Origin of the sequence: Paenibacillus sp. UNC496MF, from assembly GCF_900113915.1 — a bacterium.
Taxonomy (GTDB): Bacteria; Bacillota; Bacilli; order Paenibacillales; family Paenibacillaceae; genus Paenibacillus_Z; species Paenibacillus_Z artemisiicola.
On record NZ_FORE01000011.1, the window covers coordinates 114,607 to 172,277 of the forward strand.

A 57,671-nucleotide genomic window follows, 5' to 3' on the forward strand; every position below is an offset into this window, starting at 1 on the left:
TGTTCGCCGTCGATGGTATGCGGCGTGTGCCGACTGTAGCTGTACCCGCTTAACATCCGCGCGAGCATATTCGGCGGCTGATACGCCGCGAGCACTTTGCCGACCGCGCTGCTGTGCAGCGGCACGCGCCGTCCGATCCGGGAATAACGAATGACCGCTTTGGCCCCTTCGACCTTATCGATGTACACGCCTTCCGTCCTGTCGAGCACGACCAGATGAGCGGTTTGCCCCGTCCGATCGGACAGTTTGAGCAGATGCGGCCTTGCCGCTTGGCGGATGTCCAAACCTTGCAGCAGCAGCTGTCCTTTCTCCACGAGCCGCATTCCCAGCCGGTACTTGCCCGTCTCCTCGTCCTGGTCGATGTAGCCGTGCAGCTGCAGCGTCTTTAACAGCGAATGAACGGTGCTTTTGTGCAAATTCATCTGCCGGCTGATATCGGTTATTTTCAGTTCCCGGTTCTGCTCGTCGAACAGGTCGATGATTTTTAACGAGCGGTCCAACGCCTGGATGATGGGCATGATGATCAGCCTTTTCTAATGTTCTATAATATCAAACGGCATTCTATAATATAATTTCATCTTAGCAGAGGAGCGTTTTTCCGTCCAGCAATTACCGGCGATTCACACTCGCATCCGGACGCGAACCAAACCGGTACTCGACGCCTCCGCGTGCGAGGGAATGCGCGTGGTCCCTTTGCAAAAAAATAGCCGCTCAAGGCGACTATTTGGAACACGCGAGGTTATTTGCTATTCTGATCCTTGTAGTTCTTGATATACTCGTCTTCGACTGCCTTGCCGCCTTGATCCATGTACTGCTGAACCAATGTTTTGTACAGGCTGTCTACTTCAGCCGGTTTCGCAACGATCAGTTTGGCAAGCATTTGTGCCGACAGATTCTTAAGCGCCGCGTTGTTTTTGGCATCGGCCGCATTCGGTATGGAATAGAAGTAGTTCGTATAATAGTCGACCATGCCTACCTTCAACGCATTCTCGACATCCTTCTCATAACCGGGATAACCCGCGGAAATGGCGGCTTCATTCTTTTTCGGATCGCCCAGTTCGATGCCGTTTGAAAGAATATCATAGTCGAGGTTGTTGGCTACCGTCATCAACTTATCGCCTGAACTCGTCGTTCCGGTCTGTTTTGGAACCCCATTCACCATGTCGTAGTCCACGCCTTCCTGACCGTTCTGGAGGAAGAGGGTTACCTTAGGGTCGGCCATCCAGTTGAGGTACTGTACGGCAAGGTCAACGTTCTTGCTGGATTTGGGGATAATGACGTACATGCCATTTGGGCTGTACCCGTTCTTCGGATGCTTGCCCGCATCGTTCTGCCAGGGATCGATCGGAATAAGCTCGGCGCCGGGAACGTTCTTTACAAGGTTGGCGTAGGTACCGGGGGCTGTCCTGTACGGACCGTCCCAGTTCGTTTGGAACGCTCCGACTTTTCCATTGGAAATATCCGCGTCCGATAGTTTTCCGTCCTTGTCCGTGGCGAAATTCGGGCTGATCAAGCCGGCATGATACATCTTGTTCATGTATTGAACGGCTTTATCAAACCCGGGCATGCTCCAGTTCGCCTCCCAGATCGCTTTCGGCTGCAGCGTGGCAACCTGTTCCTCGGTAAGGTTGGATGGTTTGAAGGCTTCCGGTATATAGCTCAGCCCGGGATTTGCGGGTTGCAGGGAATAAGCATAAGGAATGACCCCGGTAACCTTCCCAGGGTTCTTCTCTTTGAACGCAACCATGGTGTCATAGAACTCTTCCGGCGTCGTAGGAACGGGAAGACCTAATTTATCGAGCCAGTCTTTGCGGATGAACGTATTCGAACCCGCGAGAACCGTCCGCTTGCCCGGTACGGCATACTGCTTGCCGTTGAATTTGCCGTACTTTAAGACATCATCGCCAAGATACTTCGTAAGCGTGGATCCATGCTCCTGAAGGACTGAATCCAGCTCTGCCAAGCCGCCCTGCTGCACATAATTATAAACAACGCCCTGGTTGTAGGTGTAGGAGATGTCAGGCGCCTGGCCTGCCGCCATCAAGACATTCAGCTTGTCGACTTCCTGAGCCCTGGGAACCGAGACGAATTTGACCGTGGCATTAAACTGCTTGCCGAAGTTATCGTTGATGTACGTGGTCCAGAAGTTATTATTCAAGTCCGGCTGCCCGGGTTTGCCTCTGTCGAACACTTCGACCGTTAATGTTCGATGTTCTTTTGTCGCGTCTGCCGCGCCATTTTGCGTGCCGCTTGACGTATTGCTCTGGCAGGCGGTCAACGCAGACGCGATTGATAGCGCTACCAAAGAAACGCAGATCGATCTTTGTGCCTTTACCTTCAACGAAATCGCTCCTTTTTAAAATGGATAGTGAACCAATTTTTTTATATAAATTCGCGAAATCGATGAAAACATCCATTTCGCGCGCCTATATCAACCTTTAACGGCACCGATCATAATCCCGGATACAAAGTATTTCTGGAGCCACGGGTACACGAGAAGAATCGGAATCGTACCGAACATGATGCTTGCCGCTTTCAAGGCCTCCGAAGGCAGATTCACGTTGACGTTCTCGCCGGACATTTGCTGCGAAATATTGATCACGTTATACAGCTTAAGCTGGATCGTGTAGAGTTGCTGGTCCGTGATGTAGAACAGCGCATCCTGAAAATAATTCCACCGGAATACGGCATATAGCAAACTGACCGTGGCAAGCGCCGGCTTGGAAAGAGGCAGCACGATCTTAAGCAGAATCTGCAGCTCGTTGCATCCGTCCAAGTGCGCGGCTTCCTCCAGGCTATCGGGCAAGTTCTGAAAGAACGATTTCAAGATGATCATGTAGTAGACGCTCAACATACCCGGAAGGATCAGCGCCCATGGCGTGTCCAATAGGCTCAGGCTCTTGACGTTCAGATAATCCGGAATCAACCCGCCGCTAAAATACATGGTAAACAGCATGATTAACAATAACGCATTCCTGCCCTTGAGTCTTTTTTTGGTCAGCGGGTACGCCGCGAGAATCGTAACGGTCAATGCAAGGAGCACGAACGCGACCGTCAGCAACACCGTATAGAACAAGGAGTACAACATCCCGTCATCCCCGAATACGACTTTATAGGCTTCGATATTAAAGTCGATCGGATAGATGGTTACGGCCTGGGAGATTATCGCCCTGTTGGAGCTAAGCGATTGCGATAGAATATAGAGAAATGGAACCAGGCATACAATAACCGTCAATAAAATAACGAAGGCTGCCGTATAATCAACAACCCTGTTTTTTGAAATTTGCGACATGGTCGGTACCTCCTCACCAGATTCCGTTTTCGCCTAATTTACGGGTAAGAAAATTAGAGGTAACCAGAAAGATTAAGCAAATCACGGACTGGAACAGGCCGACGACCGCACCGACGGAGAAGTTCGCGGATTGAATGCCTACCCGATAAACATAGGTGCTGATAACGTCGCCGTAATCCATCACGAGGTTGTTTTGAATGTTGAACGGACGATCGAAGTTAACCGCCATAATATTGCCGAGCTGCAGGATCAGCAGAATCACGATGGTCGGTCTGATCCCCGGCAGCGTAATATGCCATATCCGCCTGATTCTTCCGGCGCCATCCGCGTCGGCGGCTTCATACAGCTGCTTGTCGATTCCCGTCATGGCGGCAAGATACAAAATCGTCCCCCATCCTGCGTTCTGCCATACGCCAACCAAAGCATACGTTGCCACCCACGCGTATTTGTTCGTGAGGAACGGGAACGGTTGGCCCCACATATGGCCAATCAAGGCGTTTATCATACCCGTGGGAGAAAGCAGCTGCGCGACAATTCCGCCGATAATCACCCAGGAAAGGAAATGCGGCAGATACAGGATGGTCTGGCTTACCTTTTTGAACGTCTTCCATACCAGTTCATTGAGCAAAAGAGCCAACATAATCGGCGCCGGAAATCCCATAATCAAATCCAAACCGTTCAGCATCAACGTATTTCGAACCACCTGAAAGAATTGCAGCGATGAAAAAATTTGCTTGAAGGTTTCAAAATGATTCCACGGACTCCTGCTGACGCCCTGAAAAAGATTGTAATCCTTGAATGCAATCTGGATGCCATACATGGGCGCATATTTAAAGGTCACGATATAGGCAATAGGGACCAGCAACATAAGGTACAGCACAAAATCTTTTTTAAGATAATAAAACAATCCTTTCTTTTGTTGCGGCGGCGCTCCAACGCTAACCTTCCTATCCAGAGCAACGCTGCTATTCGTGGCTTTCATCAACGACCACCTCCGTTTTGCTGGTTTCTCGACTTGCTGAGAGCGTAGGCATGGAAGAAGTATCCCCACCCCGTTGCCCCAATCCGAGACCGCTTCCCCGTTATACGCCCGAGTAAGCCATAAACCCCCCGTCTACCGGCACCGTGATACCGGTTACAAAACCGGACAGCTTATCGTCCGCCAGCCACAATAACGTGCCCAGAAGATCTTCCGGCTTTCCGAATCTTCTCATTGGCGTATGGGCGATGATTTTATGGGACCGGACGGTTAAAGAGCCGTCTTCGTTCTGAAGCAGCCTTCTGTTTTGCTCCGTCAAGAAGAAGCCCGGGGCGATCGCATTGACCCTGATGCCCGCATCCGCCATATGAACGGCCAGCCACTGCGTGAAATTATCAATCGCCGCCTTCGCCGCGCTGTACGCCGGAACCTTCGTCATCGGGCTTGGCGCGCTCATCGAAGAAATATTGATCATGACGGCACCTTGGCGGTTGATCATCGTTTTGGCGAAAACCTGCGCAGGAATGAGCGTTCCGAGGAGATTCAAGTTGAGCACATGGCTGAAGCCTTCCTCGGTCAGATCGAAGAATGTCGTGATCGCTTTATTTCCCAGATCCTCCGGCTTCAGCGTTTCATTCGTCGTGCTTCCCATGGGATGGTTGCCTCCCGCCCCGTTGATGAGCATGTCGCAGGCGCCCAGCCGGCGCGTCACCGTTTGTTCCGCCGCCCTTACGCTATCCGCATCCAGCACGTTGCAGGCAACGGCGATCGCTTCCCCGCCGGCTTCTCTGATGTCCGCCGCAACCTCCTCTCCTTTTTCCGCCGTGCGGTTTAATACGGCCACCTTCACGCCATGCCGGCCAAGCTCCCGCGCCATGGCGGAGCATAGAACGCCGCTTCCTCCCGTAATAACCGCTACCTTGCCATTCAAATTGACGTTGATTGCATGCATGCCGCCGCCCCCCGTTTCGTTCTTTCGAGCGAGTCCCAAATGCCCCACAAATACATAATGCCGAGAGCCCGGTCGTACAGCCCGTATCCGGGACGGCACTGCTCGTTCCAAATTTGTCTGCCGTGGTCCGGCCTGGCAAAGCCCGTAAAGCCCCTCTCATGATACGCCTTGACAATATCGCAGATGTCGAGCGTACCGTCCTGGGATCGGTGAGAGGTCTCGATGAAATTGCCGTTGTCGTACAGCCTCACATTCCGGATATGGGCGAACGGAATGCGGTCCGCAAATTCCCTCACCATGTCCGCCACATGGTTGTCCGGGTTGATGCCAAGCGACCCGCTGCACAGCGTGACGCCGTTATTAGGACTATCCACCAAGCTTAGCATTCTGCGGATATTTTCCCGGTCCGTTATGATTCTCGGCAGCCCGAATAGCGACCACGGCGGATCGTCCGGATGAATGGCCATTTTGATGTCGTTGACCTCGCACACCGGAATGATCTGTTCCAAAAAGTAGCGGAGGTTGTTCCACAGGTCCTCTTCCGTCACGTTCTTGTACGCCTCGAACAGCGCGGGCAGACGCTTCATTCTCTCCGGCTCCCAGCCCGGCATCGTGAAGTCCGGATTCTCGTTGATGACGCGCACGAGCTCCTCGGGATTATTCATGCTGTCGATCTTAGCCTTTTCATAAAAAAGCGCAGTGGAATTGTCCGCTAGCGGCTCGAATAAATGCGTGCGGATCCAGTCGAAAACCGGCATGAAGTTATAGCAAATCACTTTCACGCCGACCTTTGCCAGCCTCTCGACCGTTGTTTTATAGTTGTCGATATAGTTGTCCCTGGTCGGCAGGCCCAGCTTGATATCCTCGTGAACGTTAACGCTCTCTACAACCTCCGTATGAAAGCCGTATTCGCTGGCCTGCTTTTTGATCTCCAGCATTCTATCGAGCGGCCACGCTTCCCCTGCAGGGATGTCGTGAAGCGCCCAGACAATGCCTTCCACGCCGGGAATTTGCCTGATTTGGCCAAGCGTTACCGTATCATTGCCTTCGCCAAACCATCTGAATACCATTCTCATCGTCCATTCCTCCCAAAGGCGTCATGGGTTATTTCTTATACTCGCTGCCAAGCGTAATGTCGTTCGTCGAGAAAGAAACGACCGACGAGGTCTTCTCGTAAAAACGCGGAGCGTTCGCAAGCAAGCCGTCCCTCGAATAGAACGGGCTGTCCTTCGTTAAAGGCAGGCTTACGCTCTTGCCTGTAGCCGCCGCTTCGTAGATGGCCGTGATCAATTCGAGCGTGTTGCGTCCTTCGCTGCCGTCGATGAGCACGCTCAGCGATCCGCTTTCGATCGCCTTCATCACATCGTCGATTTGTCCGGCATGACCGGTATACGGGAGGTCTTCCATGCCGTTGTACGTGTTCTCGAGCTCCTCCTCGAGCGCGGTGTTCCGAACCGGAAATCCGTTTTCCTTGGAGGTGGACGCATAAACCTTCCAGGGGGCGGAGATTCTCGCCTTTTCCCCTTGGAAGATAAGCTGCTGTTCCTCTCCGTGATGCACGACGGAGCTTGTAATTTGCGCCAGGCTTCCGTTGCCGTAAGCCAGAATGGCTATGGAGATGTCCTCGACTTCCGCGTTATCATGCGACGTATTGGTCATCACCGCATGGACTTTGTCCGGCATCCCCATCATCCACTGCAGCATGTCGATATGATGAACGGCGTGGTTCAGCGTACAGCCGCCGCCTTCCTTGTCCCAAGTGCCTCTCCACCACAGATCGTAATAGCAATGCCCTCGCCACCAGTGGGAATCCACCTGCGCGTGCACGATTTTGCCTGCCTTCCCGGTGTCGAGCGTACGCTTCAGCTTCATGATCGGATCCCTGAACCGGTTTTGCCCGATGACGGACAAGATGCGCTTCGACGCCGAAGCCGCTTCCAGCATGCGGTCGCATTCCTCCATGGAAGAAGACATCGGCTTCTCTACCAATACATGCTTTCCGGCTCGCAAAAAATCGATCGCGAGTTGAGCGTGCGTATACGGCGGGGTGCAGATCGACACCAGATCGATATCGCTGTCCAGCAGCTTGCGATAGTCTTGTTCGACCCTGCAGTCGAGCTGAAACCTCTCTTTATCCCGGAGTGCCTTCTCCTCGTAAATGTCGCATAACGCAACGACCCGGCATCTTCCCCCGAACGCGGAGACATACGCCTCCAAATGCGCATTTGCGATGCCGCCGGTACCGATAACAGCTACTTTAATCATCGTCCTTCACTCCTTCGACCTATTTAAAAAATGTGGCGTGCTTCTGTTTTAAATTTTCTTTCTCGATCACGACCAGCTCCAAATGATCCCTTAGCATGATTTCAGCTTGGTCGGGATCCCTCTCCTTGATCGCGCGAACGATGCCGCGATGCTGGGCAAGTATGATTTTCCAGTCGGAATCGGAAGCAAGCCGTAAAATCCGAATGCGGTTGTCGTGCGTGGCCATTTGTTGAATCAATCCCCACGTACGGGCTCGGCCGCAGCCGATCATAATGGATTTATGAAACTCTTCATCGAGCTCGAACAAACGCCCGTAATGCTGTTCGGATTGGCACAGTTCTTGCAGCGAGACGAGATGCTGCAGATGAAACACCCGTTCCTTGTCGAGCAGCTCGCAGGCTTCCCGAACAACGGCGGATTCCAACGTTTTTCGGACAAACCGGGATTCTTCCGCGTGCTGCAAATCGATAAGCGATATCATGGAGCCCTTCTGAGGAGTGGTTTCGATTAATTCCTCCTGCGCGAGTTTGACTAACGCTTCGCGAATCGGGGTCCTGCTCACTTGCAGCATTTCGACCAGTTCTTTTTCCGAGATGAATTGCCCCGGTTCGAGTCGCAGCTCCATGATGTTTTTCTTCAAGGCGGCGTATACGAAATCCCGGATGAGTCCTCTCTTGTCTCTAGAAACGTCAATCTGAATACTCATAAGTTTCCTCCAACCCGATGAATTGCGATTTCCTTCCAGCAGGTACGAAACGCACGTGCGATAAGCGCTTACAAAAAGCGTAAGCAAAACAGTCAGGATGACTAGTTACCCTAGTATACCGGCATGAGCGGCGTGTTCCGGATCGCTGCATGAGGCTTTAATCGGCCGTCCGCTTTGCATGGAGGCGTACCAGCCATCCCATGCGGTTGACGTCTTTCGGATCGATTGTTTGCTCGCTTTGGCCTGTGATATGACTAACATACCACCCCCTCGGCGGTGTTGACGATGCGCTAATCGTGAACACCATTTACCCATTTCAAGCATTTCTCGCAAATGAAAGCGCTGTATAATCGGTATGGAAGAGTTTGGAGAACAAGGGGGACGTATCACTATGTCTGTAATGACCGCCGAAATCGAAATAGGCAGGCTTCCCGACGTTCGAATGGCCTTTCATCTGATGGGGCTGCATATTCGCGAAGTGGGTTCCCGTTGGACCTATCCATCCCATGAACATCCGATGTACGAGCTTCATTGGATGATCGAAGGGGACATGAAGATGATCGTCGAGGGCCGGAATTACGTTCAAAAAAAGGGCGATCTGCTCGTTATACGTCCGGGAATCATCCATTCGTGCAAGTCGGCAGGCTCTCATGGCTTCACTTATTTTTGCGTGCATTTCAGCGTATCCGATCCCGCTTTCACCAGGGAGCTGGAGCGCCTTCAAACCGCCTGCTACGAAGTATCTTCTCCCCTTGTCCAAGAATTGGCCCCCTTCCTAACGGACTTATGCGAGCTTGCGACCGAAAACAGGAGGCGACCGCTTTCCGCCGCAAAAACCATGAAGGCATACGCTGCCGTGTTTGAGCTTTTGGGAACGCTGGTGGAGCAGCTGTCCCAAACCGATCACGTCGTACTTACGAAAAAGGAATTAGTGGCCAGCCGCATCGCCGAAAACATCGAGGCTTCGATCCGCGGCAGCCTGCATCATGGCCAAATGGAAGACAGCGGAAGAACATACGTCCAAGATATAGCCGAAGCCTTGAAATTGAGTTCATCACAGGTAAATCGGATATTTCAACAGGTTTACGGGAAGGCTCCCCGCAAATATATGTCGGAAATGTTGTTAAGCGAGGCTCAGCGCCTGTTGCTTCAGACGGACATGTCGATCGACCATATCGCAATGATGCTGGGGTATAAAACAAGCGCCCACTTCAGCCGCCAATTCAAGCGTTGGACCGGCATGACCCCAAGCGAGTGCAGAAGCGGCGCGAGCGTGATCGCCCCAACGAATCGAGCAGGAGGAGGCGGTTAATCCCCTCTCCCACCGCTTGACCTCCTTCAGAGAGCGTTCATCTTTAGCCCGCATGATGAAGCTCGATAAGCGTACTTGAAGCGCCCGCGCTGGCCGTATGCCAAAAAAAGCACCTTACCGAAATTTTCGGTAAGGTGCTTAGTGCTTAGTCCATGATCCGTCGCTACATAATCGCGAGCTCCGCTTGAAGTGTTTGCTGCAAACCGCCGCCGACCATTACGGTCACCTTGCACGCCTTCACGCCGAAGTTCATGGCGTTGTCCCAATAGCCTAATTCCTCGGCACCAAGGCTGAACGCGATCTCTCTCGTCTCGCCCGGCTGCAACGCTACCTTAGCAAAGCCCTTGAGCTCCGCGATCCGTCTTGTAATGCCCGATTCACGGGCTTTCAAGTACAGCTGCACCGTTTCTAAGCCTGCAACGTCGCCCGCATTTCGGACTTTGACGCGAACCTTCACTTGCTCGCCGTTCGAGAGATCCGCAGCGGCGATCGAAGCGGCGGACAACCGGAGCTCTTCATAGTCGAACCGGGTGTAGCTGAGCCCGTGACCGAACGAATATAACGCCGCGGACGGCATATCGACGTAATCGCGGACCCGACCCGGGTCCTTCTGGTTATAATAGACCGGAAGCTGAGCGGACGAACGCGGCATGGAGACGGGAAGCTTGCCGCTCGGGTTCACGATGCCGAACAAGATTTCGCCGATCGCCTGGCCGCCTTCCTGGCCCGGATACCAAGCGCATAGGATTGCGTCCGCCAGCTTGTCCACCTCTTCGATGGCATGAGGGCGGCCTTGGATCAGCACGACGACGATCGGCACACCGGTTGCCGCTACCGCTTCCGCCAGCCGCCGCTGCGCTTCTCCCAGCCGCAAATCCGCAAGATCGACGCCTTCCCCGCAATCCATCTCGTATGCTGTCTCCTGTCCGATGACCGCTTCGCCGTTGCCGTCGAACAGATCGCCGAACTGTCTTGCGCTGCTGCCGCCCAGCACTAACACGGCAACATCCGAAGCCTTGGCTGCCGCAACGGCTTCTTCCAATTCTTCTGCGGACGATGAGCGGATGCCGCAGCCGCGCGCATAGTCGATGGTCGCATCGGCAGGAGCGGCCATGCGGATGCCTTGAAGGACGGTAGAGCCCGTCTTAGGACGCTGCACGCTCGTATAGTCTCCAAGCTGATGATACATCTGATCTGCATTGGGGCCGATGACCGCGATGCGCTTGCCGCTCCCGTTCAGCGGCAGCCGGTCGCGTTCGTTCTTGAGAAGCACGGCCGATTCGCGCGCGATGTTCAGATTAAGGGCTTTCAGCTCGGGGCTGCCAATGCCGGAAGCCGCTTTCGATTCGTCCGTGTAAGGCTGGTCAAACAAGCCAAGTTCGAACTTTAGGCGAAGCACGCGCCGTAATGCCCGATCGACTTCGGATTCGTCGACGAGTCCGGACGACACCGCCGCTTCGAGCGTCGTAAACGACTTGTCCCATAAGCTTAAGTCAACGCCCGAGGACAAAGCGAGCGCGGCTGCGCCTTCATGGCTTCCCGTTAACGCCAGCAGCCGGTCAACCGCTTGGCCGTCGGCCATAACGATGCCATCGAAGCCCCATTCCTCCCGCAAAATATCCGTCAACAACTTGCGATTCGCATGACAAGGCATGCCGTCGATCTCGTTATAAGCCGCCATGAACCCTGCCGCTCCCGCCTTAGCTCCCGCGAACGCGGCGAATAAATGGATCTCTCGCAGCTCGCGCTCCCCGATGTTGGCGGGACCGGCGTTCTTGCCGCCGATGCCTGCGCCTTGGGCGCAAAGATGCTTCAGCACGGCGGCGACGCTTCCGTCGCTCCCAAGGCCGCCATCGCCCTGCATGCCTCTTACCGCCGCTCTCGTGAACGCAGCAGCCAAATACGGATCCTCGCCAAAACATTCCTCCGTGCGTCCCCATCTTGGATCTTGCGCGATATCAAGCACGGAGACCAAGCCGAGATGGGCGCCTCTGCCGCGAATTTCGGCTGCGGTCAGGCCGTAAGCCCGCTCCATCAGCTCCGGATTCCAGGTCGAACCCGCGTTCAGATTGACCGGCAGCATGGTTCCGTCCAGCGCCTGATGCCCGTGCGGACTTTCTTCGCTCAGCAGCACGGGAATGCCCAAACGGGTATGCTCCTTGACGTATCGCTGGATCTCGTTGGCGACGGCCGCACTGTGTTCCGCGGCAATGCCGTTCGCATAATCGACGCCCGACCACGGGTCGCTTCGGAACAATCCGTAAAGAGCGCCCATGCCGTCGAAGTGCTCGACCTCTTGCTTGAATGCGTCCGTTAACGCATACGCGCCGTCTTCCTTCTTCTCGTAAGCGTCCCAGCCGTACATGCGTTGATTCAGTTGACCAACCTTTTCCTTAAGCGTCATTCTCGCCATCAAATCGTCGATGCGCTCGCTAACCGGTCTATCCTGCCGTTTGTACGTTTCCATTGCCGCCTCACCTCGATTGTTCGTGTTGCCTGCAAAACTAGCAAATCTTGATAAACGTACCATGCTTCGCGCAGGAAATAAAGTTGTCTCCCTGTTTGCCATTGCACTCGTTGTATTTTTCAAGGTTCCGATTAAATGACGGGCACTGGCCAACGGCAAAGAAGGCCGCAGGACGATCCCGCGGCCGGTCTTTGACTCCGTAAGACAGAGCCCATTCTTAGTGAATGTCATTTCTGCTCCAGCTGGCCATGATACAGTTCGCTATACAGCCCCTGCTTGTCCAACAGCTCTTCATGAGCCCCCTGCTCGACTAGACGTCCATCCTTAAGCACCAGAATGCGGTCGGCCTCGCGGATCGTGTTCAGCCTGTGGGCAATGACGAAGCTCGTTCGTCCCTCCATTAACCGCTTCAAGCCCTCTTGGATCTTGATTTCGGACACGGTATCGATGCTGCTCGTCGCTTCGTCCAGCACGAGGATGGCCGGATCGGCCAGAATGGCGCGCGCGATGGCAAGCAGCTGCCGCTGCCCTTGACTGATGCCGCTGCCATCGGCAGCCAGCACCCGGTCGTATCCGCCGGACAGCCGCATAATGAATGAATGGGCATTGGCGAGCTTGGCGGCCTCTTCCACCTGGCTGTCGGTGGCATCAAGCTTGCCATACCGAATATTGTCGCGGATCGTTCCTTCAAACAGAAAGGAATCCTGCAGCACGAATGCCATATGGGAGCGGAGGCTTTCCCGCCGGATCGTCCGGAGATCCCGTCCGTCCAGCGTGATCGTCCCCGCATGCGCATCATAGAAACGGGAGAGCAGCTGAATCAGCGACGTCTTCCCGGCTCCGGTCGGACCGATGATCGCGATCGTTTCACCGGGCTTCGCCTCAAAGCTGATCTCCTTAAGCGTGCTTCTTCCCGCCTCGTAAGCGAAGGACACCTTATGGAAGACGATCCCGCCCGCCACGGCATCAAGCGCAACGGCCGTACTCTCGTCCGCCTCTTCTTCCTGTTCATCCACGATTTCGAATACCCGTTCTGCTCCTGCGATGGCGGACAAGAGGGTATTCCACTGGTTGGCCAGATCGTTAAGCGGTCTGGTAAACTGCCGGGCGTACTCGACGAACACGACGTTGACGCCTACGGTTATCGCCCCCCGGATGGCCAATAGTCCGCCGACGCAGGCAATAATCGCAAAGCTCAGATTGTTGAGACCGTTCATTAATTTGGGAATGAAGCCCGATATGGTCTGCGCCCAGAATCCCGAATGCTTGATGCGCGCATTGTGCTCATGGAACACTTGAATGACCCGCTCTTCCTGGGAGAACGCTTTGATAATCCGCTGACCGGAAAGCGTTTCTTCCACGAACCCGTTCAATTCTCCCAAATTCCGCTGACGCTCCTTGAATAGCGCGCCCGTCCGCCGCGTAATCCACCGCATGCCGAGCACCATCAGCGGAACCACCAAAAAAGTCAACAGCGTAAGCAGCGGACTGAGCAGCAGCATGACGACGACCGTGCCCGCCAGCATCAGCACGCTGGATAACAGCTGGATCGCCGAGCTGTTGAGCGTAGAACTCACGCTGTCGATATCGTTGGTCATGCGGCTCATGAGATCGCCCTGCCGGTTTTTCCCGAAGAACGGGATCGGCAGGCGATGCAGCTGCGCGAAGAGATCGGTGCGCATCCTCAGAACGGTTTCCTGGGCGATCTGAATCATCCAGATATTTTGCAGCCAGCCCACAATGGACTGAAGCACATAGACACAAGTCAATCCGAGCAGAAACAGCACCCATGGCCTGCCGCCCGGTCCTTCCAGATAATCGTCGATCGCCATGCCGATCAGATACGGACCGAGCAGCGTGAGCCCGCAGCTTCCGATAACCAGCAGCATGACGAGCAACAGCCTGCCTTTCCGGCGGGACAGATATTGCCAGATCCGTTTGAGCGTTCCCTGCCAGTCCTTCGCCTGGGCTTTGGCCCGCGGGCCCGATGGAGAAGCGACCGGAGCGGCATCTTTCACGGTCGGCCCGGGATACCGGAAGGGCTCACTTATAGCTTTCCACATACTCCGCCCTCTCCTTCCCGATTTGGGATTCGTAAATTCGCCGGTACAAGCCGTCGCTGGCCATCAGCTGCCCGTGGGTTCCTTGTGCAAGGAGACTGCCCTCGTCCAGCAGCAGAATCAAATCCGCCCCGATCGCGGAGCTGATCTTCTGCGTAATCAGGAGGATCGTGCAGGACATGCCCTTGAGCGCCTGCAGCAATGCCGCTTCCGTTCGGGTATCAAGCGCGCTGGTGCTGTCATCCAGCAGCAGAATAGCCGGCTTGCGGATCAAGGCGCGGGCGATGGACAGCCTTTGCTTTTGCCCTCCGGAGAGATTGATGCCCCGCTGTCCAAGAAGGGTATCGTAACGATCCGGCAGCTTCTCGATCGTCTCGTGAATTTGCGCCAGCCTAGCCGCTTCCATCACCTGCTCCATGCTGGCATCCTCCAAGCCCCAAGCGATATTATCGCGTATCGTGCCCGAGAACAGCAGCACCTCCTGGGAGACATAGCCGATAGAGCGGTGCAAATATTCCATGTCCAGCTCGCGGGCATCCCGTCCGTCGATGCGAACCACCCCGGAGGTTTGCTCGTACAGGCGCAGCACGAGCTGCATCAGCGAGGATTTGCCCGAGCCTGTAGCCCCCAGGATCGCCACGGTTTCGCCCGGACGGACCTTGAAGCTTATATCCATCAGCACGCGCGCCTCCGAGTGCGGGTATTGGAAGGAAACATGTTCGAATTCGATTCCCCCTTCACACGCTCCTTCGGGATTCCGGCCTGACCTGACCGGCGCCCCGCTGTCCGCGTTAAGCGCTTCATCGACCCGCTGCGCAGACGCGCGGGCTCTGGAGAAGGCCGACACAATCATGGAGAAGGCCGACAGGGCGCCCGCCGTTCGGAGCGAATAATTCACGACCGCCACCACTTCGCCCGCCGTCGCGGTCCCCATGCTTATTTGCCGCTGCCCAAACCAAAGCACGGCAATAATGCCCGCGTTCATGATCAGCAGGATAAAAGGCATCGTCATCTCCGTCAGACGCAAGGCGGAGACCGTACTCTTCATCAATTCCCGGCTCAGCCGCCCAAAACGGCTCGCTTCTTCCACGCGCCGGACAAACACGCGGATCAGTCGCATGCCGGACAGATTCTCCTGCATCACGCGGTTCAGCGTATCCAGCCTCATTTGGACGGTTTTGAATAATACGGAAGCTTGCTTCATAATCCAAATGACGAATACGAGCAGTGCGGGAACGGTCAGGGTAAGCAGGAATCCCAGCTGCACATGCACGACAAGCGCCATAATGATGCTCCCGATGACAACAAGCGGCATGCGCAGCATAAACCGCAGTCCCATGAATACCGTATCCTGAAGCTGCGTTACATCATTCGTTAGCCGGGTGATGAGGGATGAGGTGGCAAAGCGATTAAAAACCGGATAGGCGAATCCCTGCACCTTGGCGTAAAGGGCTTCCCGGACATCGAACGCAAACCCCTGACTGGCATGCGAGGCAAAAAACGAGCTCAGAATACCGGCGAGGAATGCGGCAGCCGAGCCGCCTGCCAAGACTCCGCCCCACAGCAGCACCACCGACGTATCTTTTTGCGAAATACCTTCATCAATAATGACCGAGATGAGATAAGGCTGAATCAGCTCCACTGCCAGTTCAACCAGCACCATCACGACGGCCATGCCGGCCGCAACTCTGTACTTCCCCAAAAAACGCAACATGTTGGTCATGCCTGGTTCCTCCGCCAAGTTAGGATCGCATTACCTATGCAGCCAGTCGTTTTTTCAGCTCGCCATTCTACCATTGCCCCGTTGTTCGCTTCTTCGAACAGCCAGTCCCTGCTTCATTTCTTTCGTTCATTATATACAAGTTATAGGCCTTATGGCGATCGGCAAATCGATAAACTTGCGCCGCTTTAACGCAAAAAAGCCGTCATCACCATGGATAACGGCTTTGCTATCACGCATTTTATTACGTTGTTTCATGACTGCGGTTTAATTCCTCCCTTCGTTGCCTGAATAACAGCTGATTGAATATAATCGGCCATATTCGCCCCAGGTACCCAATCTTTTATAAATGCCCGGGAATCGTCTTTGGGTTCGACAACGATGTCGATAAAGCCGCTCGCGTGCAGCATGGCTTTAACCTCTTCCGCGGTTGAAGCCCCGGAAATACAGCTCGCTAAGGCGTCCAAATTCTCCTTTACCTCTGCCGGCAGCTCCGCGGTCGTCACGATGTCCGATATGGCGAGTCTCCCGCCTTCCTTTAATACGCGGTAGGCCTCATTGAACACCTGCTGCTTATCGGGGGACAAATTAATCACGCAATTCGACATGATGACATCAATGGACGAATCGGAAATCGGCAAATGTTCAATTTCGCCAAGGCGAAACTCGACATTCGTATACCCGTTCTTCACGGCGTTCCCGCGTGCGCGGCTCACCATCTCGGGCGTCATATCGACCCCGTACACTCGGCCGGTTTCCCCCGTTTGTTTCGAGGCAAGAAAGCAATCGAACCCAGCTCCGCTCCCCAGATCGAGGACCGTTTCCCCGGGCGCAATGGAAGCAATGGCTTGCGGGTTCCCGCATCCCAGCCCGAGATTTGCGCCTTGAGGCGCCGCCGCGAGCTCTTCGCTCGAATAGCCGAGTTTAGCCGAGACGTCATCGACGCTGCCGCAACAGCTCGTGCCCGCCGAAGAAGGCGAGCAGCAGCTTGAACCATTGCTGTCTTGGATGGCGATTTCCTTATAACGATTGCGAACATGCTGACGTACCTGGTCATTTTGAACCTGGCTCATATTCAATCTCTCCCTTAAATCAAGTTATTTTGATGTAGAGGACAATTAAAACCCACGGCGCGGGCTTATGAACAGCAGTCGTTTGGACGCTCCTCCGCTTTACGGAATAGGCAGCACAGTTCGGGCGACAGCAGGCGGTTAACCTCGGCATGGTTCAGCTCGTAGTAACTCCAAGTGCCTTTCGTCTCGCGCGCGATGAGTCCGGCGTCGAGCAGAATCTTCAAATGATACGACAGTTTGGATTGAGACATATCCACGATCTCCACGAGATCGCACACGCACACGCTGCCCTTCTGGGTCAGTTCGTACATGATTTGCAGCCTCTTTTGATCGGATAACGCCTTGAATTTAGCTTCGTAGGATGTAAAATCAACGGCTTCACCGCAAGCAACGTTGACCGGAAGTTCTTTTATCATCGAAATCGCCCCCGTCAGCAGCACGCCGGACAGCAGGCTAGCGTCTTCTGCTTGAAGATGGGTTCCCTGCGTACCGCTTCCGCTTTCGTGCTCAATTTCTCCCGCTTCCATGCTTGACTTGCACGTTGCTCCAATTCGTTCTGTTGCAGCTTCATTAGCTTTTCGATGGCGTAATGATTCAACATCCGGTCACCGCTCCATTCATCAAATTTTCTTGATGAAGCGAGTGTAGCGTGAAGAAAAAGGGAAATCAAGGTTAAATCAAAAAAAATTGATTTATCTGCCAATATCACTGTCCACTAATATAATCATTTACTTATACGAGCGGGCATGTATAATACAAATGAATCGTTTAATCGCTAACAAAATTGAAAGGCGGTGCACGGTTATTGCAAACCATTGAGGAAATGTCCGATTCCCTTAAGCTTCTCTCCGATAAAACCAGACTAACCATCATGGCTTTGCTCCGCCATAGGGAAATGTGCGTCTGCGACATCGTTGACTTATTAAAGACGACGCAGCCAAATGCCAGCCAGCATTTGAAAAAGCTAAAGACCGGTGGCCTTATCCATGAAGAACGACGGAGCCAGTGGGTTTATTACTCCTTGAATCTGGACGATAAGCCTTATTTGAAGCAGGTGATCGATCAACTTCCATCTATGCAAGAAGAGGTTAATGCGTTTAAATCACAAGGTTGTACTTGATTCGGGAGGCATTATGCTAGCACTTGCATCGATTATCTTTCTGGTCACGTTAATATTCGTTATCTGGCAGCCGAAAGGCCTTACTATCGGTTGGTCCGCATGCGGCGGCGCGGTCGTTGCCCTGCTTTGTGGTGTCGTTGATTTTCATGACGCATGGGATGTAACTCAAATCGTATGGAACGCCACCTTTACATTCGTAGCCATTATTATAATCTCTCTCATTCTTGATGAGATTGGTTTTTTTGAATGGGCCGCGCTCCGCATGGCCCGTTTCGCCAAAGGAAACGGCAAACTCATGTTCGTGTACGTTATCTTGCTCGGAGCAGCGGTCGCCGCGTTCTTCGCCAATGACGGGGCGGCCCTTATTTTGACGCCGATCGTATTGGCGATGGTAAGGGCACTTAAGTTTGATGATCGTATGATTCTCCCCTTCGTTATGGCAAGCGGATTTATTTCCGATACGGCATCCCTCCCACTCGTCGTCAGCAACCTTGTGAATATTGTTTCTTCGGATTTCTTCGGTGCAGGGTTCGCTGAATATGCCAGCAGGATGATCGTACCCACGTTCTTTTCCGTTGCGGCGAGCTTGCTCGTGCTCCTCCTTTTCTTTAAGCGAAGCATTCCTAAGCAATACGAGCTTGGCCAGTTGAAAAGGCCGGCTGATGCCATAAAGGACATGAGGTTGTTCAAGATCTCTTGGGTCATCCTCGCGATTCTGCTTATCGCCTATCTAACGAGTGAATTTATCGAGGTTCCGGAATCCGTCATTGCAGGCGCGGCGGCTATCGTCTTCTTGATTCTGGCTCGTCAAAGCCGAGAAATTCGCGCCTGGAAGCTCGTCAAAGGTGCGCCTTGGGCCGTTGTCTTCTTCTCCGTCGGCATGTATGTGGTCGTTTACGGCCTCCGCAACGTAGGCTTGACGGATGAGCTCGGCGATGTGTTCAAATGGACGGGGGAACAAGGCTTATTCGTTGCAGCCGTAGGTTCCGGTTTTATTGCGGCCATCCTTTCCTCGATCATGAACAATATGCCAACCGTGATGATTGATGCGCTGGCCATCCACGGTACAAATCCGACAGGTATAATTCGTGAAGCGTTCATCTACGCCAATGTGATCGGTTCGGATTTAGGCCCGAAAATCACGCCGATCGGATCGCTCGCCACCCTGCTCTGGCTGCATGTGCTGTCGGGCAAAGGCGTGAAGATCACTTGGGGACATTATTTTAGAACAGGCATCATCCTTACCATTCCGACTCTCTTTATTACCTTAACGGGTTTGTATTTGTGGCTTCGCCTAATCCATTCAACAAGCATGAATGTTTGGCTTCTGATCGGCATGATCGTTATAATCGCGGCTCTCGTCGCAGGGCTGATGAACGTACTCTTCCGTTCAAGGAAGAACAAAGAAGACCTAAATGAAGTGGTAAAAATCAATCAATTTCAGGATAAGGGAGACCATTAATCATGAACAAACCGCTCGTCTATTTCCTTTGCACCGGCAACTCTTGCCGCAGCCAAATCGCCGATGGATTTCTTAACGCCCTCGGAGGCGACAAATACGAAGTGAAAAGCGCGGGGCTTGAAGCGCATGGGCTGAACCCTCGTGCCGTTCAAGTCATGAAGGAAGCCGGCGTCGATATCGGCGGCAATAGCTCCAACGTCATCGATTCGGAGACGCTCAACCGCGCGACCTACGTGATTACGCTTTGCGGACATGCCGATGAGCATTGCCCCGTAATTACGAACAAAACCGTGACCAAATGGCATTGGGGCTTTGAGGACCCTGCGAAAGCGCAGGGGACCGAAGAAGAGATTATGGCACAATTCCGGAACGTTCGCGATGCCGTCAAAGCACGAATCGAACAATTCTTGAGCGACGGTGAATGAGCAAGAAGCGTCGATCAACCGCATGAAGACCAAAACCAATCGCAACTCGGCGCTGCTATGCAAAAAAAGCGATGGAACAGATCCATCGCTTTTGCGCCCGTACCTTCTTACTTCAGGGATTACTTCTCTTTCTTATGCTCCTCGACTAGCTCATCTTGGTCGCTGCCCCAAATGAAGTCGATTCCCGATTCATTCATCGCCTGAGCGTTATTATGCTTCTCTTGGCTAACCTCTTGTTTGGGATCCGTTATTTCATTATTGTTCATCTGAACATCCCTTTCTCCAAATGATGAAACCACCCACCTTATCCTATCCAATATCGGCAAACTTATGTAAGAGCTCAGACCGGGCATGACATCAAGATCTTGTCGCTAATTTCTTTCTCCTGTTGGAGATTCACATTAACTATGCGAGCGATGTATCTCAGGTCTTGTGCTAACTCCTCGGCAATAGGAAGCTGTTCTCGACAGGAATCGCAATCAGACTCATAAAAGTAAACGAGCGTAATTCCATCATCGTTGTCCACGAAAATTTTCCTTTGTCAATTCCTCCCCTTCTGGATGCATAATGCCGCTATCTCCGATCAGGCAACTTCATTCTATGAAAATTATGATGATTGATCAATTTCAACATTTCAATGCAAATGATTGAATATTTAAATCAATAAACGATTCTCGAGGATGCTTCCTCTTCAGATTTCGCGTTTGCCTGATCGATTATACGCAACGCTTCATGGCGATCTATACGCGTATAAGTAACTCCGCGTAGGACATAATGATATAAAGTTTTAGGAAGGAGCTGGATTTGACGTGTTTAAAATCCCCGAAATGTGGGATGAATTTAGGGAATCCTCTGATTTCGTTTATCTGCGCCAATCCAATCACGCTGATCGTTATTTGATCTGCTTTCTTAAATCCATTACGGATATAAACATACTCAATGAACAGATTCTTGAGTTTATTAGCATAAACACCGGTCTTCTCTTCGATGAATTATTCGAAGAGCTGCCTATCGCCGAAAAAGAGCGCTCCTCGGACCGGGATGAGATACGAAATAAATTACTTCTCGGCTATGTAGCTATTCAACAAGCTTCGAGTGCTCAAACAATCCTGCTTAATGCGTGCTTATCGAAAGGGCGTACGGTATCAAAGCCAGAAATCGAATTCAATGTCGAGGGTTCGAAAGAGGCGCTTGTCGAATCATTGGATACCAATCTGAATTTGATTCGCAAGCGGTTGCCGGTGGCTTCCTTGCGCATCAAAGAACTTCATGTCGGGGAGGTTTCCAAGTCGAGAGTAGTCGTTTGTTATCTTGAAGACATCACGAATGAACAATACATCCAAACCTGTCTGCAGCGAATCGGGGACATTCAGTTCGATACGGTTACGGATATCACCATCATTCAACAAATTATCGAAGACAATTCAAACTCGATCTTTCCACAGATGCTTGGAACGGAACGAACGGATCGGATCGTATGGGGGTTGACATTGGGGCAGGTTTGCATATTAGTCGACGGGTCGCCGAATGCGATTTTAGGACCCGTTACGCTTGAGCATTTCTTCACCTCGTACGAAGATTATTTTTTGCCTTGGATAATCGGTTCCATTATTCGCATGATCCGCATTACTTCCGTCCTGTTCTCCATCTTAGCCTCGGCCGTGTACGTCGCCGTATTGACTTATCATGGTCATGGAATATCAAATGCCTTTTTACCGACGATTATTGCTTCCCGAATTAATGTTCCCTTTCCGCCCGTTGTCGAGGTTCTCATCATGGAATTGGCCATTGAGCTGCTGAGAGAAGCCGGAGCGAGATTGCCATCCAAGATCGGGCAAACCATAGGAATCGTTGGAGGCATCGTACTCGGAACCGCCGCCGTTCAGGCCGCGCTGACAAGTAACTTTTTGTTGATCATTGTTGCGCTGGCGGCCATGGCTTCGTTCACAACGCCTGTATTTCGCATGAGCAACACGATACGGATTCTGCGGTTTCCATTTATACTTTTTGCCCAAATGTGGGGATTATTGGGTATTTTCTTATGTTCCGTCATTGTTGTGACCCATCTTCTGCGTCTTACTTCTCTGGGGATGCCGTATCTGGTTCCGTTTTATCCGTTACGATCCAAGGGTTTAACGGATACGATGATCCGTCCGCCCTATTCCAAACTTCACCAGCGACCGCAGTTCTATAGGACCAAGAATGCGGTCCGGTTTGATCAACGAAAGGCAAACTTAAAAAAAGACATTGACGAGTAACGACGGTAATGGGACAGGGAGGGCATTCATTTTGGCTTTACACATCCAAGAACGGAATACCGTCTCCCCTTATCTGACTTTCGTTATCATTCACGCCATGCTATTCGGGATCGACTTTCTGTTCCTTACCGCTAAGCCGGTCCAACTGGCAGGCCAAGATGCCTGGATCGCGGTCTTGCTTTGCTCCGCCGGCATCCATATTGTCATTGCCATGATGTACAGCGTCCTTCACCGCCATCAGACGGATCTGATGCACATTCACCTCCTCCTCTTCGGTCCATGGATTGGCCGGCTGCTCAATATCCTATTTACCGTCTATTTTCTTTTCGTAACCGTCTATCAAGTACGGTTATTTATTGAAGTGGTTCAAGTTTGGATGTTTCCGGAAATGCAAACCTGGTCATTGGCGCTTGTGCTGCTTCTGATTGCATACTACATCATTTTATGCGGTTTTCGCGTTATCGTTGGCATTTGCATGTTCAGTCTTATGAACACCGTTCTCTTTATCACGATTTTTTTTATGGTTCCTTACTTTCATTTCAACAACTTATTACCTGCAATGAGTCATTCCCCGCAGGCTATTTTCGGAGCAACGAAGGAAATGACCGCTTCCTACATGGGCATAGAAATGATTCCTTTTTGTTATCCGTTTATTAAAACGCCGAAAAAATCGCAAAAGTGGGCGCATTGGGGCGTTGTATCCATAACGCTCATTTATGCCGTGGAAGTCATCTTCGCAGTCATAACCTTCAAACCGGAGCAGTTGTCGAATGAAATATGGCCCGGATTGATAAAATATAAGTTCATCCAGTTTCCTTTCGTAGAACGATTTGAATTTATCGGATCTTCAGCTAGCGTACTGCGGCTGTTTCCCGTTATTTGTTTATGCATATGGGTTTCCGGCCGCATCCTGAAGTATACGTGTTCCATTAGACAGAGAAGAGCTCTTCCGTTTTTGTTAGGTATCGTTTTTGTCGCAACCTGTCTGATTCCGAATCGCATCGGAGTCGATGCCGTTCAATCCTGGATTAAGCTGTCGGGGATGAGCGTGATTTTTGGATACCTCCCCTTTCTCTACTTATACGACATCCTCAGAACAAAGGTGAAGAAACCGAAGTGAAACGGATACTTTGCACGGCATCGATGATCTGTCTGTTATTGACGGCTTGCGTTAAGCAACAAATTCTGGACAGAATCAACCTGTTTATTGTCGCTTCGTTCGACGAAATATCGAAGGACCAACTTGAAATCACATTGGCGGTTCCTCAGTTTCAAGCGGGAAAGCCCGAGGTGGTATCCGATGAATTGTATACAAAATCGGGTCATACGAGTACCAAAATTCGCGAGTCCTTGGGCACGCAGATGGACAAGCCTTTGCAACCCGGGAAACTCTCCGTTGTATTATTCGGCAGCGACAAGGCTAAGAGCGGGGTGCAAAAGGAGTTGGATCTCCTGTTGCGGAACACTTATTTTTCGCGCAGAATGTACTTGGCCGTCGTCGAAGGAAAGGCCAAAGACCTGCTCAAAGAAGATTTTAGCAAGAAAGAAGAAAAAGGCATGTTCCTCTACCGTGTTCTTGATGCGAATACAAGGAAAGGGGCTCTTCCCAGTCTGAATTTGCATGAATTTGAATATGCGCTCGCAGGAAAAGGGCTGGATCCCTTCTTGCCTATTCTTCAATACCGTCATGACCGTATCGTCGTTTCCGGCACGGCGCTATTCAAAAAGGACAAGTACGTGGCCTCTCTGGATTTCGACCAATCCAGGCTTATGAAGCTGTTGTTGAAAGACATGAATGACGGTGTCTATGAAGTTAAACTTGACAACGGAACCTTCCTGGCAGTTGAGAACGTCGGTTCCACCGTAAAGTACCAGGCGAAGAATGAAGCGATCAGGATTAATTTGCACATGAACTGCAAAATAAGAGAAGCAGAGGGGAACCCTACTTCAGACGAGCATCTCCGCTACCTGAATAATCGATTCAAACAGCAGCTCCTTCAAGCAGAAACGGAACTCATAAAAACCTTTCAAAAAAATGCCGTCGATCCTTTAGGTTTAGGCGACTTCGCAAGAAGCCGAGATCCTCGCTGGAACGAAGACGTTTGGATGCGCCAATACCCGCTGATGAAGGTGGATATCGATGTTCAAGTCAATATCATGGAAAGCGGGATCATACAATAAATGACGCACCGGCCTTACGATGCGGCTTTCTTCGCGATTTCCGATTGATTCGTCAATAGGCGACTCGTTACAAAATAAAATAATGCGCCTGCAAAACATAGGGCTGCAAACAGGGCGACCGCGATGAAACCGTTGAACGCCGCATAGATCAAGCCGGCAATCCAAGAACCGATCGTTGTCGCGGCATACATGATCGAATTGCCCAAGCTTGATATCGTGCCGCGTATGGCCGGATTTAACGAGGTCAAGAGTCCCATGATTAACGGAAATGCAATTCCCATGTTCAAGAATACGAAGAAATAGACGCCATCGAAGGCTGCTACCGAAGGCAAGAAAGGCAAGACGATATAACAACCGATGGCGAGAAGAAAGCCTCCGACCAGCGTGTTGAACCGATTGAGCTTCTGAACAAGATAAGCACCGCCAAAACTGCCCGCCAAATTACCGATGCCTAAGAAAAACATGACGAACCCCACCTGCTCGACCGAGAGGTCGAATCGATCCGTCATCCATTTGCCAATGAAAGAAAAGGCAGCCATGAAGCCGCAATTAAACAAGAAATGTCCCAGGAAAGCTCTTCTAGCGATTCTGCTGGCGAGCAGCGGGAGATATCTTTTCCTAATCGGCAGTCTGGAATTTTGGCCTTGGTCCGGTTTCATCGAAGGTAAGGCTTGATGGATGAAGACGGACACCACCAAGGAACACGCGCCGATTACATAGAAAGGATAAGACCAATGCGTCGAAGCGAGCAGACCTCCGATAGGTATGCCGAATGCTTGGGCAGCGGCCAAGCCCGCCATGACGATACCGAATACTTTGGCGTTCTTGGATGCAGGGAACAAAACCGGAATGGAGGCCCAAACTTGCGGCGATGTAAATGCCGCGCTGATTCCAGCCAATAGCCGGAATAAAAACATCGACCAAAAGCCCGTGGCGAATCCGCATAAAATTGTCGCGATCGAAAAAGAAATCATTCCGTAAAACATGACTTTTTTGCGATCCCACCCATCGGAGAGCGGTCCGGCAATCAAGGCAAAGATGGCATAACCCAGCGCATATGCCCCCACCATCCAACCGGAATATCGCGTCGGAATATCAAACAATTCCTGTAAGGTAGGTATTAACGGCGAAATCAAAAAGGTATCCGTGCCGATAAAAAACATGATGACGAATAATAAAGAAGTTAACTTACCCATTCTGATTCACCCTTTTCTTTAGTTAAGTAGTTCAACATCTATTGAACTAATGAACAAAAAAAATTATGATTTGCTCGATCGCTTCCTTATTCCTGCCGGACAGCTCTATTGTGGCTTCCTTCAGGTTGCGCGTCGCTTCTAGCGTTCTACAACGTATCCAGAAATCCGGGCAAGTACGTTTGGAAGGTAGCCAGGTTGATACGCATATACTTCGTTTGAGCTTCTTTTCGTACGTTTATCAAGTTCGCCTCCCTTAACGTACGTAAATGATACGAAGTATTCGACTTTGAAGTCCCTTGCGCGTCCCCCACTTCTCCGCAATTCAACTCTTTCTTCGCGGCGTACAGATTCCGTACAATCTCCAATCGCGTCTCGTCAGCCAATGCCTTGAAAATTTTGATCCGGTGCTCATCGTTTACTCTGTTGTCCGTCGTCATATCACCATTGTACGAAGAAAACGTGTCAAATCAAATCCCCATTTGCATGTCGCTTGATTCATATCCTCCTTCCTCCACTGTCTGAACTCCATCTTGGTTCGCCCCTCTAACGAATAACAAGCCTAATCATTAGGTTCCGTCCAAAATAGGATTTCATTCATCACTCGCCATCGAAGATTAATTTGGTCATTTCGCATCCGCGACGATCCGTATCATTCTGATCTGTCGATAGGCTGCGGTTATACCCATTAATACGCCTGTCGTGATAAAGACGCCAACCGGGAACAACCACGTCCCCCAAGCCGGGAATATGAGCGGCATCAATGACACGCCGAATGCAACGGGTAAAGGCGCCTTGAACAACTTGCAAAGAAGGAACGCAATCAACACGTTTACGACGCCGGCCAACAAGATCGAGCCTGAGAACACGTGATAAACGACAACCGCGAGCATGGCCGTTAATGTCACGAGCGCTAAAGGCGTCGGAATTCTGCGCCAAGCAAATTTCTGGGCATGGAAGACTTCGAATACGAGCGCAAATACAGGCGGAACCAGGATGACTTGAATCTTTGCAGCGAAAGCGAATCCAATCCAAAGACATAAGATCACGCTAATGATTAGCGTATCCGTCTTTCGCCGGAAAACTTGAGGAGCGTTGGGTAACTTTTCTTGCTTTTTCATTTTGAGAGCACCTAACATAATCAGAAACGTAAAAAACGTCGTGGTCATTGCAAAGACATAATCATGCATGCCCAAGAAGAACGGCAGCAATCCAGCCGGGATTGTCGGTCCAAAATGAACCCGGAATAAATGCATGAGCATGACGATAATAATCAAGCATAGCCACAGTTTCAGCAGAGGCGATACGTTCAAATCGTTCATTGCCGTACCTAGGAATGCAGCCAAACTCGGCGAAAGCCACAAGTGCAACGGCCGCTTTATCCAATCGGCTACCGGGAAAGCCAACACGCCCATCGCCATTCCGGCGATTTCCGGAAACAAAATATCCTTCTGCCCGAGAACCAACGAACAAACAAGCATCAACATAATGATTAGCAGTGCGACCAGAACATTTTTGAACTGGATCCGTTTCCCTGACATCGCGCATTTCCCCCTCTTAAGCCTTTAGGTTGATTTCTCGCTGAAAATATGACCGGTTGGATTCGGTCCGGAAATTTGCCGATGCCTAATTCTAAGGAATCCAAAATGATTGATCAATGTCGGTGTTTCGATGAGATTGATAGAAAAGACCAATCATTCAACAAAAAAAAGAAGCAGTTGCCGGCAAACTGCTCCGTTTCTCGTTTCGCCTCCGGTTTGTTCCCCGAAGGCCCCTTCAAAAAGAAAAACCCGCCTTTCGGCGGGAATCGGGCTATGCGGGCAATCGTTGTTCTTACGAGAGGAGTCTGCGCAGTCTCTCGTCCCGCAGCCAGAACGCCCACCAGAACAAAATCGCGACGTAGACCGGAAAGAGAATATTCGTAAACAGCGGGGCATCCACTCTAATTTGAGCCGCCACCGCGCCGCCCAGATACGCTGTCAACACGAGTCCGCCCATGAACGACGTACGGGGAATGGCGCATAACAAAGCAGAAACCAACCCCAAAATGCCCATGGCCGCCATATGCCGCTCCGTAAATCCGAGCGCGATGGTGCCTTCTACCGCGGACGTAAGTCCGGCGATCTTCCCGATTCCATCGAATAGCATGAACAGAATGACGATCCCGTTCATGATCCTTGCCGTCCATAACCAGCCGCCGGTTATAGCCGTCCCTAAGTTCACCTGCTTTTCCCGTTCGATATTCATCATCTATGTTCCTCCTCATGAATGACGGGCGCCTGCTCGACCGAATCGGTTCACCCGTAATAAGTGCCTTACACTTAGGCAACGAATAAGGAAGGCCGCGATCGACACGTCCGAACAACGAATGCGTAAATAGCCGGTGCGGCGTTTACGCGTTTACGGATTTTTTTCTCGCGGCCGACAGGATCCACAGCAGAAGGGGAACCCCGATCCCGCAAATGGGAATAATCGCGTCCTGCCATAATTTCTGAAACATGGCGATCCACGTCTGATTCGGAACCATAATCGCCGAGATAAAGATGAGCGGCGCTCCGAACAAAATCATTTTTCGCCAATCCTTGACATTGAACCAATTCGACATTTCGTAGCTGGTCAGGAACAAATAGAGGGACAGCTTCGCAAACACGCCGAAAATCCAAATGTAGATGACGAAGATATCGACGTTCTGGATAAAGTCTAAAATATTGATGGACCGTACGATCATAAAATACGGAAACCTGAGATCGGCGGACAAATTGGGGCCGAAAACGAGCAATACCATAGCGGTTGCCGCGAACACGCCGAAAATGGTAATAAATAAGCCGATCATCGACCTCGACATCGCTTTTTCCGGCTTCTTCATGAACGCAATGACCGAAAGCAGCATGAAGGTCTCCCCGAAGAAGGAACCGGGAGCGACCGAAGCCTTCGCGACCTGCTTCCAGCCGACGTCGTTGAACACCGGTGTCAGCTGGCTCCAATCCACATTGCCCGCATTCATAACGAAGGTGAAGAACATGGTGATGACGGTGATGGGGCCGGCGATCTCGCAAAACCGGCCGATGGATGTAATGCCGCCGGCAAACGTAATATAAGCCATCAACGCCACCATGATCAGTTCGATCAGCCATAGGGGCGTCTGGTCGAGCAGGACCAGGTGGATAAAATCGGTGAAAGAGCGGAGCACGTCGATCGATAGCATATACCATGCCGCAAAGTATGGCAGCACGATCGCTCTGCCGAACCATTTCCCGAGCAGCTTCTGGCTGTACTTGACTAGCGTCTGGCCGGGATGGAGCATGCTGACGCGAACCGCCAGGAAGGTCAAGACGATGCCGATCAAGCCGGCGAGCAGCATCGACATCCAGGCGTCCTGATTGGCAGCCTCGATGGCGGGCGATATGCGGAGCCAGACCTCCATGACCAATTCGGCGGTCGCGACGATCCACACGACCTGAATTCCTGTCAGCTTCACGAGTCGATATCCCTCCTGTCCCGCCGGCATCTGAGGCTATTAGCCGGCATTGAAATGATTCCTCAAGGACGAGCTGGACTGACCCGGGTCCTTGCATTGAATGTCCACCTTCACGGTGATATGAACCCGGGGAAAGGTTTCCTTCCACTTGGGCCTTACCGTTTTCCACAGAACGGGTTGCTGCTGATGGAAGTTTTCCCCGAACGCGAATATATCCGCTTTGTACTGCTTCTGCACCTTGTTGACCATCTCGGCGACCGCCGTCTGAGTCGACTCGCTCAGCGTCTTCTGAATCGTCATGAGATCCGTCCGCTTCGTCGGATCCAGGTTGGAGTTGTTTTCGACGATGATGCCTTTCCCGGTTAAATGGACGTCGACGTCGATATGCGAACCGGAAGGTTTCACGCGAACCCGATGTTTCATCGTGCGCATCTTCACGCTGACGTTGCCGTCTCCGTTCTTGACGCGGGCGGTGACGCCGAATCGTTTCAAATTGCCGAGTATCCAGTTCGCATACTGCGCTTCTCTGGCGTCCAGGAACCCGATCAGCTTCAGGTCGTCATCCTTGTTTAAAATAGCGCCTCCCGTATACACGTACTTATGCAGTTCATTCTTGCTGATCAACGGCACCAGCGGTTGCGTCGTCTGGCTCATCGATACCGTCAGGAAATTCCGGAAATAGTAAGGCTTCAAGCCCATCGACCGGATCTCCCGCGCTAGCGTCGGCGTTATGATGGGGTCGAAGATCGGCGTAATGGTAAAGATGTCCTTCGCCTCGGCGTTTCTCACCACGAATATCGTGGAGCGCAGCTCCGATTGCGGGTTGCGGATGAAAATGTCCATGAAGCTGCCGATTCCGTGGACGGCCATCCGGTGACCGATAATAATGGTCTGGCGGTGGCCGAAGAAGAGCGTCCGCGAAACTTGCTTCTGGAGATTTTCCACCGCGTCGTACACGTTTTTGCCGTTTGCCTTCATCATGCGAAAGCTGGCTTGCTTCTGGGTGCCGCCGTCTTCCGAGCCGCCGACGCCCGAAGGAATGACGATCTGGGAGCTGAGCATGACTTCCCCTTCCTTCGTATAATCGAGCCCGGCCCCGAGGACGAAAGCCTGCTCGTCGGGTTCCTCGAGATTCCAGCAGGCGGTAAGCGGCACGACGAGCAGCAGCATCAGCATGAGCTTTCCCGCCCTCCTCATGTAGGTTCAGCCTCAGGATCGGATTTTCTGACAAGCTTGCGCGGCCGCCGTACTAGGATATCCTTAAGCCTGCGGGAGGCAAGCGGCGCCACCGGGCTGAAAAACGGGGTCCCGAAGGAGCTCAAATGAATCATATGGATCAGGATCGCGATGATCCCGGCGGCCATCCCGAACAGTCCGAATAGGCCGGACAATATGAGCAGCGGGAACCGGAGCATCCGCAGCGGATAGCCGGCGCGGTAGCGCGGGATGACGAAGGAGGCGATGCCGGCGGCCGCTACGACGATGACGATCGGCGCCGAGATGATGCCGGCCCGGACGGCCGCCTCGCCGATGACGAGCGCCCCGGCGACGGTGACGAGCGGGCCGATCTGCGACGGCAGGCGGATGCCCGCTTCGCGCAGCCCCTCGAACATGAGCTCCATCAGCAGCACTTCAATGACGGTCGGGAACGGCGATTTCTCCCGCAGCATCGCAATCGTCGTCATCAGCTTGAGCGGCACCATTTCCTGATGATAGTTGGTCAGCGCAATATACAAGGACGGGAAGAGCACCGAGAAGAGAATGAACGCGAAGCGGATCCAGCGGCTGAAATCAACGAACAAGAACCGCTCGTAATAGTCATCGGGCGCCTGCAGACCGCCCCAGAACGTGACCGGGGCGATAAGGACGAACGGAGAGCCGTTGGTGATAATGGCGACTTTGCCCTCAAGTAATCCAGCCGCTACGACGTCGGGACGTTCCGTGTTGCCCAACTGCTGAAAGGGGGTGAAATGAAAGTCCTCGATCGACTCTTCGATGTAGCCCGACTCGAGAATGCCCTCCATCTCGATTTTGCCGATCCGATCGCGTACGGTATTCAGTACTTCCATGGCGACTTTGCCTTCAATATAGGTGATGACGATTTCCGTCTGCGTCAGGCTTCCGATCGTATACGATTCCATCTTCAGCTTCGGCGTCCCGAGTATGCGTCGAATCATGGCGGTATTGGTCCGAAGGTTTTCGGTAAAGCTTTCCTTGGAGCCCCGGAGCGTCGTTTCTTCGGTAGGCTCCTCGATGTTGCGGGTTTCGAAACGCTGAATATCGGCGATAAGCGCGTTCGGTTCCCCGTCGATCAGCAGGCAGAGGTGCCCCTTAATGATCAACTCGGCAATAGCCGTCGTATCGGACAGCTTCATCGTCTCCAGGACGGGTAAGAGCTCCTGATCGAACATCTGGGCAAGGCTGTCCATCGCCCCCAAGCCTTTCGGCAGCCCCTTATAAAGAAGCGGCTTAAGAACGTGCGACAAGATGATATCCGTATCGACCAAGCCGTCCGTGTAAATCATGAGCAGCCTCGGCTGGTCGTTGATCGTAACCTCACGAAATTTGACATCCGAACAATGCTGAAAAATGTTCTTGAACGCTTGTTCATTCTCTTTGAGGTCTGCACCAATTTTCATGATTGTTCTCAACTTTCATGAAGGAGTGGGTAAATCGATACGCACGTTATATATTGCCTCAATACAGGAACATTATACTTTATTTGGAAACCCTCGCTCCCCTTACCGATGTTCACCTCTCCCCTAGTCACTCAATGACAAGAAAAACGGCAGTCCCCGACTTGACGTCGAAACGCTTAGCGCAGCTATTCCTTATCGAATGGGCTATCAAGCCATGCTTGAGCGTGCAAGCCCTTCAATGAATTCATCATCAATCTCTAACGGCCATAATAAATTGATCCTAGAAGCATCGCTAGAAATACGCGTTCCATTATCGGGAGGGAAAGACCTATCTTTTTTACCAGGAACCGTCAAAAACCGCCGCTTGAAACGATCCGCGAGGAATTAAAGAAACGATTAAACCACGCCCCGGACGTCTTGAAGGCGTTAACGCCTTCGGAGAATAAGCTCCTGGACAACATAAACGGGATGACCCGGGACCTTAACCTGAATAATGTAACGAGAACAAAAGCCTATCTTGCCTATTATCTCCGTCACCCTGAAGTCCATTGGGCATTCTTAGGTCATATGGTATCGCGAAACGGCGGCTGGAACATGACCGATCTAAAGGGAGAATTTCTAACGAACCTGCTCGCGGAAAAGGAGCGCGACGTATTTTTCCGTTTTTTGGAACGCGGCAACTGGCTGATTTTCCAAGACGTATACCCGCAGCTTCTGCTCTACGAAGAGAGCGTAATGACAAATAAACCGCTGTTTTATTTACTCCCCCGACTGAAGGTTTCGATTTTCATGGAAGCGATTTGGAACTCTTTTTGGAGAGCGCGGGATCCGCATGTTCTTTGTATAGGATTAGTCATTAACGAACAAAGTTACTTGGAAGAACGGGTCATTCAGAACCCTTATTATCAAAAAGAAGTCGTCGCTCAATCGAAATTCCATCTTCAGGATTGGCTGTCCATCAATCAAATTCTTCTTCCTGCTGAAGGCAATCAATTAAAGGGGCAGACGCTGTATCGCTTTCAATCGCTCCATGAGCGAATCTTATTGGGAAAAAGGCTCTATGCCGTTTTGTTTAAGAATCAGGAATTTAACGGGCAGGCCTTGGAATGGGCAAAACGCAATCCGCATACGGGGTCCAGGAAGGATTACTGGCCGCATCTATTCAACAGCGTCAATGAAGGCGTGCCGGGAATTCCCCATCCCTTAAGGTTGAAATCATGCCGAATTCAAAACGATGCGCAACGGTTTTACAGTCCTAAATTGGAGGATGCCTGGAAGAACGTAACTCAGCCGGAAGCCGAACCGGGGGATTGGTTTCATGATCCGCGCGCGGCGGATTATTTAGAAGACGACCTGGAACCGATAGACGGAGCGATTAAAGAGGCATACTGTACAACACTGGAGCGACTCGAAATTGCCGCGCTTGCCAAGAAAGCGATTCACTTCATAGATTAGCAAGGCGCCGAACGATAAATAGGAATCAGGCAGCCGTTCAACGAGCGAACGGCTGCCTGACGGAAGATGCCGGCGAGGACGAAAGCGATCGTCTCGGCGATGATGCCGCTTACTTGGCCGCGCCGGCCAAATAAGCGTCCAGCTGCTTCTGATATTCGGCGATGACTTTATCGACGCCCGCAGCCTTCAATTTCTGCTGCGCTTGCGCGATGTGGCCGTCGTAATCCACGACGCCGGCATAGATCGGCGCGATGTCGGACGTGATCACCGCCTTCACGTTGCCGAGCTCGGTCTTCACCGGCGTGGCGTCGAAGAAGAAGCCCGAGGAGATGAAGTTCTTCGCGTCCTTGTCCGGCTCATACAGCTTGCGCGTCGCCGTAACGATGTCCCCGACGCGGATGAAGTTCAGGTTGCCGATCATCCAATCCGCGTTCGGAATGAGCGAAGCCTGCGTCTTCGGATCCAGAATCGCTTCCATCGATTTATCGCCCGTTTTCTTGTACGTCTTGCCTTCGATCCCGTACATGAACAAGTCGTAATTATCTTGGTTGGCGTACAGCCAGTTCAAGAATTGGATGACGGCGTCCGGATGCTTGCTGTTCGCCGCCACGACGTTGAGGTTCTTGGCGTTCGTGAAGCGGTAGTGCCCTTTCTCCGGATTGAACTCCTGCAGCGAGAAATCGCCGAGCTTCGCGCCTGGCAGGTCTTTGTCGAGCGCGGCCTGCGTGTTGGCAAGCGTCCCCATCTCGAAGCCCCAGTTCATTTTCCCCGCTTCCTTCTGCACTTGATCCTGCTTCAGCGTCAGGACGTCCGGGTTGATCAGCTTCTTCTCGTACGCTTGACGGAAGAAGGCGCTCTCCTGCTTGAACTCGTCGGTATCCACCCAGTCCTTGACCGTGCCGTCGTTGTTGATCATCGCGATGCCGTCGCGGACGTCGAACGGGAACGAATCGAAGGTCCGGTGCAGGAAGTCCATGCCGGTCGCGGAAACGTTGCTGAGCGTGAACGGGAATTGCGGCTTCGGCGCGGGGGCCTTGTCGTACAGCTGCGCCATCGCGTCCAGCATCTCCTGCGGCGTGGCGACCTTGCTGTCGATGCCGTACTTCTTCAGCAGGAAGTCGTTCGAGGTGAACAAATCGACGACCGCCGGCTCCATCCAGTTGGCCGGGATGCCGTAAATTTTGCCGTCCTTCGTGACCGCATTGAAAATATCGTCGCTGATCGCGGTTTTGATGTTCGAACCGTACTCGTTCAGTTCCGCCGAAATGTCTTTGACCGCGCCGCGGGCAATATAGTTGGACAGCGAGACGACGTCGTTCATGACCTGGAACATATCGAAATCCGCGCCGGTCGAAAGCATCAGGTTCAGCTTCTGATCCCATGCCGCCCAGTCGATGTACTGCTCGTCGATCTGCACGTTCACGCCGTCGGCAAGCAGCTTCTTGTTGACCGCGTCTCTGACTTCCTTCCAGCTGGCCGGCTCGGTGCCCGGAATGACGTACTTGATCGTGACGACGTCTTGCTTGGCGGCGTTGCCGCTGCCCGCATCGGCGTTCGCGTTCGCGTTACCCGAACCAGAGCCGCTGTTCCCCGCGTTGCCGGCATTGCCGGAGTTACCGGCATTGCCGCCGTTATTGCCGCATCCCGCCAAGAGCGCCGCGCTCAGCACCGCCGCGGCAAGCATGTAAGCCGATTTTCTTCTCAACCTGACCCACTCCCTTTGAATTGATGATTCCAGACGTGCTATGTCCTGCTCGCCGAAGATCGGTTCCTCGCTATCAGCCTTTCACGGAACCCACGATTAAGCCTTTCACGAAATAACGCTGGAGGAACGGATACAGCAGCACGATCGGCCCGATGGTCAGCGCCACGGTGGCCATCTTGGTCGATTCCGCCGGAATCGTAGCCATCTGCGCCCCCTTCGGAATCATGCTCAGCGCGTCGATATTGGATTTGATCTGCAGCAGCAAATACTGAATCGGATACAAGTCCTTGTCGGATACGAGCATGATCGCGTTGAACCAGTCGTTCCAATAGCCGAGCGCGTAGAACAGGCATACCGTAGCGAGCACGGGCAAACAGAGCGGCAGATAGATTCGGAACGAGATCCGCAAATCGTTCGCCCCGTCCACGTAAGCGGACTCGCGCAGCTCGCCGGGCAGGCTGTCCATGAAGTTGCGCACCAGGAACATGTTGAACGCGCTGAACATCAGATTCGGCACGATCAAGGACCAGACGTTCTCGAGCAAGCCGAGCTTCTGGCACATCAAGTACCACGGCACCAGCCCGGCGCTGAACAGCGTGGTAAGGAAGAAGTAGAGCGCCAGCCCGTTGCGGTACTTGACGTTTTTGTTCGCCAGCGTATAAGCGGCCATGGTCGTGACGAGCAAGGCCAGGAACGTGCCGGCGATCGTGACGACGGCGGAGATCAGATACGCATGGAAGATAATCCTGCCTTGCGAGAACACGAGCCGGTAGGCGTCAAGCGTGAACCGGTCCGGGAACAAGCTGTACCCGTGCGCCGTAATGCTGTTCTCGTCCGAGTACGAGACGATGATCGTCAGCACCATCGGGAAGAGGCAGAACAGGGAGAACACCGCAAGAAACACGTAAATGCAGGCGGAAACGAAGGAGAAACGGCGCCGGCCCATTAGTACAACGCCCCTTCTTTATAAAATTTGCGGGTCATGAAGTTGGCGATGAAGACGAGCAGGAAGCCGACGACGGATTGGAACAGGCCGATCGCCGCCGCGTTGGACGGATCGCCGATTTGCCGCAGCGCGCGGAACACGTACGTATCGATGACGTCGGTGGTCGGATACAACACGCCGTTATCCCCGATGATCGCGTAGAGCATCCCGAAATCGCCGTAGAAGATTTTGCCCAAGTTCAGCAGCGTCAGAATCGCCACGGTCGGCGCCAGCAGCGGCATCGTAATGCTGCGGATCTTCCGCCAGCGCGACGCCCCGTCGATATCGGCCGATTCGTACAGCGACTGGTCGATGCCCGTAATCGCGGCCAAATAGATGATCGAGCCCATGCCCGCATCCTTCCAAATCTTCATGCCGGTCAGCAGCCACGGCCACATCTTCGCCTCCGAATACCAGTTAGGCGCGCTTAGGCCGAGCGCATCCAGCATGCGGTTGACCATGCCGCCGTCGGTCGCGAACAACATGTACATCAAGTAACTGACGATGATCCAGGACAGGAAGCTCGGGAAAATCATCGTGGACTGCGCCAGCTTAATGAACAGCTTATGGCGGATTTCATTGAACAGCATGGCCAGCGCGACCGCAAAGACGGTGCCGAAGACCAGGAACAACAGGTTCAGCTTGATCGTGTTGGCCATGACGGTCCAGGCGTCGCTCGACTTGAAGAAGAACTCGAAGTTTTTGAACCCGATCCACTCGCTGCGGAAGATCCCCTGTTGATAGTTGAATCGTTGGAAGGCGATGACCAGATACGGATAGGTCGCATACGAAAAGATAAACACATAGACGACGGCCGGCAGCGCCAGTAAATACGAGAAGCGATTTCGGGACAGCTCGCGCAGCACCCCCGGCTTCTTCGGCTTCACCTTCCCCTCTATTGGATTCAAAGACGGATTCAAAGATGGATTCAAAGACGGATTCGAAGACGTTCGAAGCTTTACGTTCGCGTCTTTCATCGGCATGCACTCCTTCTGTTTCTTGCCTCAGCATATCCCGTCCGGAGGCGCATCGTAAATTTCAAGCTTGCGCTATGACTTGCGAAAAACCGTTATTCGCTCCATTTCGAAAGCGAGTGCGCGAAACGAAAAGACGATAAGCGAGGTAGAAGCCGCTTATCGTCTGCCGCATGAACCGTATTTACGGGCGCCGCTGCCTCCGCGGTCCGTCCGGGTCAATCCCGTTAGCCGGTAATCCGATGGGTCTCCCTGTACTGCGACGGCGACATACCCGTATGGCGTTTGAACATCGTGGAGAAATACGCGGCGCCCGGAACGCCGACTTTCGCGCCGACCTCGGCGACGACTTCGTTCGTCGAGGTCAGCAGACGTTTGGCTTGTTCGATGCGCACGAGCGTCACGTAATCGTTGAACGTCGACTGCGTCTGATGCTTGAACAGTTTGCCTAAGTAGCCGGTAGACAGGTCAACCCGCCCTGCCGCATATTCTAGCGACAAGCAAGCGTCGGCGTAACGCTCCTCGATCAGCTGTTTGACCTCTCCGATCACGCGCGTGCTCTTGAGCGAAGCGACCTGCTGTTTATTCGCCTCCATGACCGTCACGACGCGTCCGCAGAAATCCGTCAGCGCCGCACCGAGCTGATCCAGCGTCTCCACCTGCTCGATGCGATGGAAATACGCGTACAAGCCGTTCGTATTCGTATCGCCGAGCTCCGAGATGGGACCGAATTCCCGGATCATCGTCAGCAGCAGGAAATTGGTGAACTGCATCGCCCGGGCGTACGTACACGCGGATATAAACGAGATCCAGTCGGCGATGCCCGCCTGAATGGACTTCGCGTTGCTCAGCTTGACCGCGTCGATCAGCTTCCGCTCCTTTAAGGACGGATACTGCAGATCCCCATCGCGGTTCCGGTTCGCCCGCGCGGCGTCAATGATGGCCTTATAGCCGAAGAAGAGGCGATAGTCGCCGTATTCCTGGGCGGAGCGGTACGAATCGTGCAGGCCGGCGAACGAATCGCAGAGACCGCCGATGCTGACGGTGACGCTGATCTTGTAATAAGCGCGAACCGCGTCCTGAATTTCCGAGAGCGTCAAATAGAGCGTATCGCCGAGCGCTTCGTCCGGCAGCTGCAAGATGGCGGCCAGCTCATCCTCGGTCACGGCGGCGTCGTTCTCGAAATTGCCGCCGAGCAGCTCCTGGGCGATGTTGCCGATCGCAAACCGGATCAGTTCCCTCTCGAACGGCGGATAGGTTTGCTGAAACAGCGCCTTGTCGTCGATCTTGAACAGCAGGACGCGAAAATAAGGTCCCGTCAGCCGCTTCCCCCATTCCTCTCCGATCTGTTCCGCCGTCAATTTGTCGATGCCTTGCAGCAGGGATACGATCGAGCTGCTCTTCAGCACCCGCCGGGAACGGTTCAGCTTCGATTCCAGCCTCTCGGCCGACTGCCTGGAATGCAGGAACGCGTTCGTCAGCTGCGCGTACTCGTCCTGATGCAGCGGCTTCCCGCCGCCTAGCTCGGCGGTCTGGACCGCCGCGACCTGATCAAGCAGCCTGCGGATCGGATTGTAGAAGTTGCCGGTCAACAGCAGCGAAATGCCGACGCCAAGCACGATCAAGAGCAGCGAAATGATCCAGGTCCAGCTGCGCAGCGTATGAATGTTCGACAGGAGCTCGCTGTACGGCTGCGAGCTGACGAAGTACCAGTCGAGCGCGGGCGATCTCGCGTAGGTAATCAAATTCTTCTTGCCGTCGATCTGCTGCACGAAGCTGCCTTGGTTCCGTCCGTCGCTCAAAATCCGCTTCACTTCGTGCCGCCCCGAGAAATCGCTCATGAAATTCGCGGCGTCGGAATGGGACAGCACTTCGCCGCGCGCGTTCATGACGTAGGTGTCGCCCCGCTTCGACGACGTATTCAAGCTTCCGATCGTATTCTGGATCGACGCCTCGTCCAGATCGAGCACGAGCGCATACTTCGGCGTATTCGTGTCCAGCTTCCGTTCCGGCACGATGCTGAACGTCAGCAGCCGCAGGCTCGCATCGGTATCGACGATCGCCGCGCGCGGATAGAAGCTCAGATAATCCGCGTTCGACTGCGCGTTCACCTTCGGGTCGCGCGGCAGTCCGAACGTATCGATGTATTCGCCGTTCGTAAAATTGTACATGCTGATATCTTTGATGAACGGGTAGACGCTCTGCACCTTCGCGATGATCATGTAGGCTCTGTAATTCTTCAGCTTATCGACCTCGTCGGCATCGAAGAAGGACATGACATCCTTGTCGACCAGCAGCTGGCTGGACACGTCTTGGATCTGCTGGTACACGACGTTAGCCGTGTAGCTGACATGCGACAGCACCTGCTTGGACGAACGGTCGATCTCCTTCACCGCTTCCAGCGAGAACAGCGCATACAGAATCGAGCTGACGACCGCGATCGACATCACGATCAGGACGAGATAGGACATAATCAGTCTCCGATATACCCGGTATTGACGGATCCGATTCACAAACGTCACTCCGCGATCCCCTCCCCCGAACCAGTATACCAGCAATGTAAGCGTTTTACGCCACAAAACTTACCGAACCGCGGACGAATTTCCGCATGTCCTCGCGTCGATTATCCCTGTCCGATGAGCAAAGCCCTTCGATATGCGACAAAGGCGGCATCCGAGGTTCGGAAGCCGCCTTTCAAATCGAAGGTATTGCGTTTCATCGCGCGTTCGCATCGCCGAGCCGTCGAAGGTCCCTTGACGAACGAATGCGAAACGCATGGTTCTAGGGCAAAAACGTAACCCGGTACTGCCCGAACCGGTCCGCATCGAACGAAATCGTGCCGGTCTCGGCATCGTATCTCCCGCTCGGAACCGGCAGCGCTTTGCCCGCCTTGTCGATGCGCGTGACGACGATCCGCTCGGGCGAACTCAGCTCGGCCGCCGTCGCGGCATATGGAATCGTGACGGCGATATTCGCGCCCGGAACGTTCCAATCCTCCGGTTTCCCATCCATGAGCAGCGAGAGCTTGATGCCGTTTGCGTCGACGGCTTCTACCTTTATTCCGACGGCAGTCGAAGCATCGATCCCCGGCTGATGGAACAGATGATTCGGAATCGTCACCGTTCCGATCGGCGTGATCACCGTAAGCCGCTCCGAAGCCCTGTTCGCCGACAAGCTGCCGGCGGTAAAGGCCAATACGTAAGATTCGGCACCGCCGACGACGGGAACGTTCACCGTCAGCGATTTGACACCGCGCCGATCCGGTTCCGTATCGGCGAACGCCGATGCCAACAGGCCCTGCGGCAAATCGACGGTCAGAATCCCGGCTGCCGGATCCAGCGCAGCGGTCGCGCTGCCGCCTCCAATGGGGATGCTTACGCTTTCGGGCGCTTCCGTCCTGACGTGATCCACGTAGAAATGTCCGCCCCAGGCGCCCGAGTAGTATGCGGTATCCTTGCCCCTGTAAGAGATTTCAATCGACGTTACGTTGGTTTTGCCGGCGAAATTCGTCACATCCGCCGCCAGATCCACCCATGTATTCGGGTTTACTTCCTGCTCGGCGGTCGCCGACGTGCCGTCTGCGGCAGTCAGCTTCATCTTGGCCACGTAGGCGGACGAAGTGCCGCCCCAGCCCAACAGGTCCGCGTGCACCTTGACATAACCGCTCAAATCCACCGGCTTCTTGAAGGTTTTGACCACCTTGCTCTCCGTCGTCGCGACGTCCGCGGACTTCACCGCTTCCAGCATATACGTCCCGTGATGCGCGGCCGAAGGCGCGTTGTTCTGCGCGTCTTTCGTCACGGACGCCACCGCGGCCGTCTTGCCGCCCGCGATCCAGCCGTCCGTGCGGCCGGACTCGAAATCGCCGAATGCGAGCTCGCCCGCATCCGCCGTATAGTCCGGATAGCCGGCTTCCGTCAGCGTGAAGACGTACGTGCCGCCGTCCACGGTTACCTGCAGCGCGCCGCTTTGATAATCGACGGGCACGATCGAATCGATCTTCGTCTCGACCGCCGCTTTGCCGCCGGCCGGAATCGTCACCGGAACGCTGCTCTTATCCACGCGGATGCCGTTCAACCCGGCAAGGCCGACATTGCCCGCGAAGCTTCCGTTCCCCGAGTTGCGGATATGAACGGTCAGCGTATCTCCGGCGGCCGGCTTGCCCGGCGCATCGAGCGCGACCAGCATCTGCTTGACCGCGGCCGACGCGGCGGCCGTTACCTCATCCACCTGCAGCGCGCCCGACGACCAGGCGACCGGCTTCTCCGGCTGCGCCCACACTTTGATGCGGTCCACGCTGCCAAGGCCCGCCCAGCCCGTCAGGTCGATCGCGACCTCGTTCCAGGCTTCGGCCGCCGCCGCGACCGAGCCTTCGATGACGCGATCGCCGCTATAGACGCGGATCATGAAGCGGGCCTTCTCCCCCGCGCCGATGCCGACGGCTTTGACCGCGGCCTGGACGACCGGCGTCGCGGACAGATCCCGCGGCGTATCGAATACGCGGGTCACACCTTTGTAATCCTGCAGCCGCGAGCCCGTGACGCTTGCTTTCAAGCTGCCCGCTCCGGCCGCGTGATCGGCCGTGTCCAGATCGACGCCGGAAACGTTGTCCGTCGCGAACCAGCCGTCCAGATCGGCGTCGAAGCTGCTGATCGGCACTTCCCCCGACGCTGCCGAAGGCGTGCCCATCGGCGCCGATACCTGCGCCGGCCGCTCCTCCAGGTTGGCGGGATCGAATTCCGGAATCGCCTTCGTCCAGTCGTTCACGCCGATAATGCCCTTTGCGAACGCCGTGACGGCGAGCGAATCCACGGTATCGATCCTCTTGAAGACGTCATAAATGACCTTCTGCGTATCGGCTTCGTTCGTTTGGCCCGGCATGTTGGTCCAGAGCCCCAGGTTCAGCCCGCCTTCCGCCGCATGGTCCACGTGCCGGTGCAGGATGAACGCATCGATGCCGGGCAGCGACTTCACCTTATAGTACGCGTACGCGTAGGCCGCGGCCTGCACATCCTGCTCCGCCTGCGTATTGCCGCCGCTGTGGAAGCCCTGCTCGGAGAGAATGACATGGCGCTGCTCGCCGTTATATTTCAAGCCCGCCTGCTGCAGGTAGTTCGTCAGCACCTGCAAATTCTTGAAGGTGATGCGGTACGTATCGAAGCTGTCCGTAGCCGAGACATCGTTCCACGTCCGCGGATCGAACAGATCCTCCGGGTACGGATGGAAGGCGATGTTCCAATCGTAGTTGCCGCCCTCTTGGGCCCGCTTGTTCAGCTTGTCGACGACCGCCTTGTTGTCGTAGACCCATTGCGATTCCGGGGAGTTGCCGGCATTCCAGAAATGGTCGAGCGAGATGTACACCCGGGCGTTCTCCATCTTGCTCTTGACGATGTTGTAGGTGGCGCGCAGCGTCCGCTCGTATTGGTCGACGTAGTCGTCCAGCAGCTTGGGCCCCATGTTGTTCCACACTTTGTTCTGGCCTACTTCGTTGCCGACGATGAAGCCCATCACCCGGCCGTATTTCTTGTCCGCCCTGGAGTAGCGTTCGGCGATGAAGCTCGTGATGGCCTCGTAATAATTGACGCCGGTCTCGTTCGTCAGGTTCGGCGCGAACACCGTGCCGTCCGGCGTGCTGTCCGGGTGAACCAGATCCTTGTTGGGCGAATCCGGGTCGGCCATGCCCGTGCGGTAGAGAATGAGAATGGCCGTGACCGCCATGCCGTTGTTCGTCATGGACGAGATTTGATTGTCCAAATCCGTGACGGACGATTTGCGGAAATAATAGGTGCTGCCGTTAAACGCATACGGAATGGAGTTCGCGCCATGGTCGCTCACCGTCAGCAGTTGATCGTACGCGATGTTGATGGCGCCGTGCTGAACGCCCAGCCGCTCGGCATCCGCGGGCAGCTGCACCTGCAAGCCTTTGATGCTCCTGGTCGGCGTGTACGGATCCTTGTTGGGCGCGAGGATTTCCGGGTTCGTCGCGTATTTGGCTTTATCGAGCAGCGCATAAGCGCCGCTGGCGTTCTTCAGGACGACGGCGAACTTGGAATACGCGCGGGTTCGTCCGTTATCGAGGGCGGCGAAACTCAGGCCGACCGTCCCGGAAGCCGCGCTTGCCGCGAGCGGCGTCATGGCCGCATAGTCCGCCGTCTTCTCGTCCGCGTAGACGGGCAGTTCGAACGCTTGCGCTTCCGCGCCCGGATTGGCGCTCAGATAATCGGCGTTCACGCTGCCGCCGATCGTAATCGCCGTACCGCCCTCGTCGATGGCGGCATGGTCGATGCTGCCTTGGTAGGCATAAGCGTCTACGTTCCGCAGCGAGAAATCGATCCGGTCCAGATCCAGCATCGTGCCGGCGGCCGCCGCGACGGGCGAAATCCGGATCCGGTCGATCGTGTCCTTCCAGGCGGCGCCGGACAGGACGAATTCGTAATCCGCGAACGCGGCCGAATCGGACAGGTCGAACGACATCGACTTGGCCTCGTCCCAGCTAGGGTCCCGATCGGTGATCCAGGAGATCTTCAGCTTGGCGGAGCCGGTATCGTTCTTCATGCGCAGGTTGACGACGTTGCGCTTGGACGCGTCCAGCCCAAGCCCCGGCGATTCCAGGTAGGTGTTCGCCGGGTCCGTGATGACGTATTGCAGCGAGCCGTTCGCCGGCGAGACCGAAACGTCCGCGGTGCCGCCGGCTGCCGCGAAGCCTTCCGTGACGCCCGGAACCTCGAAGTCCAGCCCCGCGATCTTCGCGGCGCTCAGCCGGTCGAGCTGAAGCCTGCCGTCCCAGTACGCGTAGCCCGGGTCGCCCGGCGACATGCCGTCCAGGTCGTAGTTTTTCATATACGAGAACTCGATCCGGTCGATCGCGTTCCGATGCGTCCAATTATGGATATCGAAATAGATGACGTTCCACTTGTTCGCCCCGAGGCCGGACACCGCTTCGAACGTATCGGAGCCGCTCGTGAGCGTCATTTTCAAGAAGAAATCGTCCTGCTTCCACCCCCAGATATTCGCCGCGAGCGCGATGAAATTGTCGCCGGAGAGATCGAGCGGCTGCGCGAACGTCCGCGAAATCGTCCGCCACTCGTAAGCCCTGACCTGTTTCGGCATGACCTCGAGCGCGCCCGCGCCTTCGAACGGCGATCCCGGGGAATTGAGCAGCGAACTTACGACGCCTACCGAGTCGACGTTCGTGCCGGCGGTCCAGCCGGCCGCTTGATCCGCCGCGTTGAAGTCGTTGATCACGCGGTCCGGATAGATCGCATTGCCGGCATACGCGTCCTTCGGGACGAGCGCGGGATCGTAGGCGCCCGCGAATGCGCCGGCAGGCGCGAGCAGCTGCAGGATGAATGCGGTTACAATGGCAAAAACGACGCTTCTCCTTCTGGTCTTCATAACGGGTTTCCTCCTTATGGAATACCTTTTCCTTACGCGTTCGCCGGCCAGCGCGAATGAACGGTCTGCAGGCCGGCGGAACGCATTCGAACCGAAAAGCTTCATTGCCGAATTCCGCTTACATCTTCAATGCGCCCTGGGTCATGCCTTGGATGTAATACTTCATCCCGAACGTGAAGATCAGCACGAGCGGCACCGCCGAAATGGCATACGCGGAAAACTGGATGCCCATGTCCGAGATGCCGAACTGCTTCTTAAAGATCGTCAGCCCCACCGCGATGACCTGCAGCTTGCTGTCCTGAATCGTGAGAAGCGGCCAAATGTAATCGTTGTACACGCCCATGAAATGCATGATGAACAGCGTCGCGAGAATCGGCAGCGACAACGGAATGACGATGCCGAAGAAGACCCGCGCTTCCGACGCCCCGTCCATCCGCGCCGCCTCGAACAATTCGCCGGGCAGGCCCGCCATGTAGCTGCGGCACAAGAACGTGCCGAAGATTTGGCCGCCTGCCGCGCTGGCGACGATAATCACCCACGGGGTATTGGTGAGTCCGAGGTTTTCGTACAGCACGTAGGAAGGAATCAGCGTCAGCACGCCCGGGATCATCAGCATCGCGAGCATCATGACGAACAGGAATTCTTTGCCCGGAAACGTCTTCTTGGCGAACAGGTAGCCGGCCAAGGAAGAGAGCAGGATGACGATCGCGCTTGCGACGATCGCATAGCCGAGCGTGTTGAGGATATACCGCCAGATGCTCGCGAACGCCTCGCCGTAATTCCCCCAGCGGATGGGGTCGGGCATGGACCAGAAGCTGCTCAAGATCTGCGCGTTGCTTTTCAGCGAGCTGAACACCATGAACAGGATCGGGACGAGGGTGAGCAGCACGAGCAGCGCCAGCAGCAAAATAATGACGGTCTGATTCACCGTCTTCATCTTTCCGTGACGCCGCTTGCTCGCCGCCGGCTTCGCGCCGGTCGCGGGCATCGCGGATCCGTCGCCGTTGGCAGGGGTTGTCATAGTCCGGTCCTCCTCATTCGTTCGCCGTTTTGATGACTTTCAGATTAATGACCGTGATGACCAGAATGACCAGGAACATGCCGACCCCGAGCGCCGACGCATACCCGAGATCGTTGAATTTCGTGGCGGCGTAGTACATTTGCAGCGCGGGCACGTACGTGGAATCCATCGGCCCGCCGCCGGTCACGATCAGAATGCCGTTGAAGTCCTGCACCGTGCCGATCAAGGTCAGAATGATCAGGAATTTGAACTGTCCCGCCAGAAGCGGCAGATGGATGGAACGGATGATCCGCGCCAGGCTGGCGCCGTCCATCTTCGCCGATTCGATCAGCTCGCCCGGAATCGACAGCAGGCCGGCGTACAGGACAAGCAGCTGGAGAATCCCGACGAACGGGAAGCCGATGAAGATCACGGCCCAGAGCGCCGACTTGGGATCGCCGAGCCACCCGTGGGCCCAGCCGCCGAGTCCGATCAGCTGCAGGAAATTATTGATGAGTCCGACGTTCGGATCGTACAGGTTCTGCCAGATGAGCAGCAGCGCCACGCCCGGAATGATCATCGACGCCGTAAACGATGTCCGGAACGCGTACTGCAGCCGCTTGCTCCGAAGATGATAGATCAGCTCCGCGGTAATGAGCGGCGGCAGAATCGATTTGACCAACCCCGTCACGATGAGGATGAGCAGGTTCCCGAGCCCTTTGGTCACATACGCGTCATGGAACATCCGCTTGAAATTATCCAAGCCGACGAAGATCGTCCTTCCGCCGGGCTGCCAATCGTACAGCGAATGGAACAGGCCCGAGAACGCGGGCACGTAAAGGAACGCGATGAGCAGCACGAAGGTCGGCGCAAGTCCGAGATAGATCAGCTTCGCCTTCCATATCTGCCGGAACACGCCGAGGCGCCTCCGCTTATGCAGCATGCGCAGCCCAAGCAGCATAAGCGCCAGCACCAGCGCCGGCACGGCGATCAGAATCCCCGTTCGCAGCCGGGCGTCGGACTTCGCCTGCCCGATGGCTTGGCCCGTATCGTACGTGAACATCCGGCCGTCTTCCGTGCCGGCGTAGAGCGTCTTGCCGTCACGGTCCAGCTCGACGTTGCGCCCGGGGGCATCGACCTTCGTCTCCCACAGCTTCTTGCCGTTCTCGCCGAACAGGTAGAACCCCCCCGACAAGTCCGAGGCGCCGATCACCTTGCCGTCCCGGGAAAACGAGACGTCCGTGACGTCGTCGCGGGTCAGCAGCGACTGTCGCCCCTTGCCGCCGGCGTCGAACAGCTCAATTTCGTTCGAGGCCGTTCCGGCGGCCACGGCGCCTTCGTCGGAGACGGCTACCGCGCCGATCTGGTCGGCGGCCCCCATCTTGCGCAGCTGTTTGCCCTGCCCGTCGAGCAGATAGACGTACTGGTCGGTCGTCGCGGCGACGATCCATTGCCCGTTCGCGGATACGTTGAGTCCCCGCATCGTCGTGCCGATCGGCGCGGTTCCCTTCACCTCGCCCGTGGCGCCGTCAATGAAGGCGATCTCGTTCGAACGCTGCAGGATCACGGCGATGACCGAGCCGTCCCGGGAAGCGGACATCGCCGTGACTTGCTTCTTCAGATTGGTAGTCCAGAGCGGTTTGCCTTGGCCGTCATAGGCGTACAGGTGCCGGTCGTCCGACGCGACGAGCAGCTCGCCGCCTGCCAGCAGCTCGACGCCGGTCACGACGTTGTTCGCCTGCGCCTGATACCGTTCCTCCCCGTCCGCTCCGTATACGTAAGCCTTCGCCCCGTGGCTGCCGACCGCCAAGCGGCTGCCGTCCTCCGCGACGGAGATGGAGGTGATGCTGCCGGCGCCCTCGATCGTCCAGTTATCGGCGCCGAAGACGGTCTGCGGAAGCAGTCCGGCCCCTAGCAGCAGCGCGAACAGCGTAAACAAGGTTCTTCTCATGTCTGCCTCCTCGTCGGGGCGCAAAGAAACGGCATTCGCCTTACCCGGCGCGCCGCGCGATGCGGGTTTCCTTCGTTCCCGGTGGTTGAACAAAATGCGATCTGCACGGCGAAAGGCCCGTGCAGATCGTGATCATGCCGTACGCTCGGTTTTATTTTTTGCGTTCGGGCGGCTTGCGCTCCGGATTCTCCAAATCGGACGGCTCCAGATTCCGCTCCTTCAGCACCGCATTGAAGTTCTTGTCGACGTTGGCTTGCAGCTGCTCCAGATACTGCTTCGTCGTCAGTTGGCCGCCGAAGAACTTCTGCACCGTGCCGACCCATTCCTGAACGGACGGCTGATAGTCCCACAGGCCGCGGGCGAGATTGTTGCCGGGACTCGAGAAGCCCTCGGTATTCCCGATCGGCTTGAAGTCGGCGAACGCCTTGCCCATTTCGTCCGGCAGCGTGATATCCTTGAGCGCCGGCGCACCCGACAGCGCCGCGTCGGTACTGTCCTGAATGGCTTTCAAGTAGACGTTGTAGCCTTCGGGGCTGGTCACGTACATCATAAAGTCGGCATCGAGCGCGTTCTGCTCGGCATCCTTGTTGACGAAGCCGTAGAAGCCGATCGGGATCTGAATCGTCCGGACGGGCGCCATGACCTCCTGCCCCTCCATCGTCGGCATGTTGAAGAATCCGTAGTCGAACGGCTTGACCGCGCCTTTGGCCCCGGTCTTCGATTCGTCCTGGAAGTCCTTCGGCAGCTGCCAGTAGGACGCCGGCGTGCCCACCATCGTCGCCGCCTTGCCGGTCAGGAACAGATTGTACGCCTGATCCTCTTTCAGACCGAAGAACCCGTCCGGAACGTACTGGAACAAGCGCTTCAGATTGTCCGCGTACGCTTCCCACTTGGGATTGCCGGCGATTTTATACGGACCGGCTTTATCCTTGATGGCTTTCCATGCGCGCAGGTCGTTCTTCGTGACTTTGCTGTTGGCATCGTTGAACGCATCCGCCGCGTCGAACTTCCAGCTGTCGTCGATAGCCGGCAGGTACGTATAGTCCTGCTCCTGCGAATGCGAGATCGTGATGTAATCGCGCAGGTATTGGTCGGCGTAGATCCGCACCAGCCAGCCGGCTTGGCCGCTCCACATCGAATTGGAGTCGCCGCCCAACGCGAGCGGCGTGTATCCGGCGGCCTTCAGCTTCTCGAAATCCGCCATCAGCTCGTCGAACGTCTTCGGCGGATTCGCGATGCCGACCTTCTGGAAGATTTCTTTGTTGTAGACCCAGACGATTTGAACGGATTCGAAATTCAGGTTGTAGAGATGGTCGTCCGGACCGACGCCGTCGATGTTGATGCCCATCGTCTCCAGGTCCAGACTGTCCTTCCATGCTTTCCCGGTATACGGATTCTCCTTATCGAAATAAGGATATAAGTCCATGAATGCGCCGCTCGACATCAAGCCCGCGACTTCATTGTTGACGACGAGATCGACGTCGGGTTTGCCGGCCGCGAGCTGGGCCGTCAGCCATTCCTTATAGCCGTCCGAGGGTTTGTTGTCGACCTTGACTTTGACGCCGGGATTCTTTGCCATGTAACCGCTTGCAACTGCGTTCCAGACGGAAGCCGACGCGTTCGGCAGCGAGATGTTGATCGTGCCCGTCCGAGCCGGAGCAGCCGGTTCCTGCTCGTTCGCAGCCGAATTCGCGGGCGTGTTCGCGGAAGTATCCGCGTTGGCCGGCGTTTTCGAGTCGTTCGGGTCGTTCGCCGCATCCGTGCCGGAAGTGTCGTTCTTGCTGCAGGCCGCCATGACGGACATCAGCATAATGCCGCTAGCGAACGCGGCAATGACTTTCCTTTTCTTCACCTGAATCGCTCCCCATTCGTCTTAGTTTCGATCAACCCTCCGGCAGAATGCCGTACGCGCGCAACCTAGCGGCTGTCACGCCAACCGCTCCGCCATTCCCCCAAGCAAAGTATAATATACAAAAGTAAGTATACTTTATAAGTCACAGTATACAGAGGGTGATGGGCAAATGCAACGCTTTTTTAGTTTGATCAACCATCAACCTGAAGTCTATACTCGCCTGGAAGAACGGATAACATTGTATACTTTTGCATGGATCGTTTACACCACACAAACAAGCCGGCACCGATCGTCTCGATCGATGCCGGCTTTCTTAATCGCCGATGCTTCGTTTGGCCTTACTCCATGACGGGTCCCGTACTGCCCCTGATGACCAGCGCCGGCACGATTTCGTCTTTGACGGACCTGACCTCCGCATCCTTCAGCTCGAACAACAGGATTTCCGCGGAACGCTCCCCCAGCTTCCTCGTGTTCTGGTTGACGGTCGACAGCCCGGGATTCGTCAACGCGCTGATCAGCACGTCGTCGTAGCCCATCACGCTGACGTCCTCCGGCACGATGAGGCCGAGCTCCCTTGCGCCGTTCAGCGCCCCCATCGCCTTGTAGTCGCTCGTCGCGAAGACGGCCGTCGGCGGATTCGGCAGCGCCATCAATTGTTTGAACCCCGTTCTTCCCATGCTCGTGCTCTCCACTTCGCCGCTGACGACGGAGACGAGCTCGGGATCGAACGGAATCTGATGCTGCGACAGCGCCAGCTTGTAGCCTTGCAGCCGGAGCGAGAATTCCTGGTTCAGCTCGAGGATCGAGGCGCCCGTCAATATAATGCCGATCCGCCGGTGTCCGTGGGATATCAAATGCTGGGTCGCCAGATAGCCCCCCGTCAGATTGTCCACGATGACGTACGGAATGCCGAGATGCGGGTAGTAGAAATGCACGGTCACGATTTTCCGGCCTTCCGTCTGCCAGGCGGCCAAGCGCGACAAATCGAAGGAAGGGTTTCCGAGCAGCACGATGCCCGCTTGCTTGTCTTCGGGCAGCGCATAGTCTTCGCCCATGTCCCATACATGAAAGCCGATGCCGTTTCTTGCGCATACGTCCCGGATCCCCTGAAACATATCCGTGAAGAACGGATGGTTGAAGTTGGTCGCGTCATGGTCGCGATGGACGAAATAAATCTCGCGCATCGCCTGCGCGCCGGATGGCGCCGAATGCTCTTGGACGAAGCTGCCTTTGCCCCTGATGCGGTAAACGTACCCGGCCAGCACGAGCTCCGAGAGCGCGCGGCGCGTCGTAATCTCGCTCGTGCCGTATTGGTTGGCCAGATCGATCTGGGGCGGCAGCTGGTCATGCGGCTTCAGGCGGCCGGTCTCGATCTTGCGCTTGATGTCGTCCATGATATATTGGTACATCGGCGCTTTGGCCGGCTTATCGGTTGTCATTCGTATGCGCCCCCTTGTTTCGGATTAAGTATACGTTAATCGGAAACACAGCGCAAGCAAAGGCGACGCGGTTGCCGCCGGCTTTTTGCCGTTGCATTGCGGAGCAGGCGACCGACGGGTTCCGTGCATGCGCCGGATACTTCTCCAGGCATCCACTTCGCGTACCCCATGAATATCGTTACGGCATCGCTGCCGCCTGCTTCCGGGTCTTCGAGACGATCCCCGTCACGATGACGGTTCCGGCTTCTTCGGCGGCGGCGACTTCCGCCAGCTGCCGGGTCTGCCAAGCCGTACACGCCGGAAGCCGGGCCCGGAACCGGATCGAGCCGTCGCTTTCTCGCCTCCACGAGGCTTGAATGTCGCCGTGCGGCGTCGGTACCGTTCCTTCCGCCCAATCGATGCCGCTGACGGGCGCCGGATCCAGCACGACGGCGCCGGTTCCGACGGCCGAAGCGTCGACGCCAAGCACCTCCTTCGTGAGCAGATAGGTCGGAGACGCTCCCCAGCCGTGCGAGAAGCTGACGGGAATGGCATCGTGGAGATACGTCGGCGTATGGCCCAAGTAAGGGCTTGGCACGGTCGGGAACGGAAGCGTAGGGTCAAACGTCTCCCACCATGTCGTTGCGCCTCGATCCAGCATGGCGCCCCAATAGTCCCGGATTTGGCGGCAGGCTTCCTCCGCGTAGCCGTGGCGGAACAGCGTTTCCAGCACGATGTGATAGAAGAATGCGCCGCGGATGCGCGGCAGACGCCCCTGCAAATAATAATCCTCCACGAACCGGATCGTCTCCGGCTCCTCCATGATGCCCGACCAGGCAGCGGCGAAATTGGTCTGCGCGGTCATGCTGGCCGACAATCCGTCCGCGGACAGACAATCCGCGTAAACCGTCGTCCCAGGAACGCGCAGCTGCGCGCGGACCGCGGCGCGCAGACGCGCCGCCTTCGAACGAAAGCCGCCCGCTCGCCCGGGTTCGTTCAGCTGTTCGGCGATCAGAGCGGCCACGTTCAGAAATTTATAATAGAAGCAGGAAAGCGCGGTTACGCGATCCTTTCGCTCGATATCGTCCGTCCAATCGATGAAGCACCACCAGCCGTCCCGGCTCGCGTTCGCGAACAGCCCCGTCCCGTCCTCCTGCGCGGCGAACCAGTCCGCGAGCTTCTCGGCATGCGGCCAAGCCTCCCGCAGAAAGCCGTCGTCCCCGGTATGCCGGTAATGGTCCCATACGCCGAACAGCCAATGCGCGCAGAAGTCCGGGAGCAGGAACCGGTTGCGCTGCGGCCCGGTACCCGCGATGGAGCCGTCCTCGTTCTGGATGCGCGCCGCCTGCAGCAGCGATTTACGCGCGAGCGCCGCATCTCCGAAGGTTTGATACACGACCTTCGCCATGACGACCGAATCCGCCACCCATAGCGATTGCTCGCGGTAAGGGCAATCCTCGAAGTGATGCTGACTGTTCGCGAGCGTCGTATACCGGCCCGTTTCCCAGATGCGGTTCAGCCTTTCGTCGCTGCAGACGAACCGGCCGCCTTCGCGAAACGGATAATGCACGAAGACCACCTGGAGGCTGCGCAATCGGATCGGAACCGGCGTCGCGAGAACGGCCGCCTTCAAGTATCGGAACGCGCGCCGGCCATGCGGACGCAGCGTATTGCTTCCCTTGCGAAGGAGGAACGTATCCATCAGCGCAACCTCGAGCGATTCCCCGTAGAAGAGCTGGAGCACGCCGCCTTCTTCCGCCTCGACCTCCAGCTCGGGGTAGCCGACGATCTCCCTGCCGAAATCATACGTCAGCTGCGGAAAGGATCCCGGAACGGAAGCGTCGATCGTCGCCCCGCCCCCCGCGCTTCCGCTTAGGACGGCATCCGGCGACCGCACCGCCCCCAGGAAGCCTTCGGCCGACACGACGGATACAGGCCGTACGAGCGTCTCCCGCAGGTGGGGAATTTCGCTCGGGATAAGACGCGGCCAGGGGGTACCCGGCTGTTCGGCTTCGGCCGCGACGACGGCCCGCGGCCACGATTCGTCCCCGTAGTCCGTCCGTTCCCAGCCGTCTTCCTTGGACAGATCGACGATTTCGCGGTAGCCGCCCCACAGATGAAGACGGCTTGCCCCCTTTGCCCAGCGCGGCGAACGGCGGCATTTCCACCCCTCGTCCGTTGCGACCGTCCGTTCGCGCGCCGTGCCCGCTTCATCCTCCAACGCGAGATCCAGCTGGCAAATGAGTCCGCCCGGACCTTGCAGCTGTTCGGTGACAATCCGGTCCGTGCCGAAATTATGCGCCAGAATGGCGATCGCGTTATCGCGGCCCTCGCGCAGGCAAGCGGCTACGTCATACTCGTCGTACGACATCCAAGCCAGGTCGGCGGGTGCCGGCCCTCTGCCGACCCTCGTTCCGTTCAGGCTAAGCTCATAGGTTTGGTTGGCCGATATGCGCAGCTTCGCGCCGATTACCTTCATTTCGATCGGAAAGGTGGTGCGTGCTTCGACGTAAACGTCGTTTTCCCCGGCCGTGCCCGCCGCCCAAATCCATTTCGCGCGCCATTGCTTCACTTCCATCACCCATGCCTCCACGTATGAAATGATTGTCATTGTATACTTTAATATAAATAAAATATACTTTCTTGTCCATGGGATATATTGCGTCTCTCATGCGCTTAGGTTGACGCGCTGTACATAAAGTGCAGCCGGCCTTCCGGAGCCGTATCGCCATGCTGCAGCGCATCCAGTATATCGCCTTCCTGCTGCATGTTATCGATCCACTTGAAGCCGATGCGAAGCTCGCGGCCCGGGTCAACGATTCCCAGCGCGGCTCGCGGAATCTCGAGCTGCAGCTCGTTTCCGCTGACGGCAAAGCCGATTTCCGTCACCGCGTGCCAATTCCAACCGCCGGAGCTCCTCTCCAGCAACGATTTCGCCTCGGTCGTTATGCGGCGGTTCGCGATATAGTGGTAGCCCTCCCAGCCTTCATCGGCCGCGCCGCAGACGCGAATCAGCAGCAGCATCCAATGCCGGTCCGTATGCGGGGTGATCGGTCCCTTGGTGCGGACGTAGAAATAAAGATGCGCGTCGGTATGGGCCGCTTTCATGAGGGTCAAGTCGTTTCTTCCCGTCTCGTCGCGGTAATGGAGCTCGCCGTAGCCGGGATGGTTTCTGGGCTCCGTATCCCCTTCGAAATCGCGGTATTCCCGGCCGCAGTCCGCCCACGGTCCGAAATCCGGTCCGATCGGGATCCTTTGCTCCAGCCGGAAGCCCCCCGGGGGGGCGGTCATGCCTTTGAACCGGCGGATATACCCGGCCAGCTGCATGTAATAATGATCCCCGTACCCGCCTCGCATCGGTTCGATGTCGCGGCTGAATGCGAGCGTCGCTTGATCGACGAACAGCACGGGACGCTCCTTCGGCCCCTGCAGGCGCATCGCGATCCACTCGTTCCAGCCGGTAACGAAGACGATCCGCGGGTCCTCGCGGAGCGCGAATTCCCATTGCTCGGCGATATTGAGTCCGCGCATGACCGCTTCGTCCGAATCGATAACCGTATCGCTTCCTTCCGTTTCCCCCCGGTAACCTCTGCCCCGGTTGTCCCCGTACCCGTAGAAAGGCGTGTCGCTCATCGCCACGCTCGGATGCTGCGCCACCGAAACGCTGATGATTTCCTTCTCCCCCGCGTCATTGAAGAAAACCCGCTGGGGTCGCTGGAATTCGATCCACGGGAAGCCGTTAACCTTGGCTTCCTCGTTCGGCCACTGGTTGAGGCGGAAGGTGAAGAAGCCGCGGATTTCCTCGCTGCATTCGCCGGGATCGCCGATGATAAGCGGCCTGCCCTTCCAGCGGAACCAAAGCTCCGGGTAACGCCCCGGCCGGTAGATGTCCTCGTAGAGTTCCGTTACCGTCTTGCCGGATTCCGTATTGGTATAGAAGACTATTCGGGGAACCCTGAAGCCCTGCGCGCGGACGTGATCCATCATGCCGAAGAGGACGTCGTACACCTGCTTGTAGGTCGCCCTGTTGGTCGTATCGAAGACGAGAAAATCGACCCCCGCCGTCGTCAGCAGCTGGACGTGCTTCCGCAGCACGTATGCATCGTCGCTCAAGTAGTATCCGAACAGCGGCTCGCCCCAAAAGTGAAACGACTTCGCCGGTCCCCAGGCGGGATGATCCGGGTCCTTCGCCGCCTCCGGCCACCCCGCCAGAATCCGCGTGTTGTCATGCGGACCCGACGTCCCGTGCTGCCCAAGCCACAGGAAGTAAAACAACCCGACGAACCGTCCCTCCCTAATCGGCCCTGCATCGGCATACGCGGGCAGCTCTCTCCCCAGCCCGTCAATGCCGCCCAATTGATCGCTTCTGAATCCGTTGTCCCGCATGTTCCCGTTCCTCCCCGATCGGTTTCATGATCTGCCGCGCGAGCGGCTTCGTTCGAAGCAGCCGGGTTGCATCGCATCCCGGGCCTGCTTGGCGCGGATCGGCCTGAATTCATCGGTCCGTTCGTTCCCCGGCCTATGCTTCGTTATCTCCTTTCGCTGCCAAGGGTTGCTGCCCGTACTATAACATACTTTGACTTAATCGGTCATGAACAAAATATACATTGATGTAATAAGTATTCTTTGGACCCTCTCGAATTCGCTATGCGCTCATTTGACGCGGCGTCGCGTTAAACTAAATGGGCGAAGAAATGGCTGTCGAGACGTTCTCGACAGCCTGACAAGCAGCCATGCTTGGGTTGCCTGCATGGTCCTCTTACTTCTTCCTGCTCTGCCCAAAATAGCGGTAACCTAATGAAGACGGCGGCTGAACGATCACTCTCTGCCTTTCCGTCAGCAGGTCGAGAAGCTCCGGAGACCTGTTGAACGGTGCCCAGGCTATCATCGCCGGCGCATATTTATAGAGCAAGGATCTCCGTTCGTGCGCGGCTTGCCAGGCAAACGTGCCATGTGTCAGCGCTTCCGAGAATAGGAGCGCGTCTCCGGCTTGTTGCGGAATATGGACCACCGGCCCGATTTCCGAATAATGCTTATATTCCGCCGGTGTTCTGTAATTCGATTTATGGCTGCCGGGAATGCAACAAAACCCCCCGTCCTCCGGGCCGATGTCCGTTAGGGCATAAGAAACGACCGTCAATCCGCTGTACATTTTCCCGTCTTGGAAGGTATAGTATTGACCCGGGTCATACGGAACGCCTCCTCCGTGAAGACCAAGCGGCGGCGCTCCCCTCCGATGGATAATCGAATATTCATGATCCAGACGATATTCCTCGCCCAGAATTTCCGTCAGATAAGGCTCCGTTTTGGGATCGTCAATCAGATCGCGGAAGGCTTGTTCTTCCCAAAGCATGAAGCTTTTGCGCGCTTCGGGCGCTATGTCCGCTTGCTCGTCGATGGCCTTGTTTAGTTTCGTCAGCTGCTCCGCAGTCAAGACATCTTTAATGACAATAAAACCTTGTAAATCAAATAAGTATTTTTCTTTTTCGTTCACGCCATCCGCCTCCGTTATTTTAATTCGATTCTCACCCCAAATAGTAGCAAAAACCGGTTGTCGTAATACCAAGAAGCGTGTCTAAGAATTTTTCACGGCAAAAGAAACCCTCTCGTCCGCTGAACAAGAGGGTTTCGAAAGAAGTGCTTGATGTAGATCATCCATCGGCACGCATCCGACCGGCTACCTTCGAGCTGTCGCGTATCCCGATCGTTTAAACCGATCGTTCCGAGACCGGCGGTTCCATGTCATCATTGCGCATGGTGGTCGGCTTCTTGCGCATGTTGTCCTTACATGGCGAGACGGGCGCATCGATGCGCGTGCGCCTAATAAATAAACGAGTGCAGACTTAAAATCCTTTATGATCCTGCTGCGGCAATGCATGCATTTGTTTGCCTGCCGCAACGGTAAGCGCCGTTTGGGCCACGCGCTTGCCTAGAATTTCCCCTAGCCCGAGCCCCTTCTTGAATAGCGATTGAATCAGCTCATCGTTGGCATCTTCGACGGGAGACGTCACTCCGACCCCATAATAACTGCCATACAGCGCATTCTCCGGAATGTTCGCCGGCAGGCCGACAACCATCATGCCTTGATGCAGCATGGGCGTTATCAGGTTCAGCAGGGTCGCTTCGATACCGCCGTGAATGGTGACCGTCGTGCAAAATGCCGCGCCGATTTTATCCACTAGCGTCCCGTTCGCCCACAAATACCCGAGTTTATCGATCCATTCCTTCAAACCCGAGCTGATCGTGCCGAAATGTCCGGGACAGCCCCAAATAATCGCATCCATATGGGCAAGCTCTCTGACGTTCGCCTTATTAACGTGATTAATGAACACCTCGGCGCCGGGCACGCTTTGGGCGCCTTTGGCAATGGAACGGGCCAATTGTTCCGTATGCCCCGCTTCGCTATCATAAACAACGTAGATTTTCATCGATTGATCTCCTCTCCGGATGGTTATGCTTACGAGCTTCCTTACTCGGGTTCCTTTAGGCGTCCCGTCAATTGCTTCAGCGTTTGCCGGTAGGCTTGATCGGGGGACATTTCTTCGTATCGGTCCGTCTCCTTGTTCATGGCGTCCTTCAGCTTCAGCAGCGCCTTCCGGTACTCGTTGTCCGAGAAATGCCCATCGGCTATCGCCTGCGGAGACGGGGTTAAAAACTCCCGGATGGCATGGCGGAATTCGCTATCCTTGATCGGCAAGTCCGCGTGAGCCGCCGCCTCCGCGAAAGCCGGCTGCGCCAACGGCCGGCTCGCTTCCACGGGGGAAAAATCGCCGGGTACGTCCGCGGCCGGGAGCTGATTCTCCATTTCGTTATCGGCCGACCGATGCCGCTTCAGCACCGATAACGGGATCAAGACGACGCCAACGCCGCCGATCGCGGCCAGCGTCCACGTCGGACCGTCTAAATTCAATCCTCTGAAATAAAACAGATCGCGAAGTCCTTCCGCCGCGAACCGGAGCGGCAGCCAGTCGTACACGAAGCGCCGGCTGAACGCCGGCAGCAGCTCCGGCGGCAGCGCCAGGAGCGGCGCGGCGAAGAAGAAGAGCAGGATGAAGAGCGGCATGCCCGCGAAGCCCAGCCAACTGACGACGGTCGTCTGGACCAGGAAGAACACGAAGCAGACGAAAAACAAATACCAGCCGATGCCGGCATAGTCCGGAATGTGCAGGCCGAACCATTGGCCGGCAATCCAGAGGATGCTGAGCGCGGCGGCGCCCGAAGCGGCGATGCCCATCAGGATTTGGGAGACGCGGATGCCGAAGCGATGCAGGCGGAACCCGTTAGCGGTCGCCCGGTTCGCCGCCACGAACAGCATCATCGTCGAGACCATCGCGGCGAACCAGACGAGCTGGGT

Annotated in this window: 43 protein-coding genes and 1 pseudogene (2 of these 44 only partly in view); 8 read left to right on the top strand and 36 right to left on the bottom strand. The window is 55.2% G+C overall.

Annotated elements, in window-relative coordinates; translation table 11 throughout:
• From BMZ79_RS20175 to BMZ79_RS20210, 8 genes are all read right to left on the bottom strand, one after another.
• A protein-coding gene (locus BMZ79_RS20175; RefSeq protein ID WP_090642979.1) for an IclR family transcriptional regulator crosses the window boundary here: on the bottom strand, positions 1–518 show its 5' portion. Its footprint begins 241 nt before the window's first position; 518 of the gene's 759 nt are visible here — the first part of the coding sequence; the start codon lies at positions 516–518; its stop codon lies beyond the left edge, outside the window.
• Between the two features lie 221 nt (positions 519–739).
• A complete protein-coding gene (locus BMZ79_RS20180) occupies positions 740–2,341 on the bottom strand; it encodes an extracellular solute-binding protein (protein ID WP_256252911.1) in 1,602 nt (533 codons plus the stop codon).
• A gap of 90 nt (positions 2,342–2,431) precedes the next feature.
• Positions 2,432–3,292: a carbohydrate ABC transporter permease gene (locus tag BMZ79_RS20185; protein ID WP_090642986.1), complete on the bottom strand. Its 861-nt coding sequence runs from the start codon at positions 3,290–3,292 to the stop codon at positions 2,432–2,434.
• A gap of 13 nt (positions 3,293–3,305) precedes the next feature.
• Positions 3,306–4,274 (bottom strand): ABC transporter permease, encoded by a 969-nt coding sequence (locus tag BMZ79_RS20190; protein ID WP_090642988.1) that lies wholly within the window; start codon positions 4,272–4,274, stop codon positions 3,306–3,308.
• 100 nt (positions 4,275–4,374) lie between these two features.
• Complete coding sequence (locus BMZ79_RS20195; protein WP_090642990.1) at positions 4,375–5,223, bottom strand: SDR family oxidoreductase; 849 nt, start codon at positions 5,221–5,223, stop codon at positions 4,375–4,377.
• Positions 5,199–6,299 carry a mannonate dehydratase gene (gene uxuA, locus BMZ79_RS20200; RefSeq protein WP_090642992.1) on the bottom strand — a complete coding sequence of 367 codons (1,101 nt, stop codon included), beginning with the start codon at positions 6,297–6,299 and terminating at the stop codon, positions 5,199–5,201. The genes BMZ79_RS20195 and uxuA overlap by 25 nt, the downstream gene beginning before the upstream one ends.
• Before the next feature lie 28 nt (positions 6,300–6,327).
• The gene (locus BMZ79_RS20205) at positions 6,328–7,488 is read right to left on the bottom strand and encodes a Gfo/Idh/MocA family protein (RefSeq protein WP_090642995.1); all 1,161 of its coding nucleotides are present in this window, start codon (positions 7,486–7,488) and stop codon (positions 6,328–6,330) included.
• 19 nt (positions 7,489–7,507) lie between these two features.
• Positions 7,508–8,194: a GntR family transcriptional regulator gene (locus tag BMZ79_RS20210; protein ID WP_090642998.1), complete on the bottom strand. Its 687-nt coding sequence runs from the start codon at positions 8,192–8,194 to the stop codon at positions 7,508–7,510.
• A 391-nt stretch (positions 8,195–8,585) separates the two neighbouring features.
• Here BMZ79_RS20210 and BMZ79_RS20215 point away from each other — a divergent pair, with 391 nt between their 5' ends.
• Positions 8,586–9,506: a helix-turn-helix domain-containing protein gene (locus BMZ79_RS20215; RefSeq protein ID WP_090643001.1), complete on the top strand. Its 921-nt coding sequence runs from the start codon at positions 8,586–8,588 to the stop codon at positions 9,504–9,506.
• A gap of 163 nt (positions 9,507–9,669) precedes the next feature.
• Here BMZ79_RS20215 and BMZ79_RS20220 read toward each other — a convergent pair whose 3' ends face one another.
• From BMZ79_RS20220 to BMZ79_RS20240, 5 genes are all read right to left on the bottom strand, one after another.
• Entirely contained in the window at positions 9,670–11,973 is a 2,304-nt protein-coding gene (locus BMZ79_RS20220; RefSeq protein ID WP_090643003.1) for a glycoside hydrolase family 3 N-terminal domain-containing protein, read from the bottom strand.
• A gap of 227 nt (positions 11,974–12,200) precedes the next feature.
• Positions 12,201–14,036: an ABC transporter ATP-binding protein gene (locus BMZ79_RS20225; RefSeq protein ID WP_090643006.1), complete on the bottom strand. Its 1,836-nt coding sequence runs from the start codon at positions 14,034–14,036 to the stop codon at positions 12,201–12,203.
• Entirely contained in the window at positions 14,017–15,756 is a 1,740-nt protein-coding gene (locus BMZ79_RS20230; protein WP_090643008.1) for an ABC transporter ATP-binding protein, read from the bottom strand. The genes BMZ79_RS20225 and BMZ79_RS20230 overlap by 20 nt, the downstream gene beginning before the upstream one ends.
• Before the next feature lie 251 nt (positions 15,757–16,007).
• Entirely contained in the window at positions 16,008–16,826 is an 819-nt protein-coding gene (locus BMZ79_RS20235; protein WP_090643011.1) for an arsenite methyltransferase, read from the bottom strand.
• Between the two features lie 65 nt (positions 16,827–16,891).
• Positions 16,892–17,242 (bottom strand): ArsR/SmtB family transcription factor, encoded by a 351-nt coding sequence (locus tag BMZ79_RS20240; protein WP_090643013.1) that lies wholly within the window; start codon positions 17,240–17,242, stop codon positions 16,892–16,894.
• 389 nt (positions 17,243–17,631) lie between these two features.
• On the opposite strand from BMZ79_RS20240, the gene BMZ79_RS20245 reads away from it, so the two are divergent.
• From BMZ79_RS20245 to arsC, 3 genes are read left to right on the top strand one after another with little or no spacing between them, the layout of a single operon-like run.
• Positions 17,632–17,946 (top strand): ArsR/SmtB family transcription factor, encoded by a 315-nt coding sequence (locus BMZ79_RS20245; protein ID WP_090643015.1) that lies wholly within the window; start codon positions 17,632–17,634, stop codon positions 17,944–17,946.
• A 13-nt stretch (positions 17,947–17,959) separates the two neighbouring features.
• Positions 17,960–19,408, top strand: coding sequence for an arsenic transporter (locus BMZ79_RS20250; protein WP_090643017.1), 1,449 nt, complete (start codon positions 17,960–17,962; stop codon positions 19,406–19,408).
• Between the two features lie 2 nt (positions 19,409–19,410).
• Positions 19,411–19,833, top strand: a complete 423-nt coding sequence (gene arsC / locus BMZ79_RS20255) for an arsenate reductase (thioredoxin) (protein ID WP_090643020.1) — start codon at positions 19,411–19,413, stop codon at positions 19,831–19,833.
• Positions 19,834–19,952: 119 nt separating this feature from the next.
• Here arsC and BMZ79_RS34355 read toward each other — a convergent pair whose 3' ends face one another.
• Complete coding sequence (locus tag BMZ79_RS34355) at positions 19,953–20,099, bottom strand: hypothetical protein (protein ID WP_177222233.1); 147 nt, start codon at positions 20,097–20,099, stop codon at positions 19,953–19,955.
• A gap of 74 nt (positions 20,100–20,173) precedes the next feature.
• Positions 20,174–20,359, bottom strand: coding sequence for a conjugal transfer protein TraF (gene traF / locus BMZ79_RS35590; RefSeq protein ID WP_090643022.1), 186 nt, complete (start codon positions 20,357–20,359; stop codon positions 20,174–20,176).
• A 283-nt stretch (positions 20,360–20,642) separates the two neighbouring features.
• On the opposite strand from traF, the gene BMZ79_RS20265 reads away from it, so the two are divergent.
• The 3 genes from BMZ79_RS20265 to BMZ79_RS20275 are packed head-to-tail and all read left to right on the top strand — an operon-like array spanning position 20,643 to position 24,272.
• Complete coding sequence (locus BMZ79_RS20265; protein ID WP_090643024.1) at positions 20,643–22,091, top strand: spore germination protein; 1,449 nt, start codon at positions 20,643–20,645, stop codon at positions 22,089–22,091.
• Positions 22,092–22,122: 31 nt separating this feature from the next.
• Positions 22,123–23,211 (top strand): GerAB/ArcD/ProY family transporter, encoded by a 1,089-nt coding sequence (locus tag BMZ79_RS20270; protein WP_090643028.1) that lies wholly within the window; start codon positions 22,123–22,125, stop codon positions 23,209–23,211.
• Positions 23,208–24,272 (top strand): Ger(x)C family spore germination protein, encoded by a 1,065-nt coding sequence (locus BMZ79_RS20275; RefSeq protein WP_090643029.1) that lies wholly within the window; start codon positions 23,208–23,210, stop codon positions 24,270–24,272. Before BMZ79_RS20270 ends, BMZ79_RS20275 begins: the two co-directional genes overlap by 4 nt.
• 14 nt (positions 24,273–24,286) lie before the next feature.
• Here the strand turns inward: BMZ79_RS20275 and BMZ79_RS20280 are convergent, their stop codons facing one another.
• The 7 genes from BMZ79_RS20280 to BMZ79_RS20310 all read right to left on the bottom strand — a co-directional run bounded on the left by BMZ79_RS20280 (position 24,287) and on the right by BMZ79_RS20310 (position 31,582).
• Positions 24,287–25,468 (bottom strand): MFS transporter, encoded by a 1,182-nt coding sequence (locus BMZ79_RS20280; RefSeq protein ID WP_090643032.1) that lies wholly within the window; start codon positions 25,466–25,468, stop codon positions 24,287–24,289.
• Positions 25,469–25,614: 146 nt separating this feature from the next.
• On the bottom strand, positions 25,615–25,905 hold the full coding sequence (locus BMZ79_RS20285; RefSeq protein WP_090643035.1) for an ArsR/SmtB family transcription factor: 291 nt from the start codon (positions 25,903–25,905) through the stop codon (positions 25,615–25,617).
• 186 nt (positions 25,906–26,091) lie between these two features.
• Entirely contained in the window at positions 26,092–27,006 is a 915-nt protein-coding gene (locus BMZ79_RS20290; protein WP_090643038.1) for a hypothetical protein, read from the bottom strand.
• A gap of 292 nt (positions 27,007–27,298) precedes the next feature.
• Complete coding sequence (locus BMZ79_RS20295) at positions 27,299–27,715, bottom strand: DoxX family protein (RefSeq protein WP_371263752.1); 417 nt, start codon at positions 27,713–27,715, stop codon at positions 27,299–27,301.
• A 142-nt stretch (positions 27,716–27,857) separates the two neighbouring features.
• Positions 27,858–28,943 (bottom strand): GerAB/ArcD/ProY family transporter, encoded by a 1,086-nt coding sequence (locus tag BMZ79_RS20300; protein ID WP_177222234.1) that lies wholly within the window; start codon positions 28,941–28,943, stop codon positions 27,858–27,860.
• Positions 28,944–28,982: 39 nt separating this feature from the next.
• Complete coding sequence (locus tag BMZ79_RS20305) at positions 28,983–30,119, bottom strand: Ger(x)C family spore germination protein (RefSeq protein WP_177222235.1); 1,137 nt, start codon at positions 30,117–30,119, stop codon at positions 28,983–28,985.
• A gap of 17 nt (positions 30,120–30,136) precedes the next feature.
• Positions 30,137–31,582: a spore germination protein gene (locus BMZ79_RS20310; RefSeq protein ID WP_090643046.1), complete on the bottom strand. Its 1,446-nt coding sequence runs from the start codon at positions 31,580–31,582 to the stop codon at positions 30,137–30,139.
• A 330-nt stretch (positions 31,583–31,912) separates the two neighbouring features.
• On the opposite strand from BMZ79_RS20310, the gene BMZ79_RS20315 reads away from it, so the two are divergent.
• Positions 31,913–33,037 (top strand): DUF2515 family protein, encoded by a 1,125-nt coding sequence (locus tag BMZ79_RS20315; RefSeq protein WP_090643048.1) that lies wholly within the window; start codon positions 31,913–31,915, stop codon positions 33,035–33,037.
• A 109-nt stretch (positions 33,038–33,146) separates the two neighbouring features.
• On the opposite strand, the gene BMZ79_RS20320 is transcribed toward BMZ79_RS20315, so the two are convergent.
• The 14 genes and pseudogenes from BMZ79_RS20320 to BMZ79_RS20385 all read right to left on the bottom strand — a co-directional run.
• Entirely contained in the window at positions 33,147–34,742 is a 1,596-nt protein-coding gene (locus BMZ79_RS20320) for an extracellular solute-binding protein (RefSeq protein ID WP_143089007.1), read from the bottom strand.
• Between the two features lie 73 nt (positions 34,743–34,815).
• Positions 34,816–35,688 (bottom strand): carbohydrate ABC transporter permease, encoded by an 873-nt coding sequence (locus tag BMZ79_RS20325; protein WP_090643053.1) that lies wholly within the window; start codon positions 35,686–35,688, stop codon positions 34,816–34,818.
• Entirely contained in the window at positions 35,688–36,614 is a 927-nt protein-coding gene (locus tag BMZ79_RS20330) for an ABC transporter permease (RefSeq protein ID WP_090643584.1), read from the bottom strand. Before BMZ79_RS20330 ends, BMZ79_RS20325 begins: the two co-directional genes overlap by 1 nt.
• Positions 36,615–36,928: 314 nt before the next feature.
• Positions 36,929–39,172, bottom strand: a complete 2,244-nt coding sequence (locus BMZ79_RS20335) for a helix-turn-helix domain-containing protein (RefSeq protein ID WP_090643056.1) — start codon at positions 39,170–39,172, stop codon at positions 36,929–36,931.
• Between the two features lie 2,290 nt (positions 39,173–41,462).
• Positions 41,463–44,201, bottom strand: a pseudogene (locus tag BMZ79_RS35595) (DUF5722 domain-containing protein); the annotation flags it as partial.
• Between the two features lie 13 nt (positions 44,202–44,214).
• Positions 44,215–45,117, bottom strand: a complete 903-nt coding sequence (locus BMZ79_RS20345; RefSeq protein ID WP_256252913.1) for a carbohydrate ABC transporter permease — start codon at positions 45,115–45,117, stop codon at positions 44,215–44,217.
• 13 nt (positions 45,118–45,130) lie between these two features.
• Positions 45,131–47,047 (bottom strand): outer membrane protein assembly factor BamB family protein, encoded by a 1,917-nt coding sequence (locus tag BMZ79_RS20350; RefSeq protein WP_090643061.1) that lies wholly within the window; start codon positions 47,045–47,047, stop codon positions 45,131–45,133.
• A 151-nt stretch (positions 47,048–47,198) separates the two neighbouring features.
• Positions 47,199–48,899, bottom strand: a complete 1,701-nt coding sequence (locus BMZ79_RS20355) for an ABC transporter substrate-binding protein (RefSeq protein ID WP_256252914.1) — start codon at positions 48,897–48,899, stop codon at positions 47,199–47,201.
• Positions 48,900–49,237: 338 nt separating this feature from the next.
• Positions 49,238–50,338 carry a GntR family transcriptional regulator gene (locus tag BMZ79_RS20360; RefSeq protein WP_090643066.1) on the bottom strand — a complete coding sequence of 367 codons (1,101 nt, stop codon included), beginning with the start codon at positions 50,336–50,338 and terminating at the stop codon, positions 49,238–49,240.
• Between the two features lie 178 nt (positions 50,339–50,516).
• A complete protein-coding gene (locus BMZ79_RS20365) occupies positions 50,517–52,928 on the bottom strand; it encodes a family 78 glycoside hydrolase catalytic domain (RefSeq protein WP_256252915.1) in 2,412 nt (803 codons plus the stop codon).
• Between the two features lie 65 nt (positions 52,929–52,993).
• On the bottom strand, positions 52,994–54,703 hold the full coding sequence (locus BMZ79_RS20370; RefSeq protein WP_090643070.1) for a hypothetical protein: 1,710 nt from the start codon (positions 54,701–54,703) through the stop codon (positions 52,994–52,996).
• 373 nt (positions 54,704–55,076) lie between these two features.
• A complete protein-coding gene (locus BMZ79_RS20375) occupies positions 55,077–55,811 on the bottom strand; it encodes a phytanoyl-CoA dioxygenase family protein (protein ID WP_090643073.1) in 735 nt (244 codons plus the stop codon).
• 349 nt (positions 55,812–56,160) lie between these two features.
• The gene (locus tag BMZ79_RS20380; RefSeq protein WP_090643076.1) at positions 56,161–56,745 is read right to left on the bottom strand and encodes an NAD(P)H-dependent oxidoreductase; all 585 of its coding nucleotides are present in this window, start codon (positions 56,743–56,745) and stop codon (positions 56,161–56,163) included.
• A gap of 41 nt (positions 56,746–56,786) precedes the next feature.
• On the bottom strand, positions 56,787–57,671 hold the 3' portion of the coding sequence (locus BMZ79_RS20385; RefSeq protein WP_090643078.1) for a YhgE/Pip domain-containing protein. 624 nt of this gene lie beyond the right edge of the window; the window shows 885 of its 1,509 coding nt (coding positions 625–1,509); the start codon falls outside the window, past its right edge — the gene reads right to left on this strand; it ends in the stop codon at positions 56,787–56,789.

Excerpts from the sequence above, each read along its gene's own strand:
- BMZ79_RS20185 (WP_090642986.1), bottom strand. The coding sequence starts at position 3,292 with ATGTCGCAAATTTCAAAAAACAGGGTTGTTGATTATACGGCAGCCTTC.
- BMZ79_RS20190 (WP_090642988.1), bottom strand. The coding sequence starts at position 4,274 with ATGAAAGCCACGAATAGCAGCGTTGCTCTGGATAGGAAGGTTAGCGTT.
- BMZ79_RS20195 (WP_090642990.1), bottom strand. The coding sequence starts at position 5,223 with ATGCATGCAATCAACGTCAATTTGAATGGCAAGGTAGCGGTTATTACG.
- uxuA (WP_090642992.1), bottom strand. The coding sequence starts at position 6,299 with ATGAGAATGGTATTCAGATGGTTTGGCGAAGGCAATGATACGGTAACG.
- BMZ79_RS20205 (WP_090642995.1), bottom strand. The coding sequence starts at position 7,488 with ATGATTAAAGTAGCTGTTATCGGTACCGGCGGCATCGCAAATGCGCAT.
- BMZ79_RS20210 (WP_090642998.1), bottom strand. The coding sequence starts at position 8,194 with ATGAGTATTCAGATTGACGTTTCTAGAGACAAGAGAGGACTCATCCGG.
- BMZ79_RS20215 (WP_090643001.1), top strand. The coding sequence starts at position 8,586 with ATGTCTGTAATGACCGCCGAAATCGAAATAGGCAGGCTTCCCGACGTT.
- BMZ79_RS20220 (WP_090643003.1), bottom strand. The coding sequence starts at position 11,973 with ATGGAAACGTACAAACGGCAGGATAGACCGGTTAGCGAGCGCATCGAC.
- BMZ79_RS20225 (WP_090643006.1), bottom strand. The coding sequence starts at position 14,036 with ATGTGGAAAGCTATAAGTGAGCCCTTCCGGTATCCCGGGCCGACCGTG.
- BMZ79_RS20230 (WP_090643008.1), bottom strand. The coding sequence starts at position 15,756 with ATGACCAACATGTTGCGTTTTTTGGGGAAGTACAGAGTTGCGGCCGGC.
- BMZ79_RS20235 (WP_090643011.1), bottom strand. The coding sequence starts at position 16,826 with ATGAGCCAGGTTCAAAATGACCAGGTACGTCAGCATGTTCGCAATCGT.
- BMZ79_RS20240 (WP_090643013.1), bottom strand. The coding sequence starts at position 17,242 with ATGATAAAAGAACTTCCGGTCAACGTTGCTTGCGGTGAAGCCGTTGAT.
- BMZ79_RS20250 (WP_090643017.1), top strand. The coding sequence starts at position 17,960 with ATGCTAGCACTTGCATCGATTATCTTTCTGGTCACGTTAATATTCGTT.
- arsC (WP_090643020.1), top strand. The coding sequence starts at position 19,411 with ATGAACAAACCGCTCGTCTATTTCCTTTGCACCGGCAACTCTTGCCGC.
- BMZ79_RS34355 (WP_177222233.1), bottom strand. The coding sequence starts at position 20,099 with ATGAACAATAATGAAATAACGGATCCCAAACAAGAGGTTAGCCAAGAG.
- BMZ79_RS20280 (WP_090643032.1), bottom strand. The coding sequence starts at position 25,468 with ATGGGTAAGTTAACTTCTTTATTATTCGTCATCATGTTTTTTATCGGC.
- BMZ79_RS20285 (WP_090643035.1), bottom strand. The coding sequence starts at position 25,905 with ATGACGACGGACAACAGAGTAAACGATGAGCACCGGATCAAAATTTTC.
- BMZ79_RS20290 (WP_090643038.1), bottom strand. The coding sequence starts at position 27,006 with ATGTCAGGGAAACGGATCCAGTTCAAAAATGTTCTGGTCGCACTGCTA.
- BMZ79_RS20295 (WP_371263752.1), bottom strand. The coding sequence starts at position 27,715 with ATGATGAATATCGAACGGGAAAAGCAGGTGAACTTAGGGACGGCTATA.
- BMZ79_RS20305 (WP_177222235.1), bottom strand. The coding sequence starts at position 30,119 with ATGCTGATGCTGCTGCTCGTCGTGCCGCTTACCGCCTGCTGGAATCTC.
- BMZ79_RS20310 (WP_090643046.1), bottom strand. The coding sequence starts at position 31,582 with ATGAAAATTGGTGCAGACCTCAAAGAGAATGAACAAGCGTTCAAGAAC.
- BMZ79_RS20325 (WP_090643053.1), bottom strand. The coding sequence starts at position 35,688 with ATGGGCCGGCGCCGTTTCTCCTTCGTTTCCGCCTGCATTTACGTGTTT.
- BMZ79_RS20335 (WP_090643056.1), bottom strand. The coding sequence starts at position 39,172 with ATGTCCTATCTCGTCCTGATCGTGATGTCGATCGCGGTCGTCAGCTCG.
- BMZ79_RS20345 (WP_256252913.1), bottom strand. The coding sequence starts at position 45,117 with ATGACAACCCCTGCCAACGGCGACGGATCCGCGATGCCCGCGACCGGC.
- BMZ79_RS20350 (WP_090643061.1), bottom strand. The coding sequence starts at position 47,047 with ATGAGAAGAACCTTGTTTACGCTGTTCGCGCTGCTGCTAGGGGCCGGA.
- BMZ79_RS20360 (WP_090643066.1), bottom strand. The coding sequence starts at position 50,338 with ATGACAACCGATAAGCCGGCCAAAGCGCCGATGTACCAATATATCATG.
- BMZ79_RS20365 (WP_256252915.1), bottom strand. The coding sequence starts at position 52,928 with ATGACAATCATTTCATACGTGGAGGCATGGGTGATGGAAGTGAAGCAA.
- BMZ79_RS20370 (WP_090643070.1), bottom strand. The coding sequence starts at position 54,703 with ATGCGGGACAACGGATTCAGAAGCGATCAATTGGGCGGCATTGACGGG.
- BMZ79_RS20380 (WP_090643076.1), bottom strand. The coding sequence starts at position 56,745 with ATGAAAATCTACGTTGTTTATGATAGCGAAGCGGGGCATACGGAACAA.